The organism is Micromonospora sp. WMMD1120, from assembly GCF_029626235.1.
In the GTDB taxonomy this organism is placed as follows: domain Bacteria; phylum Actinomycetota; class Actinomycetes; order Mycobacteriales; family Micromonosporaceae; genus Micromonospora.
Genome location: NZ_JARUBO010000005.1, coordinates 2,483,082 through 2,540,124 on the forward strand (window position 1 = coordinate 2,483,082; position 57,043 = coordinate 2,540,124).

Sequence of the window (57,043 nt, forward strand, 5' to 3'; positions counted from 1 at the left end):
TAGTCCCGCCCCGGCGGGCTGGTCGTCGTGGTGCCGCGCCTGTGACGCGCCAGGCAGCCGGCGAGGCGTCCGCCGGTTGACGTCGCTGCCGGTTGACGTCGCAGCCGGTTGCTGTCGCGGCGTCGGGCCGGGAGGTTTGCTGCCTCTGCGGCGCCCTGTAGAGCTGCCCCATATCCGGGGCGTCGGTGTTCGCTCCACACCCGGGGCACCGGTGTTCGCTCCGCTGTCCGTGCCACCGGTGTTGGCTCCGCTGTCCGTGCCACCGGTGTTGGCTCCGCTGTCCGTGCCACCGGTGTTGACTCCGCTGTCCGTGCCCGCTGACCCGCGCCCCCTTTCGTGGGGCAGCTCGACAGGCGCTGACTGACAGGTATTCACAGCTGCGGCGGCATTATCCACAGGGTTATCCACAGGTGGGCGGGGTGCTGTTGACGACGCCCGTCGAGCGGCAAAGCATGGAACGGGTGGCTGACGACAGGGATTCGATCGATGTCGGGGCGATCCTGAGAGGGCTCCGACGGTGTGCCGACCTCAGTCAGCGTGAGTTGGCCGAGCTGGCCGGGGTGCCGAAGAGCACTGTGGCACGGATCGAGGGGGGACACGGTGCGGGTCCGGCATTCCAGACCGTGGAGCGTCTGGTCCGCGCCGCGGGCGGAGAGCTCACCCTCACGTTGCCGGGTGCGTGCCCGCCCGGTCTGGCCGGCGGCTCGCCGCTCCGGCGGAACGATAGGGCAGGGGAGCCGTCGGACGAGCTGCGGGACGAGGCTGGTCGCCGGTATCCGGCGCACCTTGACGTGCGTCAGGTGCGCACCCTCAAGGACTGGCCGGGCGCCTGGTGGATGCACTCGTACACGCTGCCGCAGCGGTTGTGGCCGGTACGCGTTCCGGAGCTGACCTACGACCTGGACCGAGTGCGGCGCGACGAACGGCGGTCCCGGGAGCGGACGCGCGCCCGGGTGCGATGTCGACGTGCCGTCGAAGGGCTGCCGGCCACATCGTGGCGCTTACTCGCCGAAGTGCCCGAAGCCGGGCCGGTCGGTGAGCTCAGGGCTCATGAGCGAAGCTTCGACCTCCTGCTCGGCGAGGACTGGGGTGACCGACGTGAGCTGGTGTTGGAGGGCATCGTCGTCGCTCCGGGGCTGCGGGGCCTGGGCATCGGGCGTCAGCTGATCGGGCTGCTCGCCAAGGAGATGGCGGTGGCCGGCATCCGGACCACTCACGCGGTAGCCCAGGCCGGCAACGTCGAGTTCCTGCTCGCCTGCGGGTTCGAGCTCGCAGGGGCGCGTCCGTCGGCACTCACCCTCGACGTTCGACCACCCGGGGTGTAGTCAGCGCAGAGCTGGGGCTGCCGTGGTCAGGGCGGTGAGGGCCTCGTGCAGCCGCCACGCGTTCCGGTCGCGGGGCCCGATCGGGTTGGAGATCGTGCGCAACTCGGCGAAGGGCAGCCCGGCCTGCGCCGCGGCGACCGCCACGCCGTACCCCTCCATGGCCTCGGCGACCGCCTCCGGGTGTCTGCGACGCAGCTCGTCGGTGCTGCTGGCGGTGCCGGTGACGGTGGTGACGGTGAGCACCGGGCCGGTCGTGGCGCTCGGCAGGGCGGCCCGCAGCGTCGCCAGCAGGTCCGGGTCGGCCGACACCAGGCTGCCGGCGCCGAGCAGCGCGGGGGGCATGCCCAGATCGTCGACGGGGATGAAGCCGTCCGGTGACTCGGCACCCAGGTCGGCGGCGACGCTGGCGGTGCCGAGCACCGTGTCGCCGACCTCGGCCCGGCCGGTGAAGCCGCCGGCCACGCCGGCGCTGACCACCGCGCGGTACGGGCGACCTGTCGCCTCGGCCAGCGCCAGCAGCCGGGCGGTGGCGGCGCCGGCGACCGCTGGACCCACACCGACCGGGGTGACGGTCACCGTCGCGTCGGTGAGGCCGGCGCGGATCGCCTCCGCCTCGGCGGGCACCGCCGTCACCACCAGCAGGCCGCTCACGACACTGAGCCGGGGGACTCCCGGCGGGTGTCCTCGTCCGCCGCCCCACCCGGGCCGCCGACAGACGAGGACGGACGGTAGATGTGGTAACCGGGTGGCGCCGGGCTCGGGTCGTCGTACTGTCGTGCGCCGGCCTGGGCCGGTGCGGGCGAGGTGGGGGCCGGGTCTCCGGGCTCGTCCGCCGCCTCGGCCTCGGCCAACTCGTCGTCGCCGAGGGGTCGGCCGGCAAGCTTCTCGCCGCGTAGCCGGGCTGCGATCAACACACCCCGGATCGCGGCCAACACCCCGACAGCGGCGGCGACGGCGATGCCCATCCGACCGTTGAACGGCACCAGCCCGAGCCCACCACCGGCAACGAAGGCGAGCATCAGCACCGTCTCGGAGTGGGCGAAGGAGCTGGCGCGCAGCCGCTCCGGGATGCGCTCCTGGATGGAGGCGTCCACGGCCAGCTTCGCGATGCCGCTGACCAGGGCGGCGACAAGGCAGAGCAGGGCGACCATCGCCAGCGAGAACTGGATGACGGCGAGCACCCCCACCCCGGCCACGATGATCGAGCTGCTGGACTGGATGGCGGTCGGCCGGTGGATCCGCAGCCGGGTGCCGATGGCGGTGGCCAGGAAGGTGCCGACCGCGAGCGCCCCGCCGACCACACCCAGCGCCCACTCGGCGCCCAGGTCCCGGCCGAACACCACAGTGGTGAGGTCGCCCTTCTTGATGGCGAAGGCGAGGAAGAGCAGCAGGAAGCCGTACAGGGCGCGGGACGTCGCGGCACCGATCAGGGTGGCGATGACCAGCCGACCGGCCGGACGGCCACGGCCCAGAGGTCGGTCACCGCCGCGGCGGCCCAGCGCGCGCAGCGGTCGGGGGACCCGCTCCGGCGGCTCCGAGTCGGCCTTCGGTGGCAGCCTCAGCGAGATCACCATGCCGACCAGGAAGATCACCGACGCTACGCGCAACGGCCACTGCGGCCCGAACCAGAACGCGGCCAAGCCGATCGGTGCCACCAGCGCGCCCGCGACAGTGCCGTACACGCTGGCTCGGGCACCCACCTGGGACAGGCCGAGGCCCTCCGGAAGGAGCCGGGGCACCGCCGCTGAGCGGGCCACGCCGTACGCCCGGGACAGCGCGAGCACCCCGAACGCGGCGGGATAGAGCCCGAAACCGTGGATGTAGTCGGAGATCAACCAGGCCAGGAAGGCGCGGCCCAGCATCGTGGCGGCCAGAGCGTACCGCCGGCCGTGCCGGAAGTGGTCCAGCAGCGGGCCCACCACGGGGGCGAGCATCGCGAACGGCACCATGGTCACCAGCAGGTAGAGCGCTACCTTGCTGCGGGCCTCGCCGAGCGGCACGTTGAAGAAGATCGTCCCGGCCAGCCCGATGGCGATCAGCGTGTCCCCGGCGCAGGAGAGCGCGTGCAGATCGAACAGGCGCACCATGCCGACCTCGCCGCCGGCGCCCCGGGCGCGGGCCCGACCGGCGCTACGGGTCACCCAGCGGCCGCTGCCCACCGAACCACGCAGCAGCAGGCGGACGGCACGGATGGCGGTGCCGACGGTCCGCCCGAGGAGGGATCGCTCGGAGCGGGAGTACGACGGCATGTGCACCATCCTCGCCCATCTGATCCGGGTACGCCGCACCACCGCGGGGAAAGGTTCCCCGGGAGTCAGTGTCACCCGTGCGGGGCGCATGGGGAACAATGGTGGGGTGACCAGGCCCGCCTCCACCCGCGCCGCCCGTCTCGACCAGGTCTGCGCCGCCGCCGTCGAGGTGGCCCGCGCCGGCATCACCGAGGTGGACGCCGACGACGTCGGCGATCACCTGCAGGTGGTGGCCGAGGGCGATCGGCTGGTCACCCACTACTTCGAATGCCTTCTCGCCGGTTACCGCGGCTGGCGGTGGGCGGTCACCGTCACCCGGGTGCCGCGGAGCAAGACGGTGACCATCTGCGAGACGGTGCTGTTGCCCGGCCCGGACGCGCTGCTCGCGCCCGGCTGGCTGCCCTGGCAGGACCGGCTCAAGCCGGGCGACCTGGGCCCCGGTGACCTGCTGCCGACGTCGCCGGACGACGACCGGCTGGTCCCCGGCTACCTGCTCTCCGACGACCCGGCGGTCGAGGAGACGGCCTGGGAGCTGGGCCTGGGGCGAGCGCGGGTGCTCTCCCGGGAGGGTCGCATCGACACCGCGCAGCGCTGGTACGACGGTGACCACGGGCCGGCCGCGCCGATCTCGACCGCCGCGCCGGCCTCCGCCCGCTGCGGCACCTGCGGCTTCTACCTGCCGTTGGCCGGCGCGATGCGCCAGGCGTTCGGGGCGTGCGGCAACTTCTACGCCCCCGACGACGGCCGCGTGGTGAGCGCCGACCACGGGTGCGGCGCCCACTCCGAGACCCTGATCGAGGCGGCCGAGACCGCTGTGGAGGAGCTACCCACCGTGTACGACGACAGCGCCGTGGAGGCGATGTCGGTCAGTCGGGCGCCGGGTTCCGTCGAGGCCACCGAGCCGGCGGAGCCGTACGGGCACTCCTGAGCGCGCCCGGCGCGCCCCCGGCGGGGTCAGCGCGCGCGGCGGCGGCGTCGGTTGGCGTCGTGCCGCATCATGACGGCCAGCCCGGGGAAGCCCCAGAGGAACCCGGCGAGACAGGTCCAGAGCCAGTTCTGGTGACCGTTGTCGGTCAGCCAGTCCCGGAAGAAGATCAGCAGGACCAGCCCGGCGACCGCCCACGCGACCAATCCGGCGAGGGCGAACGGCACCATCGGCGGGTCCAGTGGCGCGGGCCGCGGTGGCTGCTCGTCCGGCATGTGGCAAGCGTACGCGATCGACTTCCCCTGCCCGCCGCTGATCTGGGACGATGCGCGCGTCAACCGGAAGATCACCTGCGAGGACCTGATGGCAGTAGCGCCGCCCGAGAACGGCACACCTCCCGACCCCGCTCACCCGCGTAACGGCTTCGACCGGTTCTTCGAGATCTCCGCCCGTGGCTCGACGCTGAGCCGTGAGGTACGCGGTGGTCTCGCGACCTTCTTCACGATGGCGTACATCGTGGTGCTCAACCCGCTGATCCTGGGTGGCGCCGTCGACGGGGACGGCAAGACCCTTCCGATTCCCGCGCTGGCCGCCGCCACCGCGCTGGTCGCCGGCCTGATGACCATCCTGATGGGCGTGGTCGGCCGGTTCCCGCTGGCGCTGGCCGCCGGCCTGGGCGTGAACGCCCTGGTGGCGTACGAGATCGCGCCCGAGATGACCTGGGCCGACGCGATGGGCCTGGTGGTGATCGAGGGTGTGATCATCGCGGTCCTGGTGCTGACCGGCCTGCGGACGGCGGTGTTCCGCTCGGTGCCGACCCAGCTGAAGACCGCCATCGGCGTCGGTATCGGCCTCTTCCTGACCATCATCGGTCTGGTGGACGCGGGCTTCGTCAGGCGTCTCCCGGACGCCGCCAACACCACGGTCCCGGTCGGCCTGGGCATCGGCGGCAAGCTGGTGAGCTGGCCGCTGCTGGTCTTCGTGGTGGGCCTGCTGATCACGCTGGTGCTGGTGGTGCGCCGGGTGAAGGGCGCGATCCTGATCGGCATCCTCGCCTCCACGGTGCTCGCCGTGATCGTGGAGGCGATCGGCAACATCGGTCCCTCCTTCGTCGACGGCAAACCCAACCCGAAGGGCTGGGCGCTGAACGTGCCGGAGTTGCCGAAGACGGTGGTGGACCTGCCGGACCTGTCGCTGCTCGGCAAGTTCAACGTGCTCGACTCGTGGGGCCGGGCCGGCTGGGTCGTCGTGCTGATGTTCGTCTTCACGTTGTTGATCACCGACTTCTTCGACACCATGGGCACGATGGTCGCCGTCGGTCAGGAGGGTGGCCTGCTGGACGAGAAGGGCACTCCGCCGAGGGCGAAGGAGATCCTGCTCGTCGACTCGATCGCCGCGGCGGCCGGCGGTGCGGCCAGCACCTCCAGCAACACGTCGTACATCGAGAGCGCCGCAGGCGTCGCGGAGGGCGCGCGGACCGGGGTGGCCAACCTGGTCACCGGCGTGCTCTTCCTGCTCGCGATGTTCCTGGCGCCGCTGGTGGTCGTCGTGCCGTTCGAGGCGGCCTCGACGGCCCTGGTGGTGGTCGGCTTCCTGATGATGACGGCGGTGCGGACGATCGACTGGTCCGACTACGAGATCGCCATCCCGGCGTTCCTCACCATCGTGCTGATGCCGTTCACCTACTCGATCTCCAACGGGATCGGCGCCGGCCTGATCACCTTCGTGGTGGTCAAGCTGGCCCGGGGCAAGGCTCGGGAGATCCACCCGCTGCTGTACGGGGTGGCCGCCCTGTTCGTGCTGTACTTCCTGCGCGGGCCGATCGAGTCAGTGGTTCTCTGACCTCCCTCCGGGCGGGGAGTCGATCGGGATTCCCCGCCCGGAACAGCTAAAACGTCCTCGTGAGCCTGGTCATAACCGATGTCGTTAGCCAGGCTCATTAGTTAAGCTAACTAACGTGACGGAGCGGACGGTGACGGCGAAACGCGTGCCACCGGCGCAGCTGGCTCCCCAGCTGCGTGATGCGATCACCCGACTCAACCGGCGGGTCCGCCAGGCCCGGCCGGTCGGCGACCTCACGGTCACCCAGGTCTCCGCGCTCACCAGCCTGCGGCTGGCGGGCGCGATGACACCCCGGGAACTGGCCGACGTGGAGCGGGTGCAGCCGCCGACGATGACGAAGATCATCGGGAAGTTGGAGGACCGTGGCCTCGTGCGACGGACACCCCACCCGACCGACGGGCGACAGGTCATCCTCGCGGCGACCGAGGGAGCGCAGGCCGTGCTCGACCAGTTCGAGCGGGCCCGCGACGAGTGGCTGGCCCACCGGCTGGCCGCCCTGGACGAGGACGAACGGGAGACCCTGCGGAGGGCCGCCGAGATTCTCCAGCAGCTCGCTCGCGCCTGAGCCGTACCCGCGCCACCGGGTCCGTGCCGTCACCCGACGATGACGCGTACGTTCCGGAGGAGGCGCACCAAGAGTGCAGGCGAAGCTGAGCACGATGTTCCAGTCCTTACAGGTCCGCAACTACCGCCTCTTCGCGTCCGGGCAGTTGATCAAGTTGGTCGGCGTCTGGATGATGTTCATCGCCCAGGACTGGCTCGTCCTCGACCTCTCCGACAACTCGGCCACCGCGCTCGGCGTGGTCACCGCCTGCCAGTTCACCCCGGTGCTGCTGCTCACCCTGTTCTCCGGGCGGCTCGCCGACCGGTACGACAAGCGGGTGCTGCTCTTCGCCGCCAACTCGCTGTGGAGCCTGCTGGCGCTCGGCATGTCGGTGCTGGTCCTCACCGACCTGGTGCAGCTCTGGCACGTCTTCGCCTTCGCCGCGCTGCTCGGCACGGCCAACGCCGTGGAGACCCCGGTCCGTCAGGCGTTCGTCTCCGAGCTGGTCGGCACGCCCCTGCTGCCCAACGCGCTCTCGCTGAACGCCGCGGTGTTCAACTCCGCCCGGATCGTCGGCCCGGCCGTCGCCGGTCTGGCCATCGCCGCGTTCGACGTCGGCCCGGTCTTCCTGTTCACCGCCCTCAGCTCCGTCGCGCCCCTGGTCAACGTGGTCCGGATGCGGACCGCCGAGCTGCACCGCGACGCGCTGCCGCCGCGCGACGAGCGGGCGTCCGCCCGGGTGGTCGACGGCCTGCGGTACGTCTGGCGTCGGCCGGATCTGCTGCTGCCGATGGCGGTCATGTCGGTGATCGGCATGTCGTTGTTCAACTTCCAGCTCACCCTGGCGGCCCTGGCGAAGACCGTGTTCAACACGGGCGCCGCCTCCTTCGGCCTGTTCAGCACCGCGCTCGCCGTCGGCGCGCTCGGCGGCGCGCTCAGCGGCACCGGCCGGCGCAGCCGTCCCTCGGTCTGGCTGGTGCTCGGGGCCGCGATCGCCTGCGCCAGCTTCGGCACCCTGGTCGGCTTCGCCGGGACGTACTGGCTGGTAGTGGCGCTCCTCGTGCCGACCGGCTTCTTCATGGTCTTCTTCGCCCAGGCCGCCAACCAGCGGGTTCAGCTGGGCGTGGACGCGGCGTTCCGGGGACGGGTGATGGCGCTGTGGGTGCTGGTGTTCCTGGGCACCAACCCGGTCGGCGCGCCGCTGATCGGTTGGGTGGCGGAGCACTTCGGCGCCGGTGCCAGTATCTGGATGGGTGGGCTGATCTCGTTGGCCGCCGCGCTGGTCGCGCTCACCTGGGAGCTGCGTCGCTCCGGTGCCCGACTGCGTTTCCGGGTGCTGCCGATGCCGCGCTTCTACGTGACGTCCACCGACTGCTGAGTTCCACCCGGCCGGCGGGCCGCATCCGTGGGGCGCTTTGCGCGGATGCGGCGAAACCGCTGGCGGGGTGGCACGGCGGGGCTTAGCGTCGATGTGTGGGAGTCGAACGCGCGCTGCTGCTGGCCCTGGCGCTCCTCGCCGTGGCCAGTCTGCCGGCGGCGTTCGCCCTGGTCTTCTGCTATGACGAGATCCTCGACCGGGTGGTCTGCGGCTGGTCCGAGTGGCGGGAGCGTCGACGGGAGCAACGCACCATCGCCCGCCTCGACCGGGCCGTCGAGGCCGACGCGTTGACCCGGGACATCGACCTCAGCGAGTTCGAACGTGCCGACCGGCGGCCCCTGGAGCAGATCGCGGCCGACCTGCGCCGCATCGGTGGCCAACGGCTCGGTGGCGGCGGTCGGCCGATGGTCTGGCACGGTGCGCTGGTCCAGGCGTACGACGACCGGCTCCGCCTCGCCTGCCGCGCTCTCGGCATCACCGAACACCTCGCCGACCTCGACGGTGTCGACCAGGAGATCGAGCGGGTCCGGGTGGAGGGATTGCTGCACGCCGCCGGGTTGGCCCTTCCGGCGGCTCGGGCCGGGCACCGGCAGCGGCACCGCTGAGCGGCCGGCCCCGGTGCGGCTGTTCGTCGCGGTCGACCCGTCCGCTGTGGCCGTCGACCACCTCGGCACGCGACTGGCCCGGATGCGCGTCGCGGCGGCGACCGCCGCCGGCCTCGACGTCCGGCTCGCCGACCCCGCCGACCTGCACGTCACTGTGGCGTTCCTCGGCACGGTCGGTGCCGACCGGCTGGTCGAGTTGGAGAGCGCGCTCGGGCTGGCCGCCTCGTGGTTCCGCGCCGCACGGCAGGGCGTACCCCGGTTGCGTCTCGGCGGCGGTGGACGCTTCGGCCGGGACCGGTCCACAGTGCTCTGGGTGGACCTCCGGGGCGACGTCGAGGCGCTGCACCTGCTGGCCGGGCAGGTCCGGACGCGGCTACGGCACGCCGGCCTGGCGTACGACGAGAAGCCGTTCCGACCGCACCTGACCATCGCCCGGCCGGGTGACCGGATGACCCCGGCCGACATCGAAGCCGATCGGGCCTTCCTGGACGGGTACGAGGGTCCGGAATGGTCGGCGTCCGAGCTGCTGCTGATGCGCAGCCGCCCCGGCTCCCGGCCGCGTTACGAACGGATCGCCGCCTGGGCGCTCTGACGCGGCGGCGGCTGACGTCAGGAGGATTCGCGCGCGGCCGGGCCGCTGCCGAACAGCACGTCGTCCCAGCTCGGCAGCCGCTTACGCGGCTTGCCCGCCGCGTCGGTGGACTCGCCGCCGGCGGCCGCCGCCGCGGCACCCGTGCGACGCGGTCGCAGCACCGCCAGCGACGGCACGGCCGGCACCTCCTTGGGCGCGTCCGAGTCGTCGTCGAAGGCCGAGCCCTGGCCGCCGCCGAGCAGCGCCGCGGCGCCACCGCCGACCGGTCGCTGCCGGGGCGCGTCCGACCCGGCGAGAGCAGCCGGGGTACGCGGCTCGAGGCCACGACCCGAAGAGGGACCGAGCGGGCGGTCCAGGGAGGCGAGCAGCGCGTCCCGGCCGGCCCGGATCGGGTCCCGACCCGGGCGCGGGTGCTCGGAGGCCGCCGGCAACCCGTGCCCGCCACGGCTCGGCTCACCGCGCGACGGACCGGGCAGAGCGTGCCCGCCCCGCTCCGGCGCCGGCTCCTGGCCGAGGATCGGCGTGGGCCGCTCGGCGCACAGGTACTGCGCCATGTCGTCGTGCGGCGTGACCGACTGCCGGGTCTTGTCGAGATCCCAGATGGCCTGGGCGGTGGCCTTGCCCGAGGGCCAGGTGGCGATGATCCGCCAGGTGCCGTCGTCGCGCCGGTAGGCGTCCCAGGAAATCTTCTCGGTGTCGATCCCGTGCTGGCTCAGCCGGCCGTTGACCACCTCGGCGAGCGGGGTCGGCTTGTCCGCGCCCTTGAGCCGGGTGCGGCGGGCGTGCTGGGCCAGCATCGCCCGCTCCTGGAGCACCGGGCCGGCGTAGCGCAGCACCCGGTCGACCGGAACGCCGGCGATCCGGGCGACATCCTCGGCGGACTCACCGGAGCGGATGCGGGCCTGGATGTCCCGAGGGGACAGTGAGGGGACCGGGTCCGCGGCGGTCGGCGCCACCGCCGCGAGCGGCTGTGCGCCGGGCTCGGCCTGCAACGCGCCGGAGATCCGCTCGTCGATCGGCAGGGCGAGCAGCCGCCCGACCTCGTCGGCGAGAACAAGGGCATGGCCGTCCTCGGAGAGGGCGACGAAGCGTACTGGGCGCATTGCGTTGCCTCCGTCCCGCTTCGCTGGCCGCACGCCACGAGTCGGCCACCCAGGCGTCTCGGACCACCGTACGCGCATCTGCCTCGGGGTGGGGGAAGCGACACCCCGCATGTCGTGAGTGAGCTGCGAGGATGATCACGGTCGGTGTCCGTGGGAGGCCCGACGGACACCGACCGTGACGAACCTCAGAGTCGCTCGATGACGTAGTCGATGGAAGTGGTCAGCGCCTCGACGTCGGACGGCTCGACAGCCGGGAACAACGCCACCCGCAACTGGTTGCGACCCAGCTTGCGGTAGGGCTCGGTGTCCACGATGCCGTTGGCGCGCAGCGCCTTGGCGATCGCCGTGGCGTCCACCCCGTCGGCGAAGTCGATGGTGGCGACCACGTTGGAGCGCAACGCCGGGTCGGTGACGAACGGGGTGGCCACGGCGGACCGCTCCGCCCAGCCGTAGACGGCGGCGGCGCTCTCCGCGGTGCGCTTGGCCGCCCAGGCCAACCCGCCCTGCGCGTTCATCCAGTCGGTCTGCTCGGCGGCCAGGAAGATGGTGGCCAGCGCCGGGGTGTTGTAGGTCTGCTCCAGCCGCGAGTTGTCGATGGCGGTGACCAGGTCGAGGAACGCGGGGATGTAGCGCCCGGACGCCTTGATCTCGGCGGCCCGGTCCAGCGCGGCCGGCGACATCAGGGCCAGCCAGAGGCCACCGTCGGAGCCGAAGCACTTCTGTGGCGCGAAGTAGTAGACGTCGGTCTCGCCGACGTTGACCTCCAGGCCACCGGCGCCGGAGGTGGCGTCGACGAGCAACAGCGCGCCCTCGTCGGCCCCGGCCACCCGGCTGATCGGGACGGCCACACCGGTCGAGGTCTCGTTCTGCGGTGTCGCGTACGCGTCGACGCCGGACTCGGCGACCAGGGTCGGCGCGCTGCCGGCGTCGGCCTTGCGCACCGTCGGCTCGCCCAGGAACGGAGCGTCCTTGACCGACTTGGCGAACTTGGCGCCGAACTCGCCGAAGCTGGCGAACTGGGCCCGGTCCCGGATCAGGCCGAAGGTGGCGACCTCCCAGAACGCCGTGGTGCCACCGTTGCCGATCACGACCTCGTAGCCCTCGGGGAGCGAGAAGAACTCGGCGATGCCGGAGCGCAGTCGGGCGACCTGGTCGCGGACCGTCTTCTGCCGGTGCGAGGTGCCGAGGTAGGAGGTGGCGACGTCGGCGAGAGCGGACACCGCCGCGGGGCGAACCTTGGACGGGCCGCAGCCGAAGCGTCCGTCGGCGGGCTTGAGCTCATCGGGAATCCGGATGATCGGTGCGTCAGCCACGGTCTTGAAGATCCTTCCGCAGGGGCGAGGGCGGGCCGGCGACACTGCCGGCCCTCATCCTCGCACCACCGGCCATCGACAAGGGCTCCGCCCCCGGGGGGGGATGCTGAGGTCTTCGCCACATGCCGGCGGCCCGCACGAGAGAGGGCCCCGCCCGCGCGCCCAGCGCCGGACGGGGCCCTCCCTGGTCGGTCAGACGCCGTGCGGGATCGCCGCCCAGCCCTCGACGTCGGACGGCTTGCGGGTCTCCGGGCCGACGTAGCGGGCGGACGGGCGGACCAGCCGCTGGAGGCGCTTCTGCTCCAGGATGTGCGCGCTCCAGCCGCCCATCCGGGCGCAGGTGAACATAGAGGTGAACATGTGCGCCGGCACCTCGGCGAAGTCCAGCACCACCGCCGACCAGAACTCGACGTTGGTGGCCAGCACCCGGTCCGGACGGCGGGCCTGAAGCTCGGCGAGGGCGGCCTTCTCCAACGCCTCGGCGATCTCGAAGCGCGGCGCGCCCAGCTCCTTGGCGGTGCGCCGGAGCACCCGGGCGCGCGGGTCCTCGGCCCGGTAGACCCGGTGGCCGAAGCCCATCAACCGCTCACCCCGGTCGAGGACGCCCTTGACGTAGCCCTCCGCGTCCCCGCTGCGCTCCACCGCCTCCAGCATGCTGAGCACCCGGGAGGGGGCGCCGCCGTGCAGCGGGCCGGAGAGGGCGCCGATGCCGGAGGAGATGCAGGCCGCCGCGTCCGCCCCGGTGGAGGCCACGATGCGGGCGGTGAAGGTGGACGCGTTCAGGCCGTGCTCGGCGGCCGAGATGAAGTACGCGTCGACGGCCTTCACGTGTCGCGGGTCGGGCTCGCCGCGCCAACGCTTCATGAACCGCTCGACGATCGTCTGCGCCTTGTCGATCTCCTTCTGCGGCACCGCCGGCAGCCCGAGGCCACGGGCGGACTGGGCGACGAAGGAGAGCGCGGTCACCGAGACCCGGGCCAGATCCTCGCGGGCCTGCTCGTCGGAGATGTCCAGCAGTTGGTTGAGACCCCAGTACGGGGCGAGCATGGCGACCGCCGACTGCACGTCGACGCGGATGTCACCGGAGTGCACCGGCACCGGGAACGGCTCCGCCGGCGGCAGACCCGGCCCGAACCGGCCGTCGACGAGCAGGGCCCACACGTTGCCGAACGACACCTGGCCGATCAGATCCTCAATGTCGACGCCGCGGTAGCGCAGCGCGCCGCCCTCGCGGTCCGGCTCGGCGATCTCGGTTTCGAAGGCGACGACGCCCTCCAGCCCGGGTTTGAAATCGGCCATGTCGTTCTCCTGGATCTGGTCGGTGCGCCCGATCAGCTCATCCGGCCCGATCGGCCGAGCGCCTTAGGCGACCCTCAGGGATGTGTGCGGAACATCTTGCCTGCTGAGTAAGGGATACGCGACCCACCGCGACTGTGCCGCACACGACATCCCCGGACGCGCATTCTCCGCCCCGCTCGGTGAGACTGGGCAGGGCGGGCTGGCCAGCGTGGCAGAGCGTGGCCGGGACGCCGAGAAGGAGTGGGGACGTGACGGGCGACACACCTGCCCCGGCCGCGATGCGTAACGAGTACGCCGCGGACCAGGGCCTGACCGAAGCTGACCTGGCCGACGACTGGCACACCCAGTTCGCCGGCTGGTTCGCCGACGCGGTGGCCTTCGGGCTGCCCGAACCGAACGCCATGGTGGTGGGCACCGCCGACCCGGCCGGCCGGCCGAGTGGGCGCACGGTGCTGTTGAAGGGGTACGACAGGGAGGGCTTCGTCTTCTTCACCAACCACCTCTCCCGCAAGGGCGTCGAGGCGTCCACCAACCCGTACGCCAGCCTGGTCTTCCCGTGGTTCCCGATGCAGCGTCAGGTGGTCGTCGCCGGACGGATCACGCCGGTCGACCGCGCGACGACGGAGGCGTACTTCGCCAGTCGGCCGCGCGGCTCGCAACTGGGCGCCTGGGCCAGCCCGCAGTCGGCTGTGGTGTCGGGCCGGGCCGCGCTGGAGCAGCGGTACCGGGAGGCGGCCGAGCGGTTCGCCGACCAGGCCGAGATCCCGGCGCCGGAGCACTGGGGCGGGCTGCGGGTCCACCCCGAGTCGGTGGAGTTCTGGCAGGGGCGGGCCGGCCGGTTGCACGACCGGCTCCGTTTCCGCCGCCGGCACGGGGGCGACTGGATCGTCGAGCGGTTGGCGCCGTGACGGGTGTGCAGGAGGCCCGGCCGCGCGGAGCGCGCCGCTGGGCGATCGACGTGCGCCCGCTGCGCGTGCCGGCGTACCGGCGGCTCTGGCTCGGCAACACGGTGGCGATGTTCGGCTTCCAGTTCACCGCCGTCGCGGTGCCGGTGGAGATGTACGCCCTCACCCGGGACTCGTTCTGGGTGGGCCTGCTGGGCGTGGCGGCGTTCGTACCCCTGCTGGTCTTCGGGCTCTGGGGTGGTGCGGTCGCCGACGCCCGTGACCGCCGTGCGGTGCTGCTCGGTGGGTCATTGTTGCTTTGGGCATCCACTCTCGGGCTGTTGGTCCAGGCGCTGCTGGACGTGGGCAGCCCGGTGCTGCTGCTGGCGTTGATGGCGGTGCAGTCGGTGGCGTTCGCGATCAGCTCGCCGGCCCGCAGCGCCATGCTGCCCCGCCTGGTCCCGGAGGAGCTGGTGGCCTCGGCCACCACGCTGAACTACACGACCTTCACCGCCGCCTCGGTCGCCGGGCCGCTCGCCGCCGGCCTGATCCTCTCCGCCTCGCCGGACACCTCGGTGGTCCTGCCGATCGCGTACGGGTTGGACGCGGTGCTCTTCACGGCGATGCTCTGGGCGGCGCTGCGCCTGCCCGCGCTGCCGCCCGAGCCGAGCGCCGACGGCCAGGCCCGCCGGGCCGGCCTGGCCAGCGTCGTCGACGGGTTCCGCTACCTGGCGACCACACCGGTGCTGCTGCTGTCGTTCGCCGTGGATCTGATCGCGATGATCCTGGCCATGCCACGGGCGCTCTTTCCGGAGATCGCCAACGAGCGGTTCGGCGGTGGCGGAGCTGTCGGGCTCCTCTACAGCGCCATCGCGATCGGGTCGATGATCGGCGGGTTGACCTCCGGCTGGATCGGCCGGCTCCGCCGGCAGGGGCTCGGCCTGGTGCTCGCCGTGGTCGGCTGGGGTCTGGCCATCGCCGCGGCCGGGCTGGCCCAGCAGCTCTGGCTGATGGTCGTGCTGCTCGCCGTGGCCGGTGCCGCCGACCTGGTCAGCGCGGTGCTGCGTCAGTCGATGCTGCTGGTCTACGCGCCGGACCGGATGCGCGGCCGGCTCCAGGGCGTCAACACGGTGGTGGTGGCGGGCGGTCCACGCCTGGGTGACCTGCGCGCCGGCACCATGGCCGCCGGTCTCGGCGGTGGGGTGGCCTGGGTGGCCGGCGGGCTCGCGTCGGCGGTGCTCGTGGTGGTGCTCGCCGTCGCGTTCCCGGCGCTGGTGCGCTACCGGGCGGCGACGGCGTCGAGCGGGGAGCGGGCGTGACCGGTTAGGGTCGCCGGCATGGAAAGCCCCGAGCCGCGCCCGTTGTCCGGCGCCCAGTGGACCATCTCCGCCGCCGGTCAGGAGGCCGTCATCGTCGAGGTGGGCGGTGGGCTGCGAACGTACCGGCACGACGGTGTGGACCTGCTCGACGGGTACCGGACCGACGAACTGTGCGCCGGTTCGACCGGACAGGTGCTGGCGCCGTGGCCGAACCGGATCCGCGACGGCCGCTACTCGTTCGGTGGCAGGACCCACCAGCTCGCGCTCACCGAGCCGGAGCGGCACGTGGCGATCCACGGCCTGGTCAACTGGGTGCCGTGGCGTCTCGTGGAGCAGTCCGACGACGCGGTGACGCTCGGCCACGACCTGTCGCCGCAGCCCGGCTACCCGTGGCCGTTGCGGCTGCGCAGCCGGTGGAGCGTCGACGCGGACGGGCTGCGCGCCGAGCACGAGGTCACCAACATCGGCGTCGAGCTGGCGCCGTTCGGGTTCTCCGTGCACCCGTACCTGCAACTGCCGGGCGTGGCGGTGGACGACCTGGTGCTGCGGCTACCCGCCCGGAGCCGGGTCGTGGTGGACGGTCGCCTGCTGCCGGTCGGGGTCACCCCGGTGGCGGGCACCGAGTACGACTGGACCAGCCCGCGCCGGATCGGCGGGATCGAGCTGGACGACTGCTTCGGACGGGTGATCCGGGACGCCGACGGCGGCTCGTCGGTGAGCCTGGCCGCGCCGGACGGCTCCGCCGGGGTGAGCATCTGGGCGGATGCCGAGTTCGGTTGGTGGCAGGTGTTCACCGGCGACGCGCTCACCGGTGAGCGGCATCGGCGCTCGGTGGCCATCGAGCCGATGACCTGCCCGCCGGACGCGTTCCGGTCGGGCAAGGATCTGCTCACCCTCAAGCCCGGCGAGACCTGGCGGGGCGCCTGGGGCATCCGCCCCGGAGCCTGATGGAGTTCGCCGAGGTCGTCCGCCGCCGGCGGATGGTGCGCAACTACGACCCGGACCGGCCGGTCCCGCCCGAGATCGTGGACCGGCTGCTCGACCACGCGGTCCGCGCGCCGTCGGCCGGCTTCGCGCAGGGCTGGGGCTTCCTGGTGTTGGAGGAGCCGGCCGACCGGGAGCGGTTCTGGACGGCCACCACACCCGACGGCGGTGGGCGGGAGCGGTGGCTCGCCGGGATGCGTCGCGCGCCGCTGATCGTGGTGCCGCACGCCAACCAGTCGGCCTACCTGCGGCGGTACGCGGAGCCGGACAAGGGCTGGACCGACCGGTCCACCGATCGGTGGCCGGTGCCGTACTGGCACGTGGATACCGGCTTCGCCGCTCTGCTGATGCTGCTCACCGCGGTGGACGAGGGTCTCGGGGCGTGTTTCTTCGGCATCCCGGCGCAACGGCTCGCCAGCTACCGGGACGCGTTCGGGGTGCCGGCGGAGTACCAACCCATCGGTGCCGTCACAATCGGTTACCGGGCGGTCGATCATCGGTCACCGTCGTTGCGGCGCGGGCGCCGTCCGATGGACGAGGTCGTCCGGCGTGGCCGGTGGAGCTGAGGGTGTTGCCCCGTTCGTCGGACTTGAGGATCGGACGAGCGGTAGTGAAACTGACATCAGGGAGCAGAACGCTGCGTGCGCTGGGCCGCTAGGCTGGCACGGTCATCGGTGCCGCGCCGCGCGGTGCCCGCCGCGGCCCGGCTCGGCGCCGTCGGTCGGCCCGGCCACGGGGAGGGGAGCGTGCCGTCGTGATCTTCAGAGCGGTCCGGGACGGGCGTCCCTATCCGGAGCACAATCTCACGCTCAAGCAGTGGGCGGAGATCCCGCCGCGCCCGCTGCGCCTGGATCAGATGATCACCACCAAGCGTGAGCTGGCGCTCGACAAGCTCCTCGCGGAGGACTCCACCTTCTACGGCGACCTCTTTCCGCACGTCGTGCAGTGGAACGGTGGGCTCTACCTGGAGGACGGCCTGCACCGGGCCCTGCGCGCCGCCCTGCAACAGCGCAACCAGATCCACGCGCGGGTGCTGGTGCTCTCCGAGTCGACCGAGTGACGAGCCCTTCTTCCGCGCACTGAACCTTCGTTAGGGTGGCGCCCATGACCGCTGCGCTGGACCTGCTCGACCTGGACCCGTCGCTCAGCGAGGAGGAGCGACAGATCCGGGACGTCGTCCGTCGGCTCGTCGACGACCGGGTGCGCCCGCACGTCGCCGACTGGTACGAGGACGGCCGGGTGCCCGTGCGGGAGCTGGCCCGCGAGTTCGGCAAGCTCGGCCTGCTCGGCATGCACCTGACCGGCTACGGCTGCGCCGGGTCGTCCGCCGTCGCCTACGGGCTGGCCTGCCAGGAGTTGGAGGCCGCCGACTCCGGCGTCCGCTCCCTGGTCTCCGTGCAGGGGTCGCTCGCCATGTACGCCATCTGGCGCTACGGCAGCGAGGAGCAGAAGCGGCGCTGGCTGCCGTCGATGGCCAGCGGCGAGGCAATCGGGTGTTTCGGTCTGACCGAACCGGACCACGGCTCGGACCCGGCCTCGATGACCACCCGGGCCCGCCGGGACGGCGGCGACTGGCTGCTCGACGGCGGCAAAATGTGGATCACCAACGCGCCGGTCGCGGACGTCGCGGTGATCTGGGCGCGTACCGACGAGGGGGTACGCGGTTTCGCCGTACCGATGGACACGCCCGGCGTCACGGCCCGCGAGATCCGCCGAAAGATGTCTCTGCGCGCGTCCAGCACCGGCGAGATCGTGCTCGACGGCGTCCGGCTCCCCGCCGACGCCCAACTGCCCGAGGCGGTCGGGCTCAAGGCGCCGCTGAGCTGCCTCACCGAGGCCCGGTACGGCATTGTCTGGGGCGCTGTCGGCGCCGCCCGGGACTGCCTGGAGACCACACTGGCGTACGCCACCACCCGCACCCAGTTCGGCCGCCCGCTGGCCGGCTTCCAGCTCACCCAGGCCAAGCTCGCCGACATGGCCGTCGAGCTGGTGAAGGGGCAACTGCTCGCGCTGCACCTTGGCCGGCTCGCCGACGACCACCGCCTGCGACCCGAGCAGGTGAGCGTGGGCAAGCTGAACAACGTACGGGAGGCGCTGGCCATCGCCCGGCAGTGCCGCACCATCCTCGGCGCCAACGGCATCTCCGGTGAGTATCCGGTGCTGCGGCACGCCAACAACCTGGAGAGCGTGCTGACCTACGAGGGCACCTCGGAGATCCACCAACTGATCGTCGGGCAGCGGCTCACCGGCCTCTCCGCGTTCGCCTGACCTGCTCTTTCGCGGGTTCCTGACGCTCAGCGCGCGACTGTCGTATCGGGGCCGTACCGTCATTGACAGACGATGTGTCTGACGAGGACGGTGAGCGTGATGACCCGCGACGCTGACAGCAACGAGCCCACGAGGGAGTTCCCCGGCTACCCGACCGGCGACGATCTCCGGGCGCGGTCGGATGCGACACCCGAGCCGGGCACCGACGCGCCGGGCGGGCCAGGAGGCCCCGGCGGCCCCGGTGGTCCCGGTGGCCCGACGACCGGTGGCTACGGTCCGGGCGGCGGTGGGGCCCGGGGCCTGCTCCTGCTGCTCGGCGCCGCAGCGCTGGCGGTGGTGGTGCTGCTCGGCATCCAGGCGACCGGCATCCTGCCGGAGTTCCGTAACCCGTTCGCCAAGGAGCAGACCGACCGCAGCCAGCCGCCGTTGCTGAAGTCGATCCAGGACCTCAGCCGTTACGTGGCCGCCGAGGGCAACTTCCAGGTCGTCGTCGACACCCAGAACGACAGGCGCAACGTGCCTGACTTCCTCCTCAACGAGCGCACCCTGTTCGTCGGGGCGGGCAGCGTCGAGGCGTACGTCGACTTCACCAAGATCAGTGAGGGTGCCGTCATCCCGTCGGCCGACGGCAAGTCCGTCGAGATCAAGCTGCCCGCGCCGCAGCTCGGCGACACCAACCTGGACATGGAGAAGAGCTACGTCTTCGCCGAGCAGCGGGGCCTGCTCAACCGGCTGGGTGACCTGGTCGGCAACGACCCGAACCGGCAGCAGCAGGTCTACCAGCTCGCCGAGGACCGGATCACCGCCGCCGCCCGCGACAGCGGGCTCTCCGCCCGCGCGGAGGAGAACACCCGCAAGATGCTGGAGGGGCTGCTCCGCTCCCTCGGCTACCAGCAGATCACCGTCACCTACATCGCCCCCTGACCAGCGCCACCCGAACGCGGCAGCGCCCGCCCCGATGTCCGTCGGGGCGGGCGCTGCGGTTTCAGGACGTCGTGTTGATCAGGGCTGGGGTTCGGCCAGCAGCTCGCGCGGCGGCCCCGACGAGCGTCAGTGCGGGGTGGAGGCGAGGTAGCGGTCCTCGTTCGGCATGAGAATCCACAGGATCAGGTAGACGATCACCTGGGTGCCGGGCAGCAGCAGCGACAGCAGAAACAGCAGCCGGACCATCCCGGCGGACATGCCGAACCGCTGACCGAGGCCGGCGCAGACACCGGCGAGCATGCGCCCCTGGCGGGGCCGGACCAGTTTGCGACTCATCGTCGTACTCCCACTCTGCGGCGGTGCGCCGCGTCTGCAATCCACGGTAGAAAGGGATGACCACCCCGCCCTCGGTCCCGAGGAGGAGCGGCGACCCGTGGACCCGTAGGTGCTTTACCCGGGCAACCCCTCCCCGACGCCTCCCCAGGCGATGCCGTGCCCGCGCCGCCGCCCGGGTGGGCGGTGAGCTGGGCGGGTAGGCTGGCTGATCGGCCTTCCACACCCCGGACGGTCGGCACCCATACCCCGGGCGGTGCAGCGGGGCCGGCAGACCGGCGGCCACGACCCGCCCGGGTCCCGTACGCCGGGACGACGGCGAGGAAGCGCAGCCATGATCAGTGTTTTCGACCTCTTCAGTGTCGGCATCGGGCCATCCAGCTCGCACACGGTGGGGCCGATGCGGGCGGCGCGTACGTTCGTCGCCGGTCTCAAGGCTGACGGTCTGCTGACCCACACCGCGCGGGTGCAGGCGGAGCTGTTCGGCTCGCTGGGCGCCACCGGGCACGGCCACGGCAGCGGGCCGGCGGTGCTGCTGGGGCTGGCCGGCGAGTCGCCGGAGACCGTCGACACGGACTCCGTCGGCCCCCGCGTCGAGCGGATCAGGGCCGAACGGCGGATCAGCCTCCTCGACGCGCACGAGATCGGTTTCGACCCGGACCGGGACCTGACGCTGCACCGCCGCCGGTCGCTGCCCTACCACCCGAACGGGATGACCTTCGCGGCCTTCGACGCGGCCGGGGAGCAGATCAGGGCCCGCACCTACTACTCCGTCGGCGGCGGTTTCGTGGTGGACGAGGCCGCGGCGGGAGCGGACCGGATCAAGCCGGACAGCACCCGGGTGCGGTACCCGTTCCTGACCGGCGCGCAACTGCTGGAGGTCACCAGCGCCACCGGGCTGTCGATCAGCGAGGTGATGTTGGCCAACGAGCGTTCCTGGCGCAGTGAGGCGGAGATCCGGGCGGGCCTGCTGGAGATCTGGCGGGTGATGCGGGAGTGCGTGCGGCGCGGTTGCGAGCGGGACGGCGTACTCCCTGGGGGTTTGAAGGTCCGGCGGCGCGCGGCGGAGCTGCGGCGCGGTCTGGACGCGGACGCCGGGACCGCCGACCCGCTGCGCGCGATGGACTGGGTGACGTTGTTCGCGCTCGCGGTGAACGAGGAGAACGCGGCCGGCGGTCGGGTGGTGACCGCTCCGACGAACGGCGCGGCCGGGATCATCCCGGCGGTGCTGCACTACTACAGCCGGTTCGTCGAGGGCGCCGACGACGACGGGGTGGTGCGGTTCCTGCTGGCGGCCGGCGCGATCGGCGTGCTGTTCAAGGAGAACGCGTCGATCTCCGGCGCGGAGGTCGGCTGCCAGGGTGAGGTCGGCTCGGCGTGCTCGATGGCGGCGGCGGGGCTGGCCGAGGCGCTCGGCGGCACCCCGGAGCAGGTGGAGAACGCGGCCGAGATCGGGATGGAGCACAACCTCGGGTTGACCTGCGACCCGGTGGGTGGCCTGGTGCAGATCCCCTGCATCGAGCGGAACGCGGTGGCTAGCATCAAGGCGATCACGGCCGCCCGGCTGGCGCTGCGCGGCGACGGCGTGCACGCGGTGTCGCTGGACAAGGTCATCAAGACCATGCGGGAGACGGGCGCCGACATGAAGGTCAAGTACAAGGAGACGGCGCGTGGCGGTCTGGCCGTCAACGTGATCGAGTGCTGAGCCCGGCCGATTCGGGGCATTCGTTCACCGACTGCTAACCTGTCGTCCGTTTGACGAGGCGGGAGGCTGCGGTGACCTCTGGCGTCGTGGCCCTCTGGTCGCACCGCAACTCGCTGCGCATCCTGGTCCGGCGGGACCTCGCGGTGAAGTATCAGCAGTCGGTGCTGGGCTACTTCTGGTCGCTGATCGAGCCGCTGGGCATGGGGGCCATCTACTGGTTCGTGTTCGGGGTGCTCTACTCCCGGGACACCGGCCGGCACCTCGGCGAGGCCGCCGGGTCGTACCCGCTGTTCCTGATCACCGGGATCTTCGCCTGGATGTGGACCAGTTCGGCGCTGAGCGAGGCGACGAACGCGCTGACCGGCCAGTCCCGTCTGATCACCACGATGAACGTGCCGCGGCAGGTCTTCCCGATCGGCCGGGTCACCGGCCGGTTCGCCGAGTACGTGGCCGGCCTGCCGATCCTGGTCGCCATCGCGGTGATCTACGCCGCGCACGGCCGGATCCATCCCGGCTGGTCGCTGCTGTCCCTGCCGTTGGCGGTGGCGGTCCAGGCCGTCCTGTTGACCGGGCTCGCCCTGCTGCTGTCCGCCTGGAACGTGCTGATGCGCGACGTGGAGCGGCTGATGCGCCTGATCATCAGGGTGCTGTTCTACGCGACGCCGATCATCTATCCGCTCAGCCTGGTCCGGGAGTCCAGCCTGCCCGGCTGGCTGAAGGTCGCGTACGAGCTGAATCCGCTGGTCGGGGTCTTCCAACTGCACCACGCGATCTGGTACCCGGGCGAGTTCCCGAACGTCCGGCTGCTCACCACCACCGTGGCGGGCAGCCTGCTGGTCCTGGTCGCCGGCTGGTGGTCGTTCCGTCGGTTGGAACCCGCAGTGCTCAAGGAACTCTGAGATGGCCGCGCCGATCATCGAGGCGGACGGTCTGGGCATCAGGTTCGTCCGCAACCGTCGCCGCCAACTGCGGCTGCGGGAGCTGTTCATCCACCGTGGCGCGCGTGGCGCGCTGCCCGGCCAGTTCTGGCCGCTGCGCGACGTGTCGTTCGCCGTCGAGCCGGGCGAGACGGTCGGGGTGATCGGCCGCAACGGCACCGGCAAGAGCACCCTGCTACGGCTGATCGCCGGGGTGCTCATACCGGACGAGGGCGACATCCGGGTACGCGGCGCGGTGGCCCCGCTGCTGGAGCTGTCCGCCGGTTTCTCCAACGACCTGACCGGGCGGGAGAACCTGCACCTGGTCGGTGGGCTGCACGGGCTGTCGACGAGCTACCTGAAGGGGCACTTCGACGAGATCGTCGAGTTCGCCGGCGAGCAGGTGCAACGGGCCATCGACACGTCGGTGCGGCACTACTCGTCGGGGATGAAGGTGCGGCTCGGCTTCGCGATCATCTCGCACCTGCCGCACCCGATCCTGCTGATGGACGAGGTGACAGCGGTCGGGGACGCGGAGTTCCGCAAGAAGTGTTACGCGACGATTGATCGTCTGCTCGGGGAGGGGCGCACGCTGGTGTTGGTGTCACACAACGAGAAGGACCTGACCCGGTTCTGTCGTCGGGGGTTGTACCTCGACGCGGGCCGGTTGACGCTAGACGGCACGATCGCCGAGGCGCTCGACGCGTACCACACCGCGGTCCCGCGGTGACGCTCGCGATAGTGCTCGCCGCCGCAGCGCCCGCGGCGGGCCTCACCACCGCGACCGGCGAGCCGCTGGCCGACCGCCTGACCACCCAGCTCCGCCAGGCGGGCGCCACCGAGGTGCGCTTCGTCGCCAGCCTCGACGAGCTGGCCGATCTGGTCACCGCCGCCACCGCGCCGGTGCTGGTCACCGGCGTCGACCTGGTCGCGCACACCGCCGTGCTGCGGCACCTGGCCACCAGCCCGGTCGGGCCCACCGTGGCGCTGGTGCTCGGCGACCCGCCGGTGCCCGGTCGGACCGCGGTCCGCGAGGAGCGCGGCCAGGTGGTCGACGCCGGCGCGCCGGGCGAACTCGACGGGGCCGCCACCGGGGTGTTCGGCGGCGCGCTGCGGGTCGGTGTGGACGACCTGCCGAACCTTGCCGCCGCCGCGCGGGCCGCCGCGTCCGGGATCATCCCCGTCGCCGCCCCGATCGGCCCGTCCGGCGACGTCTCGCCGCTGCCGGCAGTGGCCGGTGCGGCCGGCTCCGCGACACCGGCCACTGCCGGCGGCCCCGGGTCCGCCGTGGACCGGCTGTTCGCGGGCCTCGCGGCGCTCGGCACCCTGATCTTCGCCCAGCGGGTACGCCTGCTCGTCGCCCACCGGGTCGAGGACGCGGCCGGGCTGGCCGCTGCCGAGGCGGCGGTGACCGCTGTCGACGAGGACCGGGCCGAGCTGCGGCTCTCGGTCAAGGAGCGGGACGACTTCTTCTCCACCTACTTCGTCAGCACCTGGTCGCCGTACGTGGTCCGGTTGGCGGCCCGGCTCCGGCTCACCCCGACCGGGGTGACGGTGATCTCGGTGCTCTTCGCGCTGGGCGCGGCGGTGCTGTTCGGGGTCGGTGGGCGGCCCGCGCTGGTCGGTGGCGCGGTGCTGCTCTACCTCGGGTTCGTGCTGGACTGCGTGGACGGCCAGTTGGCCCGCTACACGCGTAACTTCAGCGCCTGGGGTGGCTGGCTGGACACGATGGCGGACCGGGCCAAGGAGTACCTGGTCTACGCCGGGCTGGGTTTCGGGGTCAGCCACGCCGGGCTGGGCAACGGCTGGGCGCTGGCCATCGCCGCGATGACGTTGCAGACCGTGCGGCACATGACCGACACCTGGTACGGGGTGCTGCACGACGAGGCGGCCCGCCGACCGCGTACGGCGACGGGTGCCAGCGGCGGGATCGGTGACCGGTTGAACGCGGCGTCGACCCGGGTGCAGGCGGACACCGGCTCGGTGTCGTACTGGCTGAAGCGGACGGTGGTCTTCCCGATCGGCGAGCGGTGGGCGCTGATCGCGCTGACGGTGGCGCTGTTCAACCCGCTGGTCAGCCTGGTCGCGGTGCTGGTGTGGGGGGTGCTGGCGTTCGCGTACACCGGTGCCCTGCGTACGCTGCGGGCCCGCTGGATGTGGGTGCCGGTGCTGGACACCGTCGACGCGACCCTGCACCGCGACGACGGGCCGCTGGCCCGGTGGCTGCCGGTGGTCCGCCCGATGGGGCCGCTGACGCTGGCGGTGATCGCGGCGCTCGGCCCGGCGGCGCTGCTGGTCGTGGCCTTGTCGGCCGACGATCCCGAAGGGCTGCGCTGGGCGGTGCCGGTGGCGCTGCTGGTGCTGCTGCTCGGTGGCCTGGGGGCCGGCGCGGCGCACAACGGCCCGCTGGACTGGCTGGTGCCCGCGGCGTTGCGGGCCGCCGAGTACCTGTTCGCCATCGCGGTCGGCGTGATTGGTGGCGCGCCCGGTTGGCTGGTCTTCGGGTACGTCTTCGTGCTCACCGTGCACCACTACGACCTGACCGCCCGGCTGGAGAAGCGGCAGGCGGCGCCGCCGCTGCACGCGGCCACGCTGGGCTGGGAGTGTCGCTCGGTGCTGCTGGCCCTCACCGCGATTGCCGGCACCGCGAGTGTCGGTCTGGCTACACTCGGTGCGTACCTCTTCGTGGTCTTCCTGGTGAGCGTCGTCCTGGCCTGGTTCGTACGACCGGCCAGCAGCGCGCGGGCGTCGGTCGCGCCGGCGGGTGCCGGAGGTGCCGCGCCGCGCTGACGGAGGGACGGCCGGATGACCCTGATCAGCTTCGTGGTGCCGGCCTACCGGGTGCAGGGCTACCTGCGGGAGTGCCTGGACTCGGTGCTCGGTCAGCCGGAGTCCGACATCGAGGTGATCGCCGTCGACGACTGCTCGCCGGACGCCAGCGGCGACATAATCGACGAGTACGCGGCCCGCGACCGGCGGGTCCGGCCGGTCCGGCTGCCGGAGAACGTCGGCCTCGGTCCAGCCCGCAACACCGGGCTGGACCGGGCCGTCGGCGAGTACGTGTGGTTCCTCGACGGCGACGACTGGCTGGCGCCGGAGTGCCTGACCGAGGTGGCCGAGCGGTTGCGGGCCACCCGTCCGGACGTGCTGCTCGTCGACCACGTCCGCACCCACTGGAACGACACCGCGACCCGCAGCGCGATGGCAGAGGTGTTCCCGGAGTCCCCCGGAGCGGACACCTTCCGGCTGCGGGACCGGCCGGAGGCGATGCGCCTGCTGCACACCGCGTGGAACCGGCTGGTCCGCAGGGAGTTCCTCGTCGACCTGGGGCTGCGCTTCGCCCCCGGCTGGTACGAGGACGTCTCGTTCAGCTACCCGGTGCTGATGGCCGCGCGGCGGATCGGCGTACTCGATCGGGTCTGTGTCAACTACCGGCAGCGCCGCGCGGGCGCGATCACCCGGACCCGCGGTGACCGGCACTTCGAGGTCTTCGCGCAGTGGCACCGGGTCTTCGACCTGATGGATGCGTGGCGGCCGGCGACGGACGCGCTGCGACCGGCGGTCTTCGAGCGGATGATCTGGCACTACCTGACGGTGCTCGGCAACGGCCAGCGGATCGCCCCCGAGCTGCGGCCGGCGTTCTTCGCGCAGATCACCGCCGACTACGAGCGCTGGTTGCCGGCCGGCGGCTACCCGGTGCCGGGTGGGGTCGAGGGAATCAAGCACCGGCTCGTCGCCGCCGGGCGCTGGCGGACCTTCAGCGCGTTGCGGGCGGCCGGCCGGGCCCGCGACGTCGCCCGCCGGCAGGCCCGCGCCGCCCGACGCGCTGTCGGCCCGGTCGCCCGCCGGGGTGCGCGGTTGACCCGCGAAGGGCTGCTCCGCGAGTACTACCGGACGGAGTTGCGCCGGCCGATCGATCCGACGCTCGCCGCGTACGCGGCCTACTGGTACCGCGGCTACTCCTGCAACCCGGCGGCGATCTACGAGGCCGCCCGGCGGTTGGCGCCCGGACTGCGCGGGGTGTGGATCGTCCGTCGGGACCGGGTGGACACCGTGCCGCCCGGGGTGGAGTACGTGGTCGCCGGCACCCCGGCGTACTACCGGACGCTGGCCCGCGCCCGGTGGCTGGTCAACAACGTCAACTTCCCGGACTTCGTCCGCAAACGAGCGGGGCAGGTGCACCTGCAGACCCACCACGGAACGCCGGTCAAGGTGATGGGCCTGGACCAGCAGCGGTACCCGGTCGGCGCGGGCCGGATGGACTTCGCCGGGCTGCTGCGCCGGGTGGACCGGTGGGACTACAGCGTCAGCGCGAACAGCTTCTCCACCCAGATGTGGGACCGGGCGTACCCGGCCACGTACACCACCCTGGAGGTGGGCTACCCGCGCAACGACCGGCTGGTCACCGCCGGCCCGGACGAGGTACGTCGGCTCCGCGCCGAGTTCGGCCTCGACCCCGACGAGCAGGTCGTCCTGTACGCCCCGACGCACCGCGAGCACCTGCCCGGCTACCGGCCACCGTTCGACCCGGACCAGTTCGTGCGGGCGCTCGGTGAGTCGGGTCGGTTGCTCATGCGCAGCCACTACTTCCACGACCGGGAACGGCGCCCCGGCCGGCCGGGGGACTGGCAGCGGGTACGCGACGTCAGCGGCCACCAGCGGGTGGAGGATCTGTACCTGGTGGCCGACGTGCTGGTCACCGACTACTCGTCGGCGATGTTCGACTACGCGGTGCTCGACCGGCCGATAGTGCTCTACACCCCGGACTGGGAGGCGTACCGGCTGGCCCGGGGGGTGTACTTCGACGTCACCGCGGAGCCGCCGGGCGCGGTGGCCAGCACCTTCGCCGACCTGCTGGACCTGTTCCGCGCCGACGCGGTGCGCTCGGACGCGGCGACGAAGGCCCGCGAGCACTTCCGGGCCCGGTTCTGCACGTTGGACGACGGGCACGCGGCGGAGCGGGTGGTCCGCCGGGTCTTCCTCGGCGAGCCGGGCGAGCGGTCCGGGCGCTGCTGAGCGAATTGTGTCGTGTAATGGCAGCGTCATTGGTCGAACATGAGACGTTTACCCGATGTCCTAACTGAATGATCCTGGTCACAGTCTTCTGGGGTTCGACGACGAGCTGGGGGGAAGACGGTGAGCACCGTCACGCTCAAGGATGTGACCAAGGTCTTCAGGGACGGCACGCTTGCCGTCGACAGCATCAACCTCGACGTGAACGACGGCGAGTTCATGGTGCTGCTCGGCCCGTCCGGCTGCGGCAAGTCCACAGTGCTGCGGATGATCGCCGGGTTGGAGGACCCGACCCAGGGCGCCGTCATGCTCGACGGGGAGCTGGCGAACGACCTTCCGCCGCGGGACCGCAAGATCGCCATGGTCTTCCAGGACTTCGCGTTGTACCCGCACATGACGGTCGGCGACAACATCGCCTTTCCGCTGCGGCTGGCCGGGGTCGAGCCGGCGCCCCGGGGCGAGCGGGTCAGCGACGTGGCGAGCGCGCTGGGCATCGGCGACGTGCTGGCCCGCAAGCCGGGCCAGCTCTCCGGCGGGCAGCGGCAGCGGGTGGCGATGGGCCGGGCGATCGTCCGCCGGCCGGGCCTCTTCCTGATGGACGAGCCGCTGTCCAACCTCGACAGCGGGCTCCGGGCCGAGCTGCGCGCCGAGATCTCGGGCCTGACCCGGGAGCTGGGCGTCACCACCGTCTACGTCACCCACGACCAGGCCGAGGCGCTCACCATGGCCGACCGGGTGGCCATCATGCGCCGGGGCGTGCTCCAGGACGTGGGCACACCCACCCAGGTGTACGGCCGGCCGGCGACGCTCTACGTGGCCGCGTTCCTGGGCAGCCCGCGGATGAACCTGCTGGAGGCGTCGGTCTACGTCCACCTCGACCGGTACGTCACGCTCAACCTCGGTGACCAGGCGCTCTACCTGCCCTGGAACGACATCCGCAGTCGTGCGGTCGCGCACTACCACGGCGAGCGGATCGTCGTCGGCATGCGGGCCGAGGCGCTCACCCCGGTAGCCCCGGACAGCCCTGGCGACGTGCTGCGCGGTCGGATCCGCTATCTGGAACACCACGGGCACGAGTCGTTGGCGTTCCTCGACATTGGAGCGACAGCGATCATGGTCGACGAGATGGGCACGCCGCTCGACCCCCCGCCGGTGGGCCAGCGGGGCCTGCGCCGGTTCAGCTCGGTGATGCAGCGACTCACCGGTAAGCCGGTGGAGACCCCGGAGCCCGCCCCGGCTGCCGGCAACCAGACCAGCGTGCTTCCCGATCCGGGTCGGCACCACCGCAGGCCGGCGGAGTTGGCGGTGCGGCTGGCGCCGTACCCGGCGGTCAGCGCCGGGCACCCGCTCGCCGTGTCGGTGCGGATGGACGCGCTGCACTTCTTCGACGAGCGCGGCGACCGGATCGACGTGGGTTGGCGTTGACGGCTCGCTAGACCCGTCCCGGCTGTTGTCAATTGTGGTGAGCATGAACATCGGGTGTCGGCCGGGTGGGGGGCGATCGACCTTGCCCGACAGGTTACTGCCGAGTAACGTCAGGCCATGACCATCGACTCCCGCCAGGTGGCGGCCGGCATGCTGGACGCGGTGCCGTTCGCCCGTACGCTCGGCCTCGAATTCGTCGAGGTGGCACCGGAGGCGGAGGGCGGCGTACGGGCGGTGGTCCGGCTGCCCGACTCACCGGCCACGCACAACCACGTCGGCGGCCCGCACGCCGGCGCCATGTTCTCCCTCGGCGAGACCGCGTCCGGGGCTGTCGTCCTGGCCGCCTTCGGGCAGCTGCTCGACCGGGCCGTGCCGTTGGCCGTCCGGGCCGAGATCGCCTACCGCAAGCTCGCCATGGGTCCGGTGCTGGCCACCGCCCGGCTCGGCCGGCCGGCGCGCGAGGTGGTCGACGAGTTGGAGGCCGGTGCGCGCCCCGAGTTCCCCGTCCACGTCGAGATCGCCACCGAGGCCGGTAAGCCCACCTCGGCAATGACGGTGATCTGGACCCTGCGGCCGAACTGAGGCGTGTCGGCGCGACGGAAACGGGTTTGACGGCCCGGCGCTGTGGATAGATTCGTACCGTGCTGGGCCTACCTGCTCATGTGTCCGCCTGTCTCTTCGACCTGGACGGTGTGCTGACGCAGACCGCCCGGGTGCACAACGCCGCCTGGAAGCAGACGTTCGACGAGTTTCTCCAGCAGCGCGCCACCCTCTCCGGCGAGCCGTTCCAACCGTTCGATCCGGGGCCGGACTACAACCGTTACGTGGACGGCCGGCCCCGCGCCGACGGCGTCCGGGCGTTCCTCGCCTCCCGTGGGATCGTGCTGCCCGAAGGCAGTCCGGACGATCCACCGGACGCCGACACCGTCAACGGCGTCGGCAACCGCAAGAACGTCCTGCTCTTGGACCAGCTGCGTACCTCGGGGGTGGAGGTCTACCCGGGCTCGGTGCGCTACCTGGAGGCGGCGCGCGCCGCCGGCCTGCGCCGCGCCGTGGTCACCGCCAGCGCGAACGGGCGCGAGGTGATCGCCGCCGCGGGGTTCGAACCGCTGCTGGAGGCCCGGGTCGACGGGCTGGTCACCCGCGCGCAGGGGCTGCGTGGCAAACCGCACCCCGACACGTTCCTCGCCGGGGCCCGGCTGCTCGGCGTCGACCCCACGCGGGCCGCCGTGTTCGAGGACGCGCTTTCCGGGGTGGCCGCCGGTCGTGCCGGTGGGTTCGGCTACGTGGTCGGCGTCGATCGGGTCGGGCAGGCCGACGAGTTGCGCGCGCACGGCGCCGACATCGTCGTGACCGACCTCGCCGACCTGCTCGACGTCGCCGACCCGCCCGCGCCGACCCGCACCACCGCCGCGCTGCCAACCGGCGAGCGGGGCTCCGCGTGATCCGGGAACGCGCCTATCCGGTCGAGCCGTGGCACGTACGGGAGACCCGGCTGGACATGGACGTGCTGGCCCAGTCCGAGTCGGTCTTCGCGCTCTCCAACGGACACGTCGGCCTGCGGGGCAACCTCGACGAGGGTGAGCCGCACGGGCTGCCCGGCACCTACCTCAACTCGTTCTACGAACTGCGTCCGCTGCCGTACGCGGAGGCGGGCTACGGCTTCCCCGAGTCCGGCCAGACCATCGTCAACGTGACCAACGGCAAACTGATCCGCCTGCTCGTCGACGACGAACCCCTCGACGTGCGCTACGGGGAGCTGCTGTGCCACGAGCGGGTCCTCGACATGCGGGCCGGCACCCTGCACCGGGAGCTGCACTGGCGCTCGCCCGCCGGCCGCGAGGTCAAGGTCCGCAGCACCCGCCTGGTCTCGTTCACCCAGCGGTCGGTCGCCGCCATCAGCTACGAGGTGGAGGCCGTCGACGGCCCGCTGCGGCTGATCGTGCAGTCCGAGTTGGTGGCGAACGAGTCACTGCCCGCCCAGAGCAAGGACCCCCGGGTCGCGGCGGTGCTGGAGTCGCCGTTACAGGCCGAGGAGGAGCTGACCACTCCGGACGGAGGTCAGCTCATCCACCGCACCAAGGTCTCCGGGCTGCGGGTCGCCGCCGCGATGGAGCACGAGGTGCACGGGCCGGACCACACGACGATCGAGTCGGAGGGCTACCAGGACTGGGTACGCACCACCATCGGCTGCGTGCTCCAGGCCGGCCAGAAGCTGCGCGTGATCAAGTATCTGACGTACGGCTGGTCGAGTCGACGGTCGCTGCCCGCGCTGCGCGACCAGGTCGGCGCGGCGCTGGCCGGCGCCCGGCTGGACGGCTGGGAGGGGCTGCGCCGGGAGCAGCGCAGCTACCTGGAAGCCTTCTGGGACGCCTCCGACGTGCTGGTCGAGGGCGACCCGGAGGTGCAGCAGGCGGTCCGGTTCGGGCTCTTCCACGTGCTCCAGGCCGGCGCGCGGGCCGAGCAGCGGCCGATCTCGGCGAAGGGGCTGACCGGTCCCGGGTACGACGGGCACGCGTTCTGGGACACCGAGATGTTCGTCCTGCCGGTGCTCACGTACACCCAGCCGAGCGCGGTGCGCAGCGCGTTGCAGTGGCGGCACAGCACCCTCGAGTCGGCCCGGGAACGGGCCGAGGCGCTCAACCTCCGCGGCGCCGCCTTCCCGTGGCGGACCATCGAGGGGCAGGAGTCCTCCGGCTACTGGCCGGCCGGCACCGCCGCCTTCCACATCGCCGCCGACATCGCCGACGCCCTGCGCCGCTACGTCCTGGTCACCGGCGACACCCAACTGGAACGGGACATCGGGCTGGAGCTGCTGGTGGAGACCGCCCGGCTGTGGCGGTCGATCGGCCACCACGACCGGCACGGGCAGTTCCACATCGACGGCGTCACCGGCCCCGACGAGTACACAGCGGTGAAGAACGACAACATCTACACCAACCTGATGGCACAGCGGAACCTGCTCACCGCCGCCGACGTGGTGATGCGCTACCGGGATGAGGCGCTCCACCTCGGGGTCACCGACGAGGAGGCCGCGAGCTGGCGGGACGCCGCCGCGTCCATGCACATCCCGTACGACGAGGAACTCGACGTGCACCAGCAGGTGGAGGGCTTCACCCGGCTCCAGGAGTGGGACTTCGCGCACACCCCGGCGGAGAAGTACCCGCTGCTGCTGCACTACCCGTACTTCGATCTGTACCGCAAACAGGTGGTCAAGCAGGCCGACCTGGTGCTCGCCATGCACTGGCGGGGCGACGCGTTCACCGCCGAGCAGAAGGTGCGCAACTTCCTCTACTACGAGCGCCGCACCGTACGCGACTCGTCGCTGTCGGCCTGCACCCAGTCGGTGCTCGCGGCCGAGGTGGGTCACCCGGAGCTGGCCCACACCTACCTGCGCGAGGCCGCGCTGATGGATCTGCACGACCTCAACGAGAACACCCGCGACGGCGTGCACATGGCGTCGCTGGCCGGCGCGTGGCTCGCGCTGGTCAGCGGATTCGGTGGCCTGCGGGACCACGACGGCGAGCTGTCGTTCGCTCCCCGGCTCTCCAGCCGCCTCAGCCGCCTCGAGTTCTCGCTCCAGTGGCGCGGGCTGTCGCTGCGGGTGGACGTCCGGCCGCACCAGACGACGTACTCGCTGCGCCACGGCGGCCCGGACGACGTGGTGGAGCTTCGCCACCACGGCCAGGTCCTCCAGGTGACCTGCGACGAGCCGGTGACGGTGCCGGTTCCGCCGGCCGATCCGTCCGGCCCGGCGCCCGAGCAGCCACCGGGCCGCTCCCCGCTGCTGCGGCTACCGGAGCACGAAGAGTGACGGTCGGGGCGGGACAATCCCGCCCCGACCACCTCCGCATCCGGGTCAGACCGGCTCGCCGGTCGAGGGGCGCCCGATGGCGTCCCGGGGCGCCGCCGCCTTCGGGTCGTCGGGTAGGCGGGCCGAAGCGGCCTGATCCCCGAAGTCCTGGTCCCCGACGTTCCGGCCGCGCGCGGCGTCCTGCTCCCGTCGGGCCCGCTCGGTCTTCTGCTGCTGCTCGGAAATCTGCTGCTTGGCCATGGCGATCCTCGCGATCCGTCGGGGCGCCGCTGCGCCGACACGGTCTGCGGTCGCTCGTCGCGTACCCGACGCCCCCTCCGGCAAACGCGGCCCGCCGGCGCGGCGACCAGCGGGCGTGCGGCGCGGCACGCGGGGTACCCGCTGTCGTAGCCGAGCACGCGGAGGTGCGGACGTGGACGAGCAGCGGAGCACGGTGACCGTTCCGGTCGGGGACGCCCGACTCACCGCCGACGTGACGCTCCCGGCCCAGCCGGTCGGTGTGGTGCTGTTCGCGCACGGCAGCGGCAGCTCCCGGCACAGCCCGCGTAACGTCGCGGTGGCCCGGACGCTCAACGACAGCGGACTCGGCACGGTGCTGGCGGACCTGCTGACTCCCGCCGAGGACGAGATCGACGCGCGCACCGCCGAACTGCGCTTCGACATCGGGCTGCTGGCCAGTCGGCTGGTCGGGATCGTCGACTGGCTGGGGGTCGAGCGCCCCGCTGGAGACGTACCGATCGGTCTGTTCGGGGCCAGCACCGGCGCGGCCGCCGCACTGGTCGCGGCGGCCTCGCGCGCCGACCGGGTGCGGGCCGTGGTCAGCCGTGGCGGCCGGCCGGATCTGGCCGGTAACGCGCTGACGCAGGTGCGCGCCCCCACGTTGCTGCTGGTCGGTGGCTCGGACGAGGAGGTGCTGACGCTCAACGAACGTGCCGTGGCCGAGCTGGGACCGGTGGGCGAGGTTCGGGTGGTAGCCGGTGCGACCCATCTCTTCGAGGAGTCCGGCACCCTGGAGCAGGTCGCCGCCGAGGCCGCCACCTGGTTCGTCACCCACCTCCGCCGGTGATCACTCCGCCGGCAGCAGGCCCGCGTTCGCCCGCCGCTGCTGAACGGTGTCGATGACCCGCCAGAGGACAGCGGTGATCGGGACGCTGACGAAGGCCCCGGCGATCCCACCGATCAGGGTGCCCGCGGTGACCGCCACCAGGATCACCGCCGGATGCAGGCGGACCTGCCGTTTCATCACCAGCGGCTCCAGCAGGTTGCCCTCGATCTGCTGAACGGCGATCACCGCCGCGAGGGTGAGCAGGGCGGTGGTGGGCCCGTTCGCGGCCAACGCCACCAGCACCGCCACCGCGCCGGCCACCGTCGCCCCGATGATCGGCACGAACCCGCCGAGGAACGTGATCAGCGCCAACGGCAGGGCGAGCGGAACCCGGAGCACCACCAGGGCCAGTCCGATGCCGATCGCGTCCACGGCGGCGATGAACATGGTGCCCCGGCTGTACGCGCCGAGCGTCTGCCACCCGTTGCGGCCGGCCTCGGCCAGCACCGGCCGGTTCGCGCCCGACACCCGGGACAGCACCCAGTGCCACATCGACCGGCCGTCCTTGATCAGGAAGAAGAGCAGGACCAGGGCGAGCAGCGCGGAGCCGAAGACCTCGGTGGCGGTCCGGGCGCCGGCCACCGGGTCCGGGGAGCTACCACTGAGCCCTTTCCGGGCCTGCTCGACCAGCCGGTCCAGCTGTGCCTCGCTGACCGGCAGGGTGGACGTCACGAAGTCCCGGCTGCGCTCGACCCCCTGGGTCAGCTCCTGACTGAGCTGGTCGAACTGGCTGGCGGTCAGGTTCCACACCAGGGCGCCGACACCGACCAGGATGCCGAGCAGCAGGAGCACCGAGCAGAGCGCGGCCAGCGCCGCCGGCACGCGCAGCCGGCGGAGCCGGAGCTGCACCGGGTCGAGCAGCGCGGTCAGGAAGATGGTGGCGGCCAACGCGATGGCCAGCGGCGCCAGCAGGACGGCGACCCGGCCCAGCAGGTAGAGCCCGGCGGCGACCACCACCAGGCAGGCGCTCCACAGCACCGTGGTCCGGACCAGCCAGGGCAGCGTCGCCCAACTCTGCCTCGGGCCGGGTTCGCCGGACGTCGTCCCGGGTTCCTCCGCTGCCGCCATGTCGGTCCTCCTCGATCTCGGCGAGGTCGGTACCCAGCCGGTCGTGCGCCGACACCCGTTTCACGCCTGCTGCGCGCGACTGCCCGCGCGGATCGTACGCCGGTTGCGGGCCTCCGGGTGGGCGTTCGCGGAGCACGACCCGTCCGACGGCGTTTGCGCGGTCGGACCGGGGGAAGGCAACCAACCGGGAGCACACCGAAGGAGGAGCACAGTGGGCGACTTCATGGACAAGGCGAAGGACTTCGCGGACAAGCACGACAAGCAGGTCGACCAGGGCCTCGACAAGGCGGGCGACATGGCCGACAAGCGCACCGGCGGCAAGTACTCCGACAACATCGACAAGGGCGTCGACCAGGCGCAGGCGCGTACCGGTGAGGGTGACCAGGTGCGGTGACCGGCGTCGTCCCCGGGCCGGCGCACGGCGTCCGGACCCGGGGATGCCCGGTCCGGAGTGGACTGCCCGCTCAGCGCTGCCGGCGAAGCTCCTCCGGCGAGGTGGGCCGGCCGGTCAGGGCGTCGCGTAGCCGGTCGACCAGCCCGATCCCGGGAGCGAGCAGCCGGTGTGCCGTCGGGTGCTCCGGCCCGGCCGGATGCGGTCGGGTCGGACCGAGCTGTTTGATGGCAGTCACCTTCGCCACCGCGTCGACCAGCTCCTCCCGGGCCGTCGCCGCGCGCAGCCGGGGGAAGAGTTCGTTCTCCTCCTCCCGTACGTGGTCGCGGACGACGCCGGCCAGGTAGCTCAGCAGCTCGTCGAAGCGCGCGCCGGACGGATCGGTCGACTCCCACTCCTTCATGGCCCGCTCAACGTCGGCGTGTTCCGCGATCTCGCTGTCCGCGATCTCGTTCCCGTCGGGCAACACCTTGCGGGCGATCGGATAGACGTACGCCTCCTCGGCCACCGCGTGCCGGACCAGCTCGGCGATCACCACGTCGGCGAGGTGACGGCGGTGCTCCGCGGCGCCCTGCCGGGTCTCCAGCTCGACGAGGAGCGCCTCGACCGTGCGGTGGTCGGAGATCAGCAGGTCGACGACGTCACGATCGTCGGTGATCTGCGAATCGCTCATGTCACGGCCCCTTACCGGTTGCGGTCGGTGGGAGGTGTGTGGCAGTGGTACCCCCACGGGGATAACCGAACCCACAGTCGACGATGTGTTCAACGGTGCCGGTGGGTCCCCGGGTGACGGTGCCGACCGACCGGCGCGATTGCCCCTCCGATCGTGGGGTAACCGCCGCCATGACCACCGACCGCCCGCACGCCGACCGCGACCGGTCGCGGCTCGACGCGGTCGCCGAACGCGGCGGCACGGCGGTTCAGCGGGTACGCCACCGCGGTGGGCGCGCCGGCCGGATCCGGGCCCGGCAGTGGGAACTCACCCTGGTGATCTCCATCCAGGCCGGGCTGGCCGCGGCGATCGCCGCCCTGCTCGCCCAGCACCTCCTCGGCCCCGGCTCGCACGTCTTCGCCCCCGCCGCCGCCGTCGGTACGATCGCCACCGCCATCGGGCAGCGGGCCCGGCGTACCTTCGAGCTGCTGGGCGGCGTCGGCCTGGGCATCGTCATCGGCGACGGGCTGCGCTACGTCCTCGGCTCGGGCCCGTGGCAGACGGGTGTGGTGGTCGCGCTGGCCATCGCCGTCGCGTTGCTGGTGGCCGGCAAGGGCGGCGCGCTCGTCGGTCAGGCCGGTGGTACAGCGGTGCTGATCGCCACGCTCGCCCCGATGAACCGTGGTCTGGAGCTGCCCCGGATCTTCGACGCGCTCGTCGGCGGGGCGGTCGGCCTGGTGGTGGTGGCGCTGTTGTTGCCGGTCAATCCGATGCGGGTGCTGGACCGGGCCGCCGCGCCGATCTTTGCGATCCTCTCCCAGCAGCTCGGCGAATTGGCCGAGGCGATGCGCGACCGTGACGAGGACCGGAGCCTGAAGGTCCTGGACCGCCTGCGCGGCACCGACGACGACCTCAGCCGTCTGCACGACGCGTTGAGTGGCGCGGAGGAGGTGGTGACGATCGCCCCGGCACGGTGGCACCGCCGGCAGCAGTACCACAGGTACGCCCGCAGCGCGGCTCAACTGGAGCGGTTGCTGTTGAACAGCCGCGGCATGGCCCGCTGGTCGACGACAGCGCTGCAGTACGACGAGCCGATGCCACCGGAGCTGCCGGACGCGATGAGCCGGTTGGGTCAGGCGGTCGCCGAGATGCGCACTGAGTGCCAGACCGGTGAAGATCCGAAGCGCATGCGCCGGCTCGTCGAGGAGTGCGCCGAGTCGGCCGGACGGGCGGTCGCTACCGGGGTGGGCTCGTTCGGCGAGTCGCTGGTGACCGGACTGCGTACCGCGTCGAGCGACCTGCTCAGGGCGTGTGGTCGCGAGCCCGACGACGCCAACCGGATAGTGCGTCGGGCGGCCGGCGCCGGCGAGGCCGAGATCCACCCACCGGCCCGGAGACAGATGCGGCGGCCCCGGCCGCCCCGGGCCGCCCGGGCTCGTCGCCGCGCGCACGTCGCCGCCCGTGTCCGCGCCGACAGCCGGACCGGTCCCCCCGCGCGGGAGAGACCGGCCCGGTGAGGTTGTCCCGGTCAGGAGGAGTAGCCGCGCTCGGCGATCCAGTTGGCGACCTTCGGCAGGCTCATCCAGTACTCGCCGAGGGCCGGGTCGGCCGGATCGGCGACCCGGATCAGGTCACCGTTGTCGCGGTAGCCGACCAGGGTCAGGTAGTGGCCACCCTCGTACGAGTGCGGGTTGCCGTCGGTGTCCACGGTGGTGCCCTTGATGTTGGCCACCACCGGCCGGCCCGCGTCCACGGCGGCCAGCACGTCGCGGCGCAGCTGCTCGACCTGCTCCGGGCGGGCCACCGAGTCACGGATCTCGGTGGTCCGGTACCTGCCCCCGGTCAGCTCGTTGAGCACCCGGGTGGTGTCCAGGGCCGAGGGGGTGCCCGCCTCGGTGGTGCCGAGCAGCGTCGCCACCTCGTCCTGGGAGACCGCCTTGCCCTGGGCGGACAGGGCGATCCGGGTCGCGGCCGGGCCGCAGTAGTAGAAGTTCGGCTGGGCCTGGTAGTCGATCGCGAGGACCCGCTCGGCCGGCCTGTCCTTCTGGCTCGACGAGGCCGGGGCGACCGGGGCGGTCGACGCCGGAGCGGCCTGCGCGGCCACCGCCGGGCCGAGGACGCAACCGCCGGCGACCAGCAGGCCGGCGACGGACAGACCACTCCTGTGCACGATGGGGTTCATTGTCGAGTCTCCGTTCGGGGGGTTGGCGTCCCCGCTCGTCGCGGCGGACGGCAGCACCGGGAATGGCGCTCGGCGCACGTGGGACGTGACCCGCGGTGGCCGCGACCCTCGGCTTACCGGGTACGCAACCGCTCCGCCTCCTCGAGAATTCCGCCCACGGCGAGACCCCGCCGGTCGCTCAGAGGCTGCCCAACAACCCGGTCACGGTGATCTCGATGACGACCCGTTCCGGATTCGGACGCGGGGGCCGATACCGCGCCGCGTAACGACGCTCCGCCTCCGCCACGGCGGCCCGATCCGACCGCACCACCGCGCGGCCCTCGATGGTCAGCCACCGTCGGCCATCCACGTGGCAGACGGCGACGGACGCCCCGGACGGCCCCGCGGCGGCCACGTGCCGGGCCTTGCGCGAGGTGCCGGAGGTGATCACCCGGGCCAGTCCGGCCTCCGGGTCGAGGGTCACCCCGACGGGTACGACGTGCGGGGTCCCGTCCGCCCGCAGCGTGGTGAGCGTCGCCAGGTGGCGTTCCGCGCAGAAGGCGACAACGCGTTCATCGCGCACACTCAGCCGATGATCGCCCGCCACGCCCGTCTCCCGTCTCCCGAACCGGCCCCGATCATGGCACGCGGCGACCGGTCCGCCGCCGGTCCGGCGGGGCGTCCGGCTGACCGGGCAGCTGCCGACCGGCAGCCCGCCGCTGGTGCGCCAGCCGGGTGAGGTAGATCAGCGCGCCGGCCAGCACACCCATGTCGTCCAGGTAGATCGGGTCCGGGAGCACGTCGACCGGGAAGATCGTGTAGATCAGCGCGCCGTAGAAGGCGACCTTCCCGCCCGCGCCGAGACCGGTCAGCAGCCGCCGCGTACGCACCACCCGCACCGCCAGCACCACAGCGCCCACGAGTGTGGCGAGCGCCAGGACGCCGGCAACCACCACGAGGACCCACGCCTGTCGGGACATGCCGTCACGCTAACCCACCGGACCCCACGCGGCTCAGAACGCGGGCACCGTCGCCCGGCCGCGCGCCACCACCGCGTTCTCCCGGGTCTGCTCGACCGACGGTCGGGCCACCTCGCTCAGCGGCAGCACAGACGCCGACTCCGCGACCCGCCGGCCGGTGGCGGCGTGCGCCTCCTCACGCAGACTGCGGGCCGCCGCCACGGCCACCTCCGCCGCCCGCCAGGCAGCCTGCTCCCGCTCGCGGGCCGCGGCGTGCCGGGCCGCCAGGTTGTCGCGGATCGCCCGCCGCAACACGAGTTCCTGCTCGACCGGATGCAGCCGCGGGTCCCAGCCGTCGCGATGTGCGAACACGTCGCTGAGCTGCTCCACCGACAGTTCCCGCCGCCAGTACGCGTCCAGGGCCGCCCGGTGCAGGTAGCGCTCACGGTCCGCGTACTCGGCCGGGGTCCGGGTGGTCTGCGGCAGCGGCATCGCCCGAGCGGCCTCGAGCCGGCGTACGGCTGCCTCGGCCCCCTCGTACGCCTCCCAGGCCGCCTCGACCGCCTCCTGCGCGGCGATCCACTCCGCCCGGCGGCGCTGGGCGGTCGCGCCGGCCCGCTCGGCTGCCACCGCGATCTCCTGCGCGTACCGGCCCTGCTCGCGCTCCTCCTGCGCCCGTTCCAGGTCGCTCGGCATCGCCGCACGGCGGATCCGGGCGCCCGGATCGAAGCGGAGCCGACCGGGTCGCAGCAGGAGGGCGGAGACGGCGACGCCGATCACCGCGAGCAGGGTCAGCCAGATGACGGCGGCGAAGGAGAGGTCCGGCAGGGCGGCGGAGAGGAGGGATTGCATGATCAGCACCTCACGGTCGAAGGCGGGTATCGACGGGCGGTGGGAGGGCCCGGGCAGCGCCGGTCGGCCAGGTGGCGGGTGATGTCGTCGGTCGCGACTCAGGTGCCGCGACGGATCACCCGGGACCGGGCCCCGGGGATGACCGGGCCGGGGTCAGCGGGTGGGCGGACCGCGCCGGGCGGGAGCGGCGCGGCCGGGCTCGATGGCCGGCGCGTGCCCCGGGTCGACGGTGATCGCGACGACAGCCGTCGTGGTGTGGCTCGACTCGGACGGCGGGGCGACAGCGGGCCGGCCGGCTCGTTCGGTGGCCGGCCCGGCATCGGGGCGCACCGTGGCCACCTGGCTGCTCACGGCGCTCGGCCGCAGCGGGGTGGGGGCGGGCGGCGGGGTCGCGGCGAGGGCGGCACCGAGGCCGACCGCGAGCACCAGCGCGGTGATCGCCAGTCGGGTCAACTCCCGTAGTGACCGCAGCGCGGCCCAGCGGGCCGGGCGGGCGGACACTGCGGAGGACACCCCACCAACCTATCGCCCGTCGCCGGAGATCGCAGCACGGCGACGGCCCGCACCGGGGTGACAGCCACCACCGTGGCACTGTGGACGACTTCGAGCAGCACCGTGCCCCCGACCCGGAGCAAGCCGGACGGGGGCACCGCGCTCGGGTGGCACCGCCGCTGGGGGGAACCCGCCAGCGACGAATCGCAGTCAGTCTCCCGTGCCGAGCACCGGCGGGGCGGCCTGATCGCCGTCCCGCCACACCATCTCGTCCTCGGTCAACCAGGTCAGCCGGTCGTCGGAGTCGTCGTCCTGCGGCCGGCCGTGCCCGCCGAGCACCCCCGGACGACCGCTGGCGCTGCCGGACCCCGGTCGGGCATTGCCGCCACCACCGCGTTGGCCGTCGAAGCTGCGACCGATCCCGTTGACCGGGCGGCTCTCGGCAGGGGCCGGCGCGCCGGTCGGACGAGCCGCCGGCGGGGGAGTGCCGCCCGAGCCCGCGAGCGCACCACTGCGCAACACCCCACCGGCCGGCGCCCCACCCGGCGCCGCGTAGAGCAGGCTGGGGCCGGTGTTGACGCTGGTGGCCACCGTGGGCGACCCGGACAGGCCGAGCAGACCGGCGGCGCCCCCGCCGACCAGCGCGCCCCCGACCAGCGGATCCGCCCCGGCGAGGGAGGTGCCGCTGGCACTGCCCACCCCGCCCGGGCCGATGACCGCACCGGGACCGCCATCGACGCCGTCGTGGCCGGGGATCGTGGTGTCGCCGGTGACCGGCGGCCGGTCGACCCGGTCCGGCGTCGCGCCGGTCGCGTCACCGCCGCGCACCGTGCTGTCGCTGGCGTGGGGGCCGGCGCTCACCGTGGCGATGCCTGACACGCCCTGGGGCGTCGTCGGGTCCTTGCTGACCCCGTTCGGCGTGTCCGGATCCGGCGGCGGCGGGTCGACCACCCGGTCGTAGGCGGAGATCTGGTAACTGTTGGCCAGGTCGGCCACCAGGTTCACCATCCGCTGGTGGGCCTTCTCCTGCTCGGCCTTGTCCTGCTGGTGACCCGCGATGCCCCCGACGATCGCACCGGTCAGGCCGAAGGTGGCGGCACCCTTGATCGCGCCACCGATCAGCTGGTCGTTGTCGTCGGTCTCCTCCGGGCTCTCCGCCTGCTTGTGGGCGCTGCGCAGATGGTCGGCCATCATGGTCAACCCCTGCTTGATGCCCGCCATCCCCTCACCCAGCGCGTCGCTGTGCGCAACGATGAAGCCGAGTCGGCGGTGGAACTCGCGACCAGCGGAGCCCGTCCAGGTGTTGGCGAGCTTCTCGAGGTCGCCGTTCAACTCCCGGCTGAGCCCGTCGAGGATGCCCTTGAGCTCGGCCCACTGGGCGGCCACGCCCTCGATCTGCTCCGGCTTGCCCGCCATCAGGGCGTCATACAGCTCCTGATGGCTGTTGCCCTGGTAACGCTGCGTGTATTCAGACACCGTGGTCCCCCTCTGGCTGCAACGCCCGGTCGACAGGGGTCAGCGCGGCGGTGACATCCTCGGCGTTGGCCGCGTTACGGGCCTCGGCGGTGCGGTAGTTGCTCAGGATCGTGCTGGTCGCCTGCTGTGCCGCGAGCACCGCCTGTCGGATCCGCTCGGCCTGGTCCACGTAGGACTGGTGCACGGCGCTGTAGTGACGTGCCTGGTCGGTGGCGTCGAAGAAGGTGCCCAGCGCCGGAGGGCGGCACTGCATCTCGGTGTTGAGCTTGCGGAGCACCGACTCGGCCTGGCTCAACCGTGCCGCCAAGTGCTCGTGGAAGTCCTCAAGGGACAACAGGTCGACTTCCGTACGCCCGGCCATGGCAACATCCCCGTCGTTCTGGTTGATAACCGTCAGCGACATTCAGGTTAGTCCACCACCGCGATTCCGGGCGACCCGCCGACACTGCTCAACCGTCGGCGCCCGGCGATCCGGTGGCCGCCACGTCACCGGCCCCGCTGCTGGCCGTACCCCCGCTGGCCGGAGCGGACGGCGTCGCGCCGGACGGCGGCGCGGCGGAGGTCGGTGCGGCGGAGGTCGGTGCGGCCGGCTCCGGCACGTCGGGCGCGAAGACGGCCAACGCGTTCTCGTGGTTGAGGGTCGGACCGGTCGGGATCAGCGAGAGCAGCGAGCCGGGCACCGCCAGCGGGGTGACGCCGCCGTAGCCGAGCACCTCCAGGGTCTCCGGGGAGCCCAACGGGTACCTGATGCCCTGCGGGCTGATCAGGTAGATGGTCGAGCCGGCCGCGCCGGACCCGCTGGTGCCGGCACCCGGTGAGGCCTGCGCGATGACCCCCTTGCCGCCGGGCAGCAGCACCCCCTCGGCGGTGCGTACGGCGTCCCGGCCGGTCTGTCGCACCGGCACCATGCCGGGATCGCTGTCGGTCAGCTCGACCGGCACCCGGTCGAAGACCTCCAGCGTGGTGGTCGGCGGACCACCGGCGCTGCCCGCCCGGTACGTCGCGCAGAGCGTGGTCTGGCCGGGCCGGGCCGGGTAGAGGGCGGGCATGGTCTGCGGCATCCCCTCCTCCTCGATCCGCTGCTCGACGAGCACCTCGCTGGCCTGGTTCGGGGTGATGTCGGTGATCTGGGCCCCGTCGCTGACCAGCAGCAGGGCGGTGATCTCGCTGACCGAGACGAGACCCTCCCGGGTCAGCACGTAGTGCCGCCCGGCGGCCTTGAACACCGAACCGACCGCGTGCAGCCGCCCCGCGATCTTCCGGTTGCTGGCCTCGCCCGCACCGCGCAGGGTGGGCCGGCGCAGCGGCGGCCCGGCCGGTACGGCATTGAGGAGCTGTTGCCCGACCCGGAGTCGTTCGGCTCCGGCTATCTGCAGCGCCGTCGTCGTCCGCGCCACGTCGAGCACCTGGAGCCGGATGTCGTTGGTGAGCAGGTACCGCTGGTCGTCCGCCGAGACCAGCACCGCGCGGTCGCCGAGTGGCGTACCGCCGGGCAGAGCCCGGTCGATCACGAGACGGGTGGTGGAGCGTTGCGTGTCGACCGGGTCGGGCACGTCGCAGACCGACCACGGCAGCCCGGTGAGCGACTTGCGGTCCGGCAGGGCGTCCGGTGCGCCGACGATGCCGAGGGTGACGCCACGTGGCCGGTCCCGCAGGGACGCCTGGGACATCGTCCGGACCGCGGCGCTCGGGTCGTTCACGATCAGTCGGGCCGAGGCGTAGTTGAGTGTCGGGTGCAGCTTGCCCTGGAGGAACACGTACGTCGCGCCGGTCTCCCGTTCGATGACCAGGGTCTGGTCCTCCAGCGGCGCGGTGTTCCCGGTCAACTGGCCGTAGGCGCCCACCCCGCCGAGCACGACGGCCGCGGCGATGACACTGCCGAAGACCGCCATCCCGAGCCGCCGCATCGGCAGGTTGGTGGTCTCCGGGTCGCCGGACAGCAGCGCGGAGACGATGCGGCGGGTGACGAAGCGGTACGCCTGCACCTGATCGCGGCGGGTCCGCATGACTTACCTCCGGCGGGGTGGATCCGCGACGATCAGGTCGGGGCGCCGTCGCGGGCTTCCCTACGATAAGGGGCCGGCGATGGTTGCTTGGGACCACCGTTCGCAACCGGCACCGGAGCAGACCCGGCGCAGAGCCGTACCGTGCAGGAGGGACAGTCAGCGATGACGCAGGTTCAGGCGCCACCCGCCCGAGCGGCCACGGACCGGTCCGACGTTCCACAGCGGCCGGCGGCCCCGGCCGACCGGCCCGGCCGTGGACGGGTGGGACCGTTGCTGGTCGGGCAGCTCGTGGTGCTCGAGTTGTGCGCCGTCGGTGTCTGGGCCGCCACGGCCGGTCCCGGCTGGCTCCCCGCCGTGGTGGGCGTGCTGGCGGTGCTGGTCGTGGTGGCCGCGTTCGCCCGTCGGGGTGGTCGTTGGTGGTTCGAGGACCTGCTGCTGCGCCGGCGGTTGCGGCGACGCGGGGAGCGGGCCGCGGCGGCGCTGGCGAGGGGCGCGGCGGCCGACCCGCGGCTGGCCGCGCTCGTCCCGGAGCTGAACGTCATCGAGCTGACCGACCGGGGCACCCGGCTCGGCATCGGGCAGGACGAGCAGGGCTGGTTCGCCGCCGTCGCCCTCCAGGCCGCCGGCGGCGCGGCCGTCGGCTCGGTCGAGGCCGCCATGGTGGACCGGGCGCTGGGCGTCCTCGCGGACTTCAGCGCCCCGGTGTCCCGGGCCCAGGTCGTCGCGCACACGCTGGTCTGGTACCCGGCGCCCGGAGCCCCGCCGGCGGCGCACCGGACCGTCTGGGTGGCGCTACGGCTCAGCGTCGCGGACGCCCGGGTGGAGGCGGTGAGTCGGGGTGGCGGGCTGCCCGGTGTGCACCGGACGGTGGCCGCCGGGATCGGCCGACTGGGCAAGGCGTTGACCTCGGCGGGGCTGGCCCACCGGCCGCTCAACCGCGATGAGCTGCGGGCGGCCATCGTCTCCGCCGCCGGGCTGGACCTGGTGCCCGAGGCGCCGTCGGAGACCTGGCGCGGCCTGCGCGGTGGTGGGTGGACCCACCGCTGCATGGCCCTGCGGGGTCGTGCGGACGCGCCGCTCGGCCCACTCGTCGACGCGATCACCGCGACCTCGGCCCCGTCCCACACGGTGTCCGCGACGGTGTCGGACGGACGGGTGGCGGCGCCGCTGCTCCGGGTCGCGGCGATGGACAACCACGTCGAAGCCCTGGTCAAGGTCGTTCGGGAGATCGCGCAGCGCGCGGGCGCGTCCACCCGCCCGATGGACGGCCAGCACGCGCCCGGGGTCTACGCCACCGCTCCGGTCGCGTCGGCGCTGGGCGTCGCCTCCCGTCCGTAGCCGCGCTGACGGTCGGCCGGAAACGCGGTCAGGGGCGGAGGTTGACGATCCAGCCGTAGAGGCCGCAGACCCAGAAGGCGAGCGGAACCAGCGCGATGATCAGCAGGATCTCGGCGATGTCGAGCAGCCGGCCCCAGACCGGTGAGATGCGCTTGCCGGCGACGGTCAGACCGTAGATCAGGCTGATCACCGCGGCCAGCACCAGCCCGCCCAGGATCAGACCGAGCCGGACCGGCAGCGTCCCGCCGGCGAAGGTCGTCGCGGCGGCCAGGCCCAGGCCCACGGTGCCGGCCAGCAACACCGGGGTGCGCTGGGCGCGACTCAGCAGCGGCCGGGCCCGCAGCAGCGCCAGCAGGGCCAGCACCAGGCAGAGCAGGACCGCCGCCAGTCGCCCGTCCAGCGCCAGCACCAGCTGCGCGCCCAGCACCAGCAGGGCGAACGTCCACAGCAGACCGGTCAGGAACGCGTCGGCCCGTTCGCTGCGCTGGAGCACCTGCCGGCCGTCGACCGACTCGCTGTCGGTCTTCAGATCCTCCGGGCCGGTCGGGATCGACGGCACCGGCAGCCGGGCCAGCCGGTAGGCCATCATCGGCAGCGCCGGCACCACACCGAACGCGACAGCCGCCACCACCGCGGCGGCGGCCGCCGCGTCGAGGCCGAAGGCCAGGCAGAGCAGCGCGCCCAGACCGGTGGCGGCGCCGACGCCGATCGCGGCGAAGAAGAGCGGGTACCGGTCGCCGACCGCCAGCACGGCCACCGCGCCGGCGATCACCGCTGCGGTCGCCCCGAGCAGGACGTGCGGGCTGGCCAGCTCGGTGAGCGGCCGGTCGCCGGCGAGCAGCAGCAGGCCGCCGGTGCCCGCGTGCGCCAGACCGACCACCGCCAGCACCGCGCCGGTGCCGCTGTCCCCGGCGGCCCGGGAGAGCACCGCCGCGCCGATCAACAGGGCCACCGCGACGAGCAGCGCGGCCAGCGCGCCGGGCAGGTGCGGCGGGCCCGCGAAGAGCGCGGCCAGCGCGCCGGCGCCGAGCGCCGCCGCGGCGAAGACGACACCGAAGGACCGGGTCGTGGCGGTCTGCCAGGCGCCCGGCCGCTGGTTGGTCGCCGTGGCGACAGCGTCCACCACGTCGTCGAAGACGATCTCGGGAGCGGCCGCCGACCGCGGGTTGAAGTAGAGCACCTCGCCGTCGCGGACACTGAGCTGCGCCGCGGTACGCCCGCCGTCGAGGGGAGCGCCACCCAACCGGGACAGCGCCCAGCCGCCGTGCCGCGCGCCCTCGTCGGCCATGTCCTCGCCGGCATAGCGCAACAGGGTGGGCAGCAGATCGGCCAGCGGCACGTCCGAGGGCAGCGCCAGGTCCATCCGGGTACGCGGCGCCACGATGGTGATCCGGCTCAGACCACCGGTCGCCGTCTTCGTCGCCACAGTGGCCTCCAGGGGTGCGTCAGTGCTCGGCTGGCTGCGGTGCCGTGGTCCGGGTCCACCGCGCACACGGCAGATTACCTACGATGACGGGCACGTACGATGCCCACCCGCGGGCTGTGTTCCGTGGCCGTACGTCAGCTGGGCCGCTTCTGGGGAGGAGACAGCCGTGAGCACTGTGGTGTTCCGTCGGCTCCCGCGTCAGCCGGGGCCGGCGCTGCCGCGCGGCGAGGTGCTGTTGGAGTCGCCGCCCGAGCTGCCCGAGCCGACACCGCGCGGCATGGGGCAGCTGCTCATGATCCTGCCGATGTTCTGCGGGGTCGGCGCGATGGCGTTCCTCTACGCCGGCAGGGGCGGCGGCATGATGACGTACGTCGCCGGTGGTCTGTTCGGCGTCTCGATGCTCGGCATGGCGATCGGTTCGCTCGCCAACAGCGGCGGTAAGGACAAGGCCGAGCTGAACGCCGACCGCCGCGACTACATGCGCTACCTGGCCCAGATGCGCAAGCGCACCCGGCGCGCCGCGGAGCAGCAGCGGGCGGCGATGGCCTGGCGACACCCGGAGCCCGACGCGCTCTGGTCGATCGCCGCCTCCCGCCGGCTCTGGGAGCGGCGGGTCACCGAGGACGACTTCGGCGAGACGCGCATCGCGCTCGGCCCGCAGCGGCTCGCGGTGGAGATCGTCCCCCCGGAGACGAAGCCGGTGGAGGACCTGGAGCCGATGAGCGCCATCGCCCTGCGCCGGTTCGTCCGTGCGCACTCCACGGTTCCGGACCTGCCGACCGCGCTGTCGGTGCGCGCGTTCAGCCGTGTGGTGCTGCGCGGCGACCGCGAGCCGGTGCTCAGCCTGACCCGGGCGGCGCTCGGGCAGCTGGCCACCTTCCACGCACCTGACGACCTGGTGATCGCCGTGGTCGCCGCGCCGGACCGGCAGTCCGCCTGGGGCTGGGTGAAGTGGCTGCCGCACGCCCACCACAGAGGACGGACGGACGCCGCCGGCGCGCGCCGGCTGGTCTTCGCCAGCCTGGCCGAGGCCGAGGCGGCGCTCGCCGGTGAGCTTGGCGGGCGGCCGCGGTTCGCCCCGGAGGCCAAGCCGCTGACCACCGCCCCGCACCTGGTCGTGGTGGTCGACGGTGGCGAGGTCTCGCCGACCTGCCAGCTGGTGGGCCCCGGCCTGCTCGGCGCCACCGTCATCGACCTGTCCGGGACGGTGCCCCGCGACGCCGGCCGTTGGCTGCTCTGCCTCGACGTGGGCGACGGACGCTCGCTCGACCTGGTCCGGGGCACCTCGACGTCACCGCTGGGTCGACCCGACCAGCTCAGCGCGGAGGCCGCCGAGGGGTTGGCCCGGCAGATCGCCCCCTTCCGGCTCTCGCAGCAGCAGACCAGCAACGAGGAGCCGCTGGCGCGCAGCACCGAGCTGCCCGACCTGCTCGGCGTCGGTGATGCCGCGGCGGTGGACGTGCAGAACACCTGGCGGCCCCGCGGTCACCGGGACCGGCTGCGCATCCCCCTCGGCGTCGGCCCGGACGGCAACGTGGTCGAGCTGGACTTCAAGGAGTCGGCGCACGAGGGCATGGGTCCGCACGGACTGGTGATCGGCGCGACCGGCTCCGGCAAGAGCGAGCTGCTGCGCACGGTGGTGGCCGCGTTGGCGGTGACCCACTCGTCCGAGGAGCTGAACTTCGTCCTCGTCGACTTCAAGGGTGGCGCGACCTTCGCCTCGTTGGAGGCGCTGCCGCACACCAGCGCGGTGATCACCAACCTGGCCGACGAGCTGCCGCTCGTCGACCGGATGCGCGACGCGCTCGCCGGTGAGATGGTGCGCCGCCAGGAGCTGCTGCGGGCGGCCGGTAACTACGTCTCCCGGTTCGAGTACGAGAAGGCCCGCGCGGCAGGTGAGCCGCTGGCCCCGATGCCCAGCCTGCTGATCATCTGTGACGAGTTCAGCGAACTGCTCGCCGCCAAGCCCGACTTCATCGACCTGTTCGTGATGATCGGCCGACTGGGTCGGTCACTCGGCGTGCACCTGCTCCTCGCCAGCCAGCGGCTCGAAGAGGGCAAGCTGCGCGGCCTGGACACCCACCTGTCCTACCGGATCGGTCTGCGTACCTTCTCCGCGGTGGAGAGCCGGATCGTGCTCGGTGTGCCGGACGCGTACGAGCTGCCGAACGCGCCGGGCCACGGCTACCTGAAGACGGACACCAGCACGATGCTGCGGTTCCGGGCCGCGTACGTCTCCGGGGCGTACCGGGCGCCCGGGCAGCAGGCCGCCACCTCGCAGGCGCTGGTGCAGCGCCGGATCGTGCCGTACGGCCTCGACTTCGTCCCGGCCCAGGTCCCGCAGGTGCCGGTGGCGACCGCTCCGGAGCCGGAGCAGCCGGCCGACGGCAAGGCCGTGGCGATGTTGGACGTGCTGATCGACCAGCTCAAGGGTCGGGGGCGACCGGCCCACCAGGTGTGGCTGCCGCCGCTGGCCGATCCGCCGGGCCTGGGCGAGCTGCTCGGCCCGCTGGCCGTCGACCCGACGTACGGCCTGTGCACGGCGTCCTGGCCGGGCCGGGGACGGCTGACAGTGCCGGTCGGCGTGGTGGACCGCCCGTACGAGCAGCGCCGCGACCCGATGATGGTCGAGCTGGCCGGCGCGGGCGGCAACGTGGTCATCGTCGGCCGGTCGCTGAGTGGCAAGAGCACCATGCTGCGTACGCTGCTCGCCTCGCTGGCGCTCACCCACACGCCCCGGGAGGTGCAGTTCTTCTGCCTGGACTTCGGCGGTGGCGCGCTCCGCAGCCTGGAGCGGTTGCCGCACATGGCGGGGGTGGCCGGGCGGCGCGACGTGGAGGCGGTCCGTCGGACGGTGGCCGAGGTGGTCGCCGTGCTGGACGACCGGGAGGCCCGGTTCGCCCAGCACGGCATCGACTCGGTGGCGAGCTACCGGCGTCGCCGGGCCGCCGGCGAGTTCGGCGACGACCCGTTCGGGGACGTGTTCCTGGTGGTGGACGGCTGGAACACGCTGCGCCAGGAGTACGAGGAGCTGGAGCAGACCATCACCACGCTCGCCAACCGGGGTCTCGGCTTCGGTGTGCACGTGGTGATCACCGCGGTGCGGTGGGCGGAGATCCGGATCAACATGCGGGATCTGCTCGGCACCAAGCTGGAGTTGCGCCTGGGCGACGCGTCGGAGTCGGAGATCGACCGCCGCGCGGCGACCAACGTGCCGGAGAAGTCGCCCGGCCGGGGTCTGACCCGGGACAAGCTGCACTTCCTCACCGCCATCTCGCGGATCGACGGTCGACGGGACATCGACGACCTGAGCGAGGCGTCGCTGGCCCTGGCCGGGCACGTGGCGACGAACTGGCCGGGCCGTCCGGCGCCGAAGGTGCGACTGCTGCCGCGGCGGCTTCCGGTGGCCGAGCTGGCCCGGATCATCGACCGGTCGGCGCCCGGGATCCCGATCGGTGTCAACGAGTCGGCGCTCGCGCCGGTCTACCTCGACCTGGCCAACGAGCCGCACCTGACGGTCTTCGGCGACGCCGAGTGCGGCAAGACGAACCTGCTGCGGCTGGTCGCCAGGGGCATCACCGAGCGGTACACGCCGGCCCAGGCCCGGTTGGTGATCGCCGACTACCGGCGGGGTCTGCTGGGCGCTGTGGAGGGCGATCACCTGCTCGACTACGCCCCGTCCAACCAGGCGTTCGCCCAGGGCCTCGGGTCGATCCGCAGCGCGCTGTCCAACCGACTGCCCGGCCCGGACGTGACCACCGCCCAGCTGCGCGACCGGAGCTGGTGGAAGGGCCCCGACCTGTACATCCTGGTGGACGACTACGACCTCGTCGCGTCCGGTGGCAGCAATCCGCTCAGCGCCCTCCAGGAGTTGCTGCCGCAGGCGCGCGACATCGGGCTGCACCTGATCATCACGCGTCGGGTCGGCGGTGTGTCCCGGGCGCTCTACGAGCCGGTGCTGCAACGGCTGCGCGAGCTGGACTCGCCCGGCCTGCTGATGTCCGGTAACCGGGAGGAGGGCGCGGTCTTCGGCACGTTGCGGCCGAGCCCGCAGCCTCCGGGTCGGGGCACGCTGGTACGCCGCCGCGACGGCCAGCAACTGATCCAGACCGCGTGGTCGGAGCCGGCCTGATCGAGGTCGACGTTTCGGGGGGTGCGGCGGGCCGATCCGGTCCGATTCACCGCCATCCATCGAACGTCGCCGGTCAGGGCTGCGAGGGTTGGACGGCTTCCGCTACGGTCTTCACTGGAGTGTCCGTCGGTGGGGTGTTGCTGCCTTGCCGCGGGGGAGGGGGTGCGGCGCAGCCGCCACCACAACAGACGGAAGGGTGTGAAGCATGGCGTTCGAGGTCGAAGCTGCGACTCTGCATACCGCCGCGAGTGACGTGCGGTCCACGCGCAGCGAGGTCGACGGCGAGCTGAAGAAGCTCTGGAATGTCGTCGACGACCTGGCCATCGCGTGGAAGGGTCAGGCGTCCACGGGCTTCCAGTCGCTGATGACGCGCTGGAATGAGGACACCGTCAAGCTGCTGACGGCGATGGACAACATCGCCGACCTGCTCGACAAGTCGGGGACGACGCACCAGGTCAACGACGAGGAGCAGCAGCAGATGCTGGACAAGTTCCACTCTGCTCTCAACCCGTGATCCGCAACCGGCAGAGGAGGAAATCGTGACGATCAAAGTTGACTATGCGGTCCTCGAGAGCAGCAACCAGCAGATGCAGGCCATCTCGAAGACCCTCGAGGAGAAGCTCGACACGCTGCGGTCGATGCTGACCAAGCTGCACTGGGACGGCGAGGACCGGGTCGCCTACGAGCAGCACCAGGCGAAGTGGGACGCGGCGGTCCGTGACATCAACCGCATCCTGAACGAGATCGGCGGCGCCGTCGGCATCGCCCGCGAAAACTACCTCAGCACGGAGATGAGCAACTCCAAGGTGTGGGGCTGAGGCATTCGCCTGCGCGGCTCTGACCCGGTCGACCGGGTCAGAGCCGCTTCGCATGGGCGTCGTTGCTTCGCATGGGCGTCGCTGCTTCGCATGGGCGTCGTGCGGGGGCGTTGCTGTCAACCGGCGGCCGGCGCGTCGGTGCGCCGGCCGGGTCGCCAGTCGCGGCGCCGGCCCCGGGTCACGATCGGCCGTACGACGAGCAACAGCACGGTGAGCAGCCCACCGATCACCGCCGCCCAGACCGCGACGGAGCGCTGCCAGCCCAGCGGGTCGTCGCGCGGCGCGGGGGCCGGGATCGCGCCGGCGGGCGGGTTCGCCCGGGTGCCGAGCAGGCTCGACACCGCCCGGTAGGGGTTGACCATTCCGTAGCCGATGTCGGCGTTGTGGCCCTCCGGCGGATTGTCCGCAGTGCGTTCCAGCCGTTCCGCCACCTGCTGCGGCGTGAGTTGCGGGTAGGCGGCCCGGACCAGCGCCGCCGTCCCCGACACGTAGGCGGCGGCATAGCTGGTGCCGCCGTCGGGCACGGCGCGGTAACCGTCGCCCCGGGGGGCCGGCCCGACGATGTTCAGGCCCGGCGCGGCGATGTCGACGTAGTCGCCGCTGATCGAGGTGCCCACGTGACCGCCCTGCTCGTCCACCCCACCGACGGCGATGACCCCGGGGTACGCGGCCGGGTAGCCCGGTCGGTTCTGCGAGTTCTCCGAGCGGTTGCCGGCGGCGGCGACGAGCACCACCCGCTTGGCCAGCGCACGCTCGACGGCCGCCGTCAGCTCGGGCTGGGGAATCGTGGTCAGGGACAGGTTGATCACGTCCGCGCCCTGCGCGACGGCCCAGTCGATGGCCGCCGCGATCTCCGCTGGCAACTGCTCGTCGCTGACGTCGCCGAGCTGCGGCAACACCCGGATCGGCAGGATCCGGGCGGCCGGGGCGACGCCGCTGAAGGGCACGCCCGCGCCCTCCCGGCCGGCGATGATGCCGGCGATGAGCGTGCCGTGCCCGGCCTCGTCGCACTGGCCCTGGTTGGCCGGGAGGTTGTTGAAGTCGCGGCCCTCGAGCACCTGGCCCTTGAGGAGCGGATGGGTCGCGGAGACCCCGGAGTCGATGACGGCCACCGTCACGCCGGCCCCCCGGGACAGCGGCCACGCCGACGACGGCTCCAGTCGGCGCAGCGCCCAGGGCGTCTCGGTCAGGCTCTCGGTGCCGGCGGGCCCGCAGGCGGGCGCCGCGCTCGCCGGGGAGGGCACCAGCAGACCCGCGCCGAGCAGGACCGCCGCCGCTCCACTGAGGACACGCCGGGGGGTACGTCGGGACGGCTGGGTCGCGCTCGTCGGCCGGCATTCGCGCACCCGCAAAGATTACCGCTGTGACCGGTCGGGTAGCGGCCCCCGGTGACCGGGATCAGGCCGGCGGCCGGTCCGTCGTACGGGGATGCTCCGCGAACAGCGCGAGCAGGTCACCGACCTGCCGGTACGCCTCGGCGGGGTGCCGGAACCGGCCCGCCGGGTTCAGGGTGTACTCGTTGCGCCGCCCGACCCGCGTGCGGTGCAGGTAGCCGCCCGCCTCCAGGTCGGCGACGATCGCCTGCGCGGCCCGTTCGGTCACGCCGACCTCGGCCGCGACATCGCGCAGCCGGGCGGTGGGGTCCCGGGCGATGGCGAGCAGGACGTGTCCGTGGTTGGTGAGGAATGTCCAGTTCCGCCCGCCGCCGCTGTCGCTCGTCGGTGTGCTCGCCATCGTGCGACCGCCTTTGCGGGTGTCGGGAACTCGTCCGTCCTCGGGGCAACGTATGAAATCTAAATCACGCATCCCTTGACGCATCTTACCGTGCGTGTGACCGTGGAGCCCGAGCCAGCGCCCGCCGCCGGCCCGGCGCAGAAGCCGGTTGACCAGGTGAAACACGTCGAGACGAGGTGCGGGATGAGTCAGATCGGGACGTCCGGGCAGCCGGGCCCACAGCGGTCCGCCGAGCCGGTGGCCGCCCCCCGCGAGCCGGCCCAGGCGTACGCCGAGCTGGTCGCCGGGAACCGGCGCTTCGTCGACGGCACCCCACGACACCCCAACCAGGATGCCGGGCGGCGGGCCGCCGTCGCCGACGGGCAGCAACCGTTCGCGGTGATCGTCGGCTGCTCCGACTCCCGCCTGGCCGCCGAGATCATCTTCGATCGCGGGCTGGGCGACCTGTTCGTGGTCCGCACCGCCGGACACACCACCGGGCCGGAGGTGCTCGGCAGCGTGGAGTACGCGGTGACGGTCCTCGGCACCCCGCTGGTGGTGGTCCTCGGCCACGACTCGTGCGGCGCGGTGCAGGCGGCCCGGACGGCCAGCACGACCGGGAGCACGCCGGGTGGGCACCTGGGGGCCGTGGTCGACGCCGTGCTGCCCAGCCTCCGCCGCGCCGAGACCGAGGGTGTGGACGACATCGACGGCATCGTCGACGTGCACATCGCGCAGACCGTCGAGACGCTGCTCGGTCAGTCGCCGGTGCTGGCCGACGAGGTGGCGCAGGGGCGGTGCGCCGTGGTGGGCCTGTCCTACCGACTCGCCGCCGGTGTGGTGCGCCCGGTGGCCGCCGTACCGGCCGGCTTCGCGACGCTCGACGACCCGGCCGCGCCGGCCACCGTCTGACCCGGCCGCCTGACGCGTCGAGGGCCGCTCCGCAGCACGCGGAACGGCCCTCGACGGGGATCAGGTGGGTCAGAGCAGTGACATGTGGACGTGGTCGGTGTGGTTCGACGGTCCGCTGTACGAACTCCAGCCGGTCGCCGGGAACCAGATCTGCCGGTTCCAGATCACGTAGTAGATGCCGAGCCGGTCGGCGTTGCGGATGAGGAACGCGGCGACGTTGTTGCCGTACGTCCGGGTGTCCTCGTTGTGCCACGGGGAGAAGCCGCTCTTCTGCAGCGACCAGTCGCAGGCGCGCCCCTTCGGGTGCTCCCACGGCCCGCCGGGCCGGTAGCAGCCGACGAACCGGTTGAAGCCGGCCCGCTTGACCTCCTTGTAGGCGTGCAGCGTCCGGGGTGTGACGCAGCCGGAGGTGGTCGGGTCCTTCTCGCTGCACGACTGGGGCTTCCAGTCACCGTCGGCCGTCCGACCCGGGCCGATCTTGGCTACCGGTGAGGTGGCGTCCACCAGACCGCCGGTGAAGCCCTTGCCGCCGACGAGGGCGAGGGCCTTGTCGGCCTCGCTCTTGCGCTTGGCCATCAGGGCGGTCTGCTTCTGCTGCTCGCGGACCTCCGTGTCGAGGGCCAGCTTGGCCTGCTCGGCTCGGGTCTTCACCTCGTTGACCTCGGAGAGCTTGTTCTCGTTGATCATGTTCATCTCGTCGAGCGTGGCCGCGCGGCGGACGAACGAGTCCGGTGTGCTGCTCTCCAGCAGCATCGCGACCGCGCCGATCCGGCCGGTCCGGTACGCCTGGGCGGCGATCTCACCGACCTGCGGGGCGAGCGCGTCCAGGTCGGCCTGGGCACGGGCGACCTCGCGCGCCAGATCCTGCTGCCGCTTCTTGGACTTGTCCAGCTTGGACTTCGCGGCCGAGTAGTCGCGGTTGGCCTGCTCGATGACGTCGTTGAGCAGCTTGGGCTCGCCGTCCTCCTCGTGGCCCGACGGTGTGGGATTCGTCGGGGCGGCCTGAGCGGGGTGGGGTCCGGCGAGCACTGTTAGTGCGGCGATCACGGCCACCACGGGAGTCAACCAGCGGCGTAGGGGTGCCGTCACAATGTTCCCTTCCGTCGACCGCCGACCGGGTTAGCTGACGGGTTCGGGACGGAAGCGGCCCCTACCGCTGACGCGGATTCACCCCACCTACCTGGGTCCCCGGCTCGCCGGTTGGCGATTGGGCGGTGGCACCGCAGGCGCCGCTTCGCGCCTTCCTCGGTGACCGGCAGCGAGGTTACCCGAGAGTCGACCGGGTGAGCTACGCCGGGATGACGACCAAAAGTGTCATTTCGCCATAGCGTTGAGTGACCAGTGACGCGGTTCTCAGGGTGGATGCCCGATCTGGTCACGCTGAGGAGTGTCACCATGCCGTATCCGTGCTCCTGTTCGGTTCCGGCCGCCGATCGGCAGCCGTGGTTGGGGGCGGTGAGGCGAGTGCGGCCAACGCCTCCGCGCGATCCGGCCGGGGGCGCGCGGAGGGGCTGTCGGCGGACGGCGTGGAGTCAGCGCGCCCGGCCGCCGTCACCACGGCGGCCAGTCCGGTGGTGAGCGGCACGGCGGCGATCAGGCCGAGGGTGGCGACGGCGCTGCGGACGATTTCCTGGGCGAGGAACTCGCTGGTGAGGATCTGCCCGAGCGGCCGGGAGTCGGCGGTGAGCAGGAGCAGTAGGGGCAGCGAGGCGCCCGCGTACGCCAGCACGATGGTGTTCACAGTGGAGGCGATGTGCGCCCGGCCGACCCGGGTGGCCGCCCGGTAGAGCTGCAACCGGGTCAGTCCGGGGTTCGCGTTCGCCAGCTCGGTCACGGTGGCCGCCTGGGTGACGGTCACGTCGTCGAGCACGCCGAGCGACCCGATGATGATGCCCGCCAGCAGTAGGCCGTGCAGGTCCACGTCGCCCTGGAACATCGACAGGGTGGTCGCGTCCTCGCTGCCGAAGCCGGTGAGGTGGGTGGCGGCAGTGGCGATGGTGGCGAGCACGCCGGTCAGCACCAGGCTGCCGAGGGTGCCGAGCACCGCGACCGAGGTCTGCGCGGTGATCCCGTGCGTCAGGTAGAGCACCACGAACATGATCAGCGCCGCGCCGACCACTGCCACCAGCAGCGGCGAGCGGCCCGCCCCGATGCCCGGCAGCACGAAGGTGAGCAGGATGGCGAAGCTGGCGGCCAGTCCGGCGAGGGCGGCCAGCCCGCGCCACCGACCGAACGCGACGATCGCGGCGGCGAAGACCACCGCCAGCCACACCAGCGGGGTCCCCCGTTGGTGTTCGGCGATGTTCCAGTTGCTGGTGCTGGGATCGACCGGGTCGGCCAGCTCGACCAGGATGACCTTGTCGCCGACCTCGACCCGGGGCGCGCCCGGTCCGTCCGGCACCGGCGTCCGCACCTGCTGACCCGCTGTCGGCCCGCCGTCCACGAGCACGTCGACGGTGCCGCACCGCCCGTCGCCGACTCTCGGTGTGCCCTCGGGGGTCGACGGCGTCGGTGGGCAGGGCTCGGACACCACCCGGGTCACGGTGCCGGGGTAACGCGGCACGTCCGCGCCCCCGTCGGTCCGCGGCGCGCCACCGCGCGGCCAGAGCAGCAGCGCGGCGAGCACCGTCGCGACGAAGAGGGGCACCACCGTCAAGACGAGTATCCGTCGCACCCTCGGCGGGGCGGACGGAGCGGGACGGGTGTGGTCGGAACCCAAGGCGTGACTCCAAACGATCCGGTGCGGGGTACGGGTCAGCGGGCCGGTTGGTTCACCATCGC

At 72.5% G+C, this 57,043-nt stretch carries 54 protein-coding genes and 1 riboswitch; of the genes, 31 read left to right on the forward strand and 23 right to left on the reverse strand.

Going from position 1 to position 57,043, the window contains the following annotated elements:
- The first annotated feature begins 461 nt into the window (after positions 1-461).
- The gene (locus O7634_RS11755; protein WP_278150166.1) at positions 462-1,325 is read left to right on the forward strand and encodes a GNAT family N-acetyltransferase; all 864 of its coding nucleotides are present in this window, start codon (positions 462-464) and stop codon (positions 1,323-1,325) included.
- On the opposite strand, the gene O7634_RS11760 is transcribed toward O7634_RS11755, so the two are convergent.
- Together O7634_RS11760 and O7634_RS11765 are read right to left on the reverse strand one after the other, a co-directional pair.
- Positions 1,326-1,976 carry a futalosine hydrolase gene (locus O7634_RS11760; RefSeq protein WP_278150167.1) on the reverse strand — a complete coding sequence of 217 codons (651 nt, stop codon included), beginning with the start codon at positions 1,974-1,976 and terminating at the stop codon, positions 1,326-1,328.
- Entirely contained in the window at positions 1,973-3,574 is a 1,602-nt protein-coding gene (locus tag O7634_RS11765; protein ID WP_278150168.1) for an MFS transporter, read from the reverse strand. The genes O7634_RS11760 and O7634_RS11765 overlap by 4 nt, the downstream gene beginning before the upstream one ends.
- Before the next feature lie 88 nt (positions 3,575-3,662).
- Here O7634_RS11765 and O7634_RS11770 point away from each other — a divergent pair, with 88 nt between their 5' ends.
- Entirely contained in the window at positions 3,663-4,502 is an 840-nt protein-coding gene (locus O7634_RS11770; protein ID WP_278150169.1) for a DUF3027 domain-containing protein, read from the forward strand.
- Between the two features lie 26 nt (positions 4,503-4,528).
- Here the strand turns inward: O7634_RS11770 and O7634_RS11775 are convergent, their stop codons facing one another.
- A complete protein-coding gene (locus tag O7634_RS11775) occupies positions 4,529-4,774 on the reverse strand; it encodes a DUF2530 domain-containing protein (protein ID WP_278150170.1) in 246 nt (81 codons plus the stop codon).
- Between the two features lie 88 nt (positions 4,775-4,862).
- Between O7634_RS11775 and O7634_RS11780 the strand changes: the two genes are divergently transcribed.
- The 5 genes from O7634_RS11780 to thpR all read left to right on the forward strand — a co-directional run bounded on the left by O7634_RS11780 (position 4,863) and on the right by thpR (position 9,460).
- Positions 4,863-6,341, forward strand: coding sequence for an NCS2 family permease (locus tag O7634_RS11780; RefSeq protein ID WP_278153946.1), 1,479 nt, complete (start codon positions 4,863-4,865; stop codon positions 6,339-6,341).
- A 115-nt stretch (positions 6,342-6,456) separates the two neighbouring features.
- Positions 6,457-6,906, forward strand: a complete 450-nt coding sequence (locus O7634_RS11785) for a MarR family transcriptional regulator (RefSeq protein WP_278150171.1) — start codon at positions 6,457-6,459, stop codon at positions 6,904-6,906.
- Between the two features lie 73 nt (positions 6,907-6,979).
- Positions 6,980-8,263: an MFS transporter gene (locus O7634_RS11790; RefSeq protein ID WP_278150172.1), complete on the forward strand. Its 1,284-nt coding sequence runs from the start codon at positions 6,980-6,982 to the stop codon at positions 8,261-8,263.
- 95 nt (positions 8,264-8,358) lie between these two features.
- Positions 8,359-8,868: a hypothetical protein gene (locus tag O7634_RS11795; RefSeq protein ID WP_278150173.1), complete on the forward strand. Its 510-nt coding sequence runs from the start codon at positions 8,359-8,361 to the stop codon at positions 8,866-8,868.
- 13 nt (positions 8,869-8,881) lie between these two features.
- Positions 8,882-9,460 carry an RNA 2',3'-cyclic phosphodiesterase gene (gene thpR / locus O7634_RS11800; protein ID WP_278150174.1) on the forward strand — a complete coding sequence of 193 codons (579 nt, stop codon included), beginning with the start codon at positions 8,882-8,884 and terminating at the stop codon, positions 9,458-9,460.
- Between the two features lie 17 nt (positions 9,461-9,477).
- Here thpR and sepH read toward each other — a convergent pair whose 3' ends face one another.
- The 3 genes from sepH to O7634_RS11815 form a co-directional block, all read right to left on the reverse strand.
- Entirely contained in the window at positions 9,478-10,563 is a 1,086-nt protein-coding gene (gene sepH / locus O7634_RS11805; RefSeq protein WP_278150175.1) for a septation protein SepH, read from the reverse strand.
- Between the two features lie 185 nt (positions 10,564-10,748).
- On the reverse strand, positions 10,749-11,876 hold the full coding sequence (serC, locus tag O7634_RS11810) for a phosphoserine transaminase (RefSeq protein WP_278150176.1): 1,128 nt from the start codon (positions 11,874-11,876) through the stop codon (positions 10,749-10,751).
- Positions 11,877-12,068: 192 nt separating this feature from the next.
- Entirely contained in the window at positions 12,069-13,175 is a 1,107-nt protein-coding gene (locus tag O7634_RS11815) for a citrate synthase 2 (RefSeq protein ID WP_030329620.1), read from the reverse strand.
- A gap of 278 nt (positions 13,176-13,453) precedes the next feature.
- On the opposite strand from O7634_RS11815, the gene pdxH reads away from it, so the two are divergent.
- From pdxH to O7634_RS11850, 7 genes are all read left to right on the forward strand, one after another.
- Positions 13,454-14,083 carry a pyridoxamine 5'-phosphate oxidase gene (gene pdxH / locus O7634_RS11820; RefSeq protein ID WP_278153947.1) on the forward strand — a complete coding sequence of 210 codons (630 nt, stop codon included), beginning with the start codon at positions 13,454-13,456 and terminating at the stop codon, positions 14,081-14,083.
- On the forward strand, positions 14,080-15,378 hold the full coding sequence (locus O7634_RS11825) for an MFS transporter (protein WP_278150177.1): 1,299 nt from the start codon (positions 14,080-14,082) through the stop codon (positions 15,376-15,378). The genes pdxH and O7634_RS11825 overlap by 4 nt, the downstream gene beginning before the upstream one ends.
- Before the next feature lie 18 nt (positions 15,379-15,396).
- Complete coding sequence (locus O7634_RS11830; protein ID WP_278150178.1) at positions 15,397-16,326, forward strand: aldose 1-epimerase family protein; 930 nt, start codon at positions 15,397-15,399, stop codon at positions 16,324-16,326.
- Positions 16,326-16,928, forward strand: a complete 603-nt coding sequence (locus tag O7634_RS11835; RefSeq protein WP_278150179.1) for a nitroreductase family protein — start codon at positions 16,326-16,328, stop codon at positions 16,926-16,928. Before O7634_RS11830 ends, O7634_RS11835 begins: the two co-directional genes overlap by 1 nt.
- Positions 16,929-17,116: 188 nt before the next feature.
- Entirely contained in the window at positions 17,117-17,422 is a 306-nt protein-coding gene (locus O7634_RS11840) for a type II toxin-antitoxin system VapB family antitoxin (RefSeq protein ID WP_278150180.1), read from the forward strand.
- Between the two features lie 44 nt (positions 17,423-17,466).
- Positions 17,467-18,630, forward strand: a complete 1,164-nt coding sequence (locus tag O7634_RS11845) for an acyl-CoA dehydrogenase family protein (RefSeq protein ID WP_278150181.1) — start codon at positions 17,467-17,469, stop codon at positions 18,628-18,630.
- A gap of 99 nt (positions 18,631-18,729) precedes the next feature.
- Positions 18,730-19,554, forward strand: a complete 825-nt coding sequence (locus O7634_RS11850; protein WP_278150182.1) for a DUF4230 domain-containing protein — start codon at positions 18,730-18,732, stop codon at positions 19,552-19,554.
- A 126-nt stretch (positions 19,555-19,680) separates the two neighbouring features.
- On the opposite strand, the gene O7634_RS11855 is transcribed toward O7634_RS11850, so the two are convergent.
- On the reverse strand, positions 19,681-19,890 hold the full coding sequence (locus tag O7634_RS11855; protein ID WP_278150183.1) for a PspC domain-containing protein: 210 nt from the start codon (positions 19,888-19,890) through the stop codon (positions 19,681-19,683).
- A gap of 331 nt (positions 19,891-20,221) precedes the next feature.
- Between O7634_RS11855 and O7634_RS11860 the strand changes: the two genes are divergently transcribed.
- The 9 genes from O7634_RS11860 to O7634_RS11900 all read left to right on the forward strand — a co-directional run bounded on the left by O7634_RS11860 (position 20,222) and on the right by O7634_RS11900 (position 32,761).
- The gene (locus O7634_RS11860) at positions 20,222-21,592 is read left to right on the forward strand and encodes an L-serine ammonia-lyase (RefSeq protein WP_278150184.1); all 1,371 of its coding nucleotides are present in this window, start codon (positions 20,222-20,224) and stop codon (positions 21,590-21,592) included.
- A 71-nt stretch (positions 21,593-21,663) separates the two neighbouring features.
- The gene (locus tag O7634_RS11865) at positions 21,664-22,491 is read left to right on the forward strand and encodes an ABC transporter permease (protein WP_278150185.1); all 828 of its coding nucleotides are present in this window, start codon (positions 21,664-21,666) and stop codon (positions 22,489-22,491) included.
- A 1-nt stretch (position 22,492) separates the two neighbouring features.
- Positions 22,493-23,239: an ABC transporter ATP-binding protein gene (locus tag O7634_RS11870; protein ID WP_278150186.1), complete on the forward strand. Its 747-nt coding sequence runs from the start codon at positions 22,493-22,495 to the stop codon at positions 23,237-23,239.
- Between the two features lie 11 nt (positions 23,240-23,250).
- Positions 23,251-25,299, forward strand: coding sequence for a DUF5941 domain-containing protein (locus O7634_RS11875; RefSeq protein WP_278153948.1), 2,049 nt, complete (start codon positions 23,251-23,253; stop codon positions 25,297-25,299).
- Positions 25,300-25,314: 15 nt separating this feature from the next.
- Positions 25,315-27,525: a bifunctional glycosyltransferase family 2 protein/CDP-glycerol:glycerophosphate glycerophosphotransferase gene (locus O7634_RS11880; RefSeq protein ID WP_278150187.1), complete on the forward strand. Its 2,211-nt coding sequence runs from the start codon at positions 25,315-25,317 to the stop codon at positions 27,523-27,525.
- 120 nt (positions 27,526-27,645) lie between these two features.
- A complete protein-coding gene (locus O7634_RS11885) occupies positions 27,646-28,947 on the forward strand; it encodes an ABC transporter ATP-binding protein (protein ID WP_278150188.1) in 1,302 nt (433 codons plus the stop codon).
- Between the two features lie 117 nt (positions 28,948-29,064).
- Entirely contained in the window at positions 29,065-29,529 is a 465-nt protein-coding gene (locus O7634_RS11890) for a DUF4442 domain-containing protein (RefSeq protein ID WP_278150189.1), read from the forward strand.
- Positions 29,530-29,588: 59 nt separating this feature from the next.
- Positions 29,589-30,392 (forward strand): beta-phosphoglucomutase family hydrolase, encoded by an 804-nt coding sequence (locus tag O7634_RS11895; RefSeq protein ID WP_278150190.1) that lies wholly within the window; start codon positions 29,589-29,591, stop codon positions 30,390-30,392.
- Positions 30,389-32,761 carry a glycoside hydrolase family 65 protein gene (locus O7634_RS11900; protein WP_278150191.1) on the forward strand — a complete coding sequence of 791 codons (2,373 nt, stop codon included), beginning with the start codon at positions 30,389-30,391 and terminating at the stop codon, positions 32,759-32,761. Before O7634_RS11895 ends, O7634_RS11900 begins: the two co-directional genes overlap by 4 nt.
- A 45-nt stretch (positions 32,762-32,806) precedes the next feature.
- Here O7634_RS11900 and O7634_RS11905 read toward each other — a convergent pair whose 3' ends face one another.
- Positions 32,807-33,001: a hypothetical protein gene (locus tag O7634_RS11905; protein WP_278150192.1), complete on the reverse strand. Its 195-nt coding sequence runs from the start codon at positions 32,999-33,001 to the stop codon at positions 32,807-32,809.
- A 172-nt stretch (positions 33,002-33,173) separates the two neighbouring features.
- Here O7634_RS11905 and O7634_RS11910 point away from each other — a divergent pair, with 172 nt between their 5' ends.
- On the forward strand, positions 33,174-33,827 hold the full coding sequence (locus tag O7634_RS11910) for an alpha/beta fold hydrolase (RefSeq protein WP_278150193.1): 654 nt from the start codon (positions 33,174-33,176) through the stop codon (positions 33,825-33,827).
- Here O7634_RS11910 and O7634_RS11915 read toward each other — a convergent pair whose 3' ends face one another.
- Positions 33,828-34,934, reverse strand: coding sequence for an AI-2E family transporter (locus tag O7634_RS11915; RefSeq protein WP_278150194.1), 1,107 nt, complete (start codon positions 34,932-34,934; stop codon positions 33,828-33,830).
- 211 nt (positions 34,935-35,145) lie between these two features.
- Between O7634_RS11915 and O7634_RS11920 the strand changes: the two genes are divergently transcribed.
- Positions 35,146-35,328 carry an antitoxin gene (locus tag O7634_RS11920; RefSeq protein ID WP_278150195.1) on the forward strand — a complete coding sequence of 61 codons (183 nt, stop codon included), beginning with the start codon at positions 35,146-35,148 and terminating at the stop codon, positions 35,326-35,328.
- Between the two features lie 70 nt (positions 35,329-35,398).
- Here the strand turns inward: O7634_RS11920 and O7634_RS11925 are convergent, their stop codons facing one another.
- Positions 35,399-35,998 (reverse strand): hemerythrin domain-containing protein, encoded by a 600-nt coding sequence (locus O7634_RS11925; protein WP_278150196.1) that lies wholly within the window; start codon positions 35,996-35,998, stop codon positions 35,399-35,401.
- Positions 35,999-36,168: 170 nt separating this feature from the next.
- Here O7634_RS11925 and O7634_RS11930 point away from each other — a divergent pair, with 170 nt between their 5' ends.
- A complete protein-coding gene (locus O7634_RS11930; RefSeq protein WP_278150197.1) occupies positions 36,169-37,494 on the forward strand; it encodes an FUSC family protein in 1,326 nt (441 codons plus the stop codon).
- Positions 37,495-37,505: 11 nt separating this feature from the next.
- Here the strand turns inward: O7634_RS11930 and O7634_RS11935 are convergent, their stop codons facing one another.
- The 8 genes from O7634_RS11935 to eccB all read right to left on the reverse strand — a co-directional run bounded on the left by O7634_RS11935 (position 37,506) and on the right by eccB (position 43,923).
- Positions 37,506-38,159 (reverse strand): C39 family peptidase, encoded by a 654-nt coding sequence (locus tag O7634_RS11935; RefSeq protein WP_278150198.1) that lies wholly within the window; start codon positions 38,157-38,159, stop codon positions 37,506-37,508.
- Positions 38,160-38,337: 178 nt separating this feature from the next.
- The gene (locus tag O7634_RS11940) at positions 38,338-38,745 is read right to left on the reverse strand and encodes a TIGR03618 family F420-dependent PPOX class oxidoreductase (protein ID WP_278150199.1); all 408 of its coding nucleotides are present in this window, start codon (positions 38,743-38,745) and stop codon (positions 38,338-38,340) included.
- 31 nt (positions 38,746-38,776) lie between these two features.
- On the reverse strand, positions 38,777-39,118 hold the full coding sequence (locus O7634_RS11945; protein ID WP_278150200.1) for a YkvA family protein: 342 nt from the start codon (positions 39,116-39,118) through the stop codon (positions 38,777-38,779).
- Positions 39,119-39,151: 33 nt separating this feature from the next.
- Positions 39,152-39,949: a hypothetical protein gene (locus O7634_RS11950; protein WP_278150201.1), complete on the reverse strand. Its 798-nt coding sequence runs from the start codon at positions 39,947-39,949 to the stop codon at positions 39,152-39,154.
- Positions 39,950-40,102: 153 nt separating this feature from the next.
- Positions 40,103-40,462 (reverse strand): hypothetical protein, encoded by a 360-nt coding sequence (locus O7634_RS11955; RefSeq protein WP_278150202.1) that lies wholly within the window; start codon positions 40,460-40,462, stop codon positions 40,103-40,105.
- A gap of 189 nt (positions 40,463-40,651) precedes the next feature.
- Positions 40,652-41,917, reverse strand: coding sequence for a WXG100 family type VII secretion target (locus O7634_RS11960; RefSeq protein ID WP_278150203.1), 1,266 nt, complete (start codon positions 41,915-41,917; stop codon positions 40,652-40,654).
- Entirely contained in the window at positions 41,910-42,320 is a 411-nt protein-coding gene (locus tag O7634_RS11965) for a hypothetical protein (protein ID WP_278150204.1), read from the reverse strand. The genes O7634_RS11960 and O7634_RS11965 overlap by 8 nt, the downstream gene beginning before the upstream one ends.
- Positions 42,321-42,366: 46 nt before the next feature.
- Positions 42,367-43,923: a type VII secretion protein EccB gene (eccB, locus tag O7634_RS11970; RefSeq protein WP_278150205.1), complete on the reverse strand. Its 1,557-nt coding sequence runs from the start codon at positions 43,921-43,923 to the stop codon at positions 42,367-42,369.
- A gap of 162 nt (positions 43,924-44,085) precedes the next feature.
- Here eccB and O7634_RS11975 point away from each other — a divergent pair, with 162 nt between their 5' ends.
- Positions 44,086-45,261, forward strand: a complete 1,176-nt coding sequence (locus tag O7634_RS11975) for a type VII secretion protein EccE (protein WP_278150206.1) — start codon at positions 44,086-44,088, stop codon at positions 45,259-45,261.
- Positions 45,262-45,289: 28 nt separating this feature from the next.
- On the opposite strand, the gene eccD is transcribed toward O7634_RS11975, so the two are convergent.
- Positions 45,290-46,687 carry a type VII secretion integral membrane protein EccD gene (eccD, locus tag O7634_RS11980; protein ID WP_278150208.1) on the reverse strand — a complete coding sequence of 466 codons (1,398 nt, stop codon included), beginning with the start codon at positions 46,685-46,687 and terminating at the stop codon, positions 45,290-45,292.
- A gap of 166 nt (positions 46,688-46,853) precedes the next feature.
- Here eccD and eccCa point away from each other — a divergent pair, with 166 nt between their 5' ends.
- From eccCa to O7634_RS11995, 3 genes are all read left to right on the forward strand, one after another.
- Entirely contained in the window at positions 46,854-50,819 is a 3,966-nt protein-coding gene (gene eccCa, locus O7634_RS11985; RefSeq protein WP_278150209.1) for a type VII secretion protein EccCa, read from the forward strand.
- A gap of 205 nt (positions 50,820-51,024) precedes the next feature.
- Positions 51,025-51,333, forward strand: a complete 309-nt coding sequence (locus tag O7634_RS11990; protein ID WP_088977186.1) for a WXG100 family type VII secretion target — start codon at positions 51,025-51,027, stop codon at positions 51,331-51,333.
- Positions 51,334-51,358: 25 nt separating this feature from the next.
- Positions 51,359-51,637 (forward strand): WXG100 family type VII secretion target, encoded by a 279-nt coding sequence (locus O7634_RS11995; protein WP_278150210.1) that lies wholly within the window; start codon positions 51,359-51,361, stop codon positions 51,635-51,637.
- A 116-nt stretch (positions 51,638-51,753) separates the two neighbouring features.
- On the opposite strand, the gene mycP is transcribed toward O7634_RS11995, so the two are convergent.
- Both mycP and O7634_RS12005 read right to left on the reverse strand, forming a co-directional pair.
- Positions 51,754-52,983 (reverse strand): type VII secretion-associated serine protease mycosin, encoded by a 1,230-nt coding sequence (gene mycP, locus O7634_RS12000; RefSeq protein ID WP_278150211.1) that lies wholly within the window; start codon positions 52,981-52,983, stop codon positions 51,754-51,756.
- A 52-nt stretch (positions 52,984-53,035) separates the two neighbouring features.
- Positions 53,036-53,371: a MarR family winged helix-turn-helix transcriptional regulator gene (locus tag O7634_RS12005; RefSeq protein ID WP_278150212.1), complete on the reverse strand. Its 336-nt coding sequence runs from the start codon at positions 53,369-53,371 to the stop codon at positions 53,036-53,038.
- 183 nt (positions 53,372-53,554) lie between these two features.
- Between O7634_RS12005 and O7634_RS12010 the strand changes: the two genes are divergently transcribed.
- On the forward strand, positions 53,555-54,262 hold the full coding sequence (locus O7634_RS12010) for a carbonic anhydrase (RefSeq protein WP_278150213.1): 708 nt from the start codon (positions 53,555-53,557) through the stop codon (positions 54,260-54,262).
- Between the two features lie 69 nt (positions 54,263-54,331).
- Here the strand turns inward: O7634_RS12010 and O7634_RS12015 are convergent, their stop codons facing one another.
- Positions 54,332-55,351: a hypothetical protein gene (locus O7634_RS12015; RefSeq protein WP_278150214.1), complete on the reverse strand. Its 1,020-nt coding sequence runs from the start codon at positions 55,349-55,351 to the stop codon at positions 54,332-54,334.
- Positions 55,352-55,355: 4 nt separating this feature from the next.
- Positions 55,356-55,486: riboswitch (cyclic di-AMP (ydaO/yuaA leader) on the reverse strand.
- 166 nt (positions 55,487-55,652) lie between these two features.
- Positions 55,653-56,981: a YibE/F family protein gene (locus O7634_RS12020; protein WP_278150215.1), complete on the reverse strand. Its 1,329-nt coding sequence runs from the start codon at positions 56,979-56,981 to the stop codon at positions 55,653-55,655.
- Positions 56,982-57,043 lie beyond the last annotated feature (62 nt).

What these genes read in the sequence shown, in the direction of transcription:
- O7634_RS11770 (WP_278150169.1), top strand. Translation starts at nt 3,663, where the DNA reads ATGGGGAACAATGGTGGGGTGACCAGGCCCGCCTCCACCCGCGCCGCC.
- O7634_RS11990 (WP_088977186.1), top strand. Translation starts at nt 51,025, where the DNA reads ATGGCGTTCGAGGTCGAAGCTGCGACTCTGCATACCGCCGCGAGTGAC.
- O7634_RS11915 (WP_278150194.1), bottom strand. Translation starts at nt 34,934, where the DNA reads ATGGCGGCAGCGGAGGAACCCGGGACGACGTCCGGCGAACCCGGCCCG.
- O7634_RS11855 (WP_278150183.1), bottom strand. Translation starts at nt 19,890, where the DNA reads ATGAGTCGCAAACTGGTCCGGCCCCGCCAGGGGCGCATGCTCGCCGGT.
- O7634_RS11850 (WP_278150182.1), top strand. Translation starts at nt 18,730, where the DNA reads ATGACCCGCGACGCTGACAGCAACGAGCCCACGAGGGAGTTCCCCGGC.
- O7634_RS11845 (WP_278150181.1), top strand. Translation starts at nt 17,467, where the DNA reads ATGACCGCTGCGCTGGACCTGCTCGACCTGGACCCGTCGCTCAGCGAG.
- O7634_RS11950 (WP_278150201.1), bottom strand. Translation starts at nt 39,949, where the DNA reads ATGCAATCCCTCCTCTCCGCCGCCCTGCCGGACCTCTCCTTCGCCGCC.
- sepH (WP_278150175.1), bottom strand. Translation starts at nt 10,563, where the DNA reads ATGCGCCCAGTACGCTTCGTCGCCCTCTCCGAGGACGGCCATGCCCTT.
- O7634_RS11965 (WP_278150204.1), bottom strand. Translation starts at nt 42,320, where the DNA reads ATGTCGCTGACGGTTATCAACCAGAACGACGGGGATGTTGCCATGGCC.
- O7634_RS11975 (WP_278150206.1), top strand. Translation starts at nt 44,086, where the DNA reads ATGACGCAGGTTCAGGCGCCACCCGCCCGAGCGGCCACGGACCGGTCC.
- O7634_RS11860 (WP_278150184.1), top strand. Translation starts at nt 20,222, where the DNA reads ATGATCAGTGTTTTCGACCTCTTCAGTGTCGGCATCGGGCCATCCAGC.
- O7634_RS11780 (WP_278153946.1), top strand. Translation starts at nt 4,863, where the DNA reads ATGGCAGTAGCGCCGCCCGAGAACGGCACACCTCCCGACCCCGCTCAC.
- O7634_RS11775 (WP_278150170.1), bottom strand. Translation starts at nt 4,774, where the DNA reads ATGCCGGACGAGCAGCCACCGCGGCCCGCGCCACTGGACCCGCCGATG.
- O7634_RS11765 (WP_278150168.1), bottom strand. Translation starts at nt 3,574, where the DNA reads ATGCCGTCGTACTCCCGCTCCGAGCGATCCCTCCTCGGGCGGACCGTC.
- O7634_RS11935 (WP_278150198.1), bottom strand. Translation starts at nt 38,159, where the DNA reads ATGAACCCCATCGTGCACAGGAGTGGTCTGTCCGTCGCCGGCCTGCTG.
- O7634_RS11835 (WP_278150179.1), top strand. Translation starts at nt 16,326, where the DNA reads ATGGAGTTCGCCGAGGTCGTCCGCCGCCGGCGGATGGTGCGCAACTAC.
- O7634_RS12010 (WP_278150213.1), top strand. Translation starts at nt 53,555, where the DNA reads ATGAGTCAGATCGGGACGTCCGGGCAGCCGGGCCCACAGCGGTCCGCC.
- O7634_RS11880 (WP_278150187.1), top strand. Translation starts at nt 25,315, where the DNA reads ATGACCCTGATCAGCTTCGTGGTGCCGGCCTACCGGGTGCAGGGCTAC.
- O7634_RS11905 (WP_278150192.1), bottom strand. Translation starts at nt 33,001, where the DNA reads ATGGCCAAGCAGCAGATTTCCGAGCAGCAGCAGAAGACCGAGCGGGCC.
- O7634_RS12005 (WP_278150212.1), bottom strand. Translation starts at nt 53,371, where the DNA reads ATGGCGAGCACACCGACGAGCGACAGCGGCGGCGGGCGGAACTGGACA.
- eccB (WP_278150205.1), bottom strand. Translation starts at nt 43,923, where the DNA reads ATGCGGACCCGCCGCGATCAGGTGCAGGCGTACCGCTTCGTCACCCGC.
- O7634_RS11890 (WP_278150189.1), top strand. Translation starts at nt 29,065, where the DNA reads ATGACCATCGACTCCCGCCAGGTGGCGGCCGGCATGCTGGACGCGGTG.
- O7634_RS11925 (WP_278150196.1), bottom strand. Translation starts at nt 35,998, where the DNA reads ATGAGCGATTCGCAGATCACCGACGATCGTGACGTCGTCGACCTGCTG.
- O7634_RS11930 (WP_278150197.1), top strand. Translation starts at nt 36,169, where the DNA reads ATGACCACCGACCGCCCGCACGCCGACCGCGACCGGTCGCGGCTCGAC.
- pdxH (WP_278153947.1), top strand. Translation starts at nt 13,454, where the DNA reads ATGCGTAACGAGTACGCCGCGGACCAGGGCCTGACCGAAGCTGACCTG.
- O7634_RS11870 (WP_278150186.1), top strand. Translation starts at nt 22,493, where the DNA reads ATGGCCGCGCCGATCATCGAGGCGGACGGTCTGGGCATCAGGTTCGTC.
- O7634_RS11815 (WP_030329620.1), bottom strand. Translation starts at nt 13,175, where the DNA reads ATGGCCGATTTCAAACCCGGGCTGGAGGGCGTCGTCGCCTTCGAAACC.
- O7634_RS11945 (WP_278150200.1), bottom strand. Translation starts at nt 39,118, where the DNA reads ATGTCCCGACAGGCGTGGGTCCTCGTGGTGGTTGCCGGCGTCCTGGCG.
- O7634_RS11830 (WP_278150178.1), top strand. Translation starts at nt 15,397, where the DNA reads ATGGAAAGCCCCGAGCCGCGCCCGTTGTCCGGCGCCCAGTGGACCATC.